Annotated in this window: 51 protein-coding genes and 7 tRNA genes (2 of these 58 cut by a window edge); 18 read left to right on the top strand and 40 right to left on the bottom strand. The window is 72.3% G+C overall.

From position 1 onward, the window contains the following. The 7 genes from ACWC24_RS30095 to pgsA form a co-directional block, all read right to left on the bottom strand. A protein-coding gene (locus tag ACWC24_RS30095) for a YebC/PmpR family DNA-binding transcriptional regulator (RefSeq protein WP_351619663.1) crosses the window boundary here: on the bottom strand, positions 1-638 show its 5' portion. It extends 115 nt beyond the left edge of the window; only the first 638 of its 753 coding nucleotides appear in the window; its start codon is at positions 636-638; its stop codon lies beyond the left edge, outside the window. Positions 639-713: 75 nt separating this feature from the next. After that, the gene (gene pdxT, locus ACWC24_RS30090; RefSeq protein WP_450666026.1) at positions 714-1,322 is read right to left on the bottom strand and encodes a pyridoxal 5'-phosphate synthase glutaminase subunit PdxT; all 609 of its coding nucleotides are present in this window, start codon (positions 1,320-1,322) and stop codon (positions 714-716) included. Between the two features lie 5 nt (positions 1,323-1,327). Then, on the bottom strand, positions 1,328-2,242 hold the full coding sequence (pdxS, locus tag ACWC24_RS30085; protein ID WP_162468628.1) for a pyridoxal 5'-phosphate synthase lyase subunit PdxS: 915 nt from the start codon (positions 2,240-2,242) through the stop codon (positions 1,328-1,330). A gap of 123 nt (positions 2,243-2,365) precedes the next feature. Continuing rightward, complete coding sequence (locus tag ACWC24_RS30080; protein WP_450666025.1) at positions 2,366-2,917, bottom strand: hypothetical protein; 552 nt, start codon at positions 2,915-2,917, stop codon at positions 2,366-2,368. A gap of 585 nt (positions 2,918-3,502) precedes the next feature. Beyond that, positions 3,503-4,669, bottom strand: coding sequence for a glycosyltransferase family 4 protein (locus tag ACWC24_RS30075; RefSeq protein ID WP_450666024.1), 1,167 nt, complete (start codon positions 4,667-4,669; stop codon positions 3,503-3,505). Beyond that, positions 4,666-5,586: a phosphatidylinositol mannoside acyltransferase gene (locus ACWC24_RS30070; protein ID WP_450666023.1), complete on the bottom strand. Its 921-nt coding sequence runs from the start codon at positions 5,584-5,586 to the stop codon at positions 4,666-4,668. The genes ACWC24_RS30075 and ACWC24_RS30070 overlap by 4 nt, the downstream gene beginning before the upstream one ends. After that, positions 5,583-6,332, bottom strand: coding sequence for a phosphatidylinositol phosphate synthase (gene pgsA / locus ACWC24_RS30065; protein WP_450666033.1), 750 nt, complete (start codon positions 6,330-6,332; stop codon positions 5,583-5,585). The genes ACWC24_RS30070 and pgsA overlap by 4 nt, the downstream gene beginning before the upstream one ends. Before the next feature lie 277 nt (positions 6,333-6,609). Between pgsA and ACWC24_RS30060 the strand changes: the two genes are divergently transcribed. Next, positions 6,610-8,808 carry an elongation factor G-like protein EF-G2 gene (locus ACWC24_RS30060; protein WP_450666032.1) on the top strand — a complete coding sequence of 733 codons (2,199 nt, stop codon included), beginning with the start codon at positions 6,610-6,612 and terminating at the stop codon, positions 8,806-8,808. Between the two features lie 497 nt (positions 8,809-9,305). Further along, positions 9,306-10,961, top strand: a complete 1,656-nt coding sequence (locus ACWC24_RS30055) for a hypothetical protein (protein ID WP_450666022.1) — start codon at positions 9,306-9,308, stop codon at positions 10,959-10,961. Between the two features lie 119 nt (positions 10,962-11,080). Here ACWC24_RS30055 and ACWC24_RS30050 read toward each other — a convergent pair whose 3' ends face one another. Continuing rightward, positions 11,081-11,641, bottom strand: coding sequence for an HIT family protein (locus ACWC24_RS30050; RefSeq protein WP_450666021.1), 561 nt, complete (start codon positions 11,639-11,641; stop codon positions 11,081-11,083). A gap of 67 nt (positions 11,642-11,708) precedes the next feature. Between ACWC24_RS30050 and ACWC24_RS30045 the strand changes: the two genes are divergently transcribed. Beyond that, entirely contained in the window at positions 11,709-12,383 is a 675-nt protein-coding gene (locus ACWC24_RS30045; protein ID WP_450666020.1) for a potassium channel family protein, read from the top strand. Positions 12,384-12,418: 35 nt separating this feature from the next. Here ACWC24_RS30045 and thrS read toward each other — a convergent pair whose 3' ends face one another. The 3 genes from thrS to ACWC24_RS30030 all read right to left on the bottom strand — a co-directional run bounded on the left by thrS (position 12,419) and on the right by ACWC24_RS30030 (position 16,275). Further along, positions 12,419-14,395: a threonine--tRNA ligase gene (gene thrS / locus ACWC24_RS30040; RefSeq protein ID WP_450666019.1), complete on the bottom strand. Its 1,977-nt coding sequence runs from the start codon at positions 14,393-14,395 to the stop codon at positions 12,419-12,421. Between the two features lie 99 nt (positions 14,396-14,494). Then, positions 14,495-15,712, bottom strand: a complete 1,218-nt coding sequence (locus ACWC24_RS30035) for a hypothetical protein (RefSeq protein ID WP_450666018.1) — start codon at positions 15,710-15,712, stop codon at positions 14,495-14,497. Next, entirely contained in the window at positions 15,709-16,275 is a 567-nt protein-coding gene (locus ACWC24_RS30030; protein ID WP_152888253.1) for a DUF4365 domain-containing protein, read from the bottom strand. Before ACWC24_RS30030 ends, ACWC24_RS30035 begins: the two co-directional genes overlap by 4 nt. Positions 16,276-16,443: 168 nt before the next feature. On the opposite strand from ACWC24_RS30030, the gene ACWC24_RS30025 reads away from it, so the two are divergent. Further along, positions 16,444-17,169: a 3'-5' exonuclease gene (locus ACWC24_RS30025; RefSeq protein ID WP_152888251.1), complete on the top strand. Its 726-nt coding sequence runs from the start codon at positions 16,444-16,446 to the stop codon at positions 17,167-17,169. 114 nt (positions 17,170-17,283) lie between these two features. Here ACWC24_RS30025 and ACWC24_RS30020 read toward each other — a convergent pair. After that, positions 17,284-17,355, bottom strand: a tRNA-Val gene (locus ACWC24_RS30020). Between the two features lie 39 nt (positions 17,356-17,394). Beyond that, positions 17,395-17,841 (bottom strand): SRPBCC family protein, encoded by a 447-nt coding sequence (locus ACWC24_RS30015; RefSeq protein WP_450666017.1) that lies wholly within the window; start codon positions 17,839-17,841, stop codon positions 17,395-17,397. 103 nt (positions 17,842-17,944) lie between these two features. On the opposite strand from ACWC24_RS30015, the gene ACWC24_RS30010 reads away from it, so the two are divergent. Beyond that, the gene (locus tag ACWC24_RS30010; RefSeq protein WP_450666016.1) at positions 17,945-20,347 is read left to right on the top strand and encodes an SCO7613 C-terminal domain-containing membrane protein; all 2,403 of its coding nucleotides are present in this window, start codon (positions 17,945-17,947) and stop codon (positions 20,345-20,347) included. Between the two features lie 21 nt (positions 20,348-20,368). Here the strand turns inward: ACWC24_RS30010 and ACWC24_RS30005 are convergent, their stop codons facing one another. The 7 genes from ACWC24_RS30005 to ACWC24_RS29975 form a co-directional block, all read right to left on the bottom strand. Further along, a complete protein-coding gene (locus ACWC24_RS30005; protein WP_450666015.1) occupies positions 20,369-23,104 on the bottom strand; it encodes an exo-rhamnogalacturonan lyase family protein in 2,736 nt (911 codons plus the stop codon). 344 nt (positions 23,105-23,448) lie between these two features. Beyond that, a complete protein-coding gene (locus tag ACWC24_RS30000; protein ID WP_450666014.1) occupies positions 23,449-24,057 on the bottom strand; it encodes a hypothetical protein in 609 nt (202 codons plus the stop codon). 11 nt (positions 24,058-24,068) lie between these two features. Then, entirely contained in the window at positions 24,069-24,977 is a 909-nt protein-coding gene (locus tag ACWC24_RS29995) for a carbohydrate ABC transporter permease (RefSeq protein WP_450666013.1), read from the bottom strand. Continuing rightward, positions 24,974-25,936 carry a carbohydrate ABC transporter permease gene (locus ACWC24_RS29990; RefSeq protein WP_450666012.1) on the bottom strand — a complete coding sequence of 321 codons (963 nt, stop codon included), beginning with the start codon at positions 25,934-25,936 and terminating at the stop codon, positions 24,974-24,976. Before ACWC24_RS29990 ends, ACWC24_RS29995 begins: the two co-directional genes overlap by 4 nt. 17 nt (positions 25,937-25,953) lie before the next feature. Continuing rightward, a complete protein-coding gene (locus ACWC24_RS29985; RefSeq protein ID WP_450666011.1) occupies positions 25,954-27,240 on the bottom strand; it encodes an ABC transporter substrate-binding protein in 1,287 nt (428 codons plus the stop codon). 519 nt (positions 27,241-27,759) lie between these two features. Further along, positions 27,760-27,831 (bottom strand) — tRNA-Val (locus ACWC24_RS29980). A gap of 87 nt (positions 27,832-27,918) precedes the next feature. Continuing rightward, a complete protein-coding gene (locus tag ACWC24_RS29975) occupies positions 27,919-28,410 on the bottom strand; it encodes a TIGR02611 family protein (protein ID WP_450666010.1) in 492 nt (163 codons plus the stop codon). A 191-nt stretch (positions 28,411-28,601) separates the two neighbouring features. Between ACWC24_RS29975 and ACWC24_RS29970 the strand changes: the two genes are divergently transcribed. Beyond that, positions 28,602-29,015 carry an SsgA family sporulation/cell division regulator gene (locus ACWC24_RS29970; RefSeq protein WP_004002642.1) on the top strand — a complete coding sequence of 138 codons (414 nt, stop codon included), beginning with the start codon at positions 28,602-28,604 and terminating at the stop codon, positions 29,013-29,015. Positions 29,016-29,437: 422 nt separating this feature from the next. Continuing rightward, entirely contained in the window at positions 29,438-29,998 is a 561-nt protein-coding gene (locus ACWC24_RS29965; protein ID WP_450666009.1) for a CGNR zinc finger domain-containing protein, read from the top strand. Between the two features lie 265 nt (positions 29,999-30,263). On the opposite strand, the gene ACWC24_RS29960 is transcribed toward ACWC24_RS29965, so the two are convergent. Beyond that, positions 30,264-30,416, bottom strand: a complete 153-nt coding sequence (locus ACWC24_RS29960) for a hypothetical protein (RefSeq protein WP_202919857.1) — start codon at positions 30,414-30,416, stop codon at positions 30,264-30,266. A gap of 221 nt (positions 30,417-30,637) precedes the next feature. Continuing rightward, positions 30,638-31,090: a hypothetical protein gene (locus ACWC24_RS29955; RefSeq protein WP_450666008.1), complete on the bottom strand. Its 453-nt coding sequence runs from the start codon at positions 31,088-31,090 to the stop codon at positions 30,638-30,640. 239 nt (positions 31,091-31,329) lie between these two features. Here ACWC24_RS29955 and ACWC24_RS29950 point away from each other — a divergent pair, with 239 nt between their 5' ends. Beyond that, the gene (locus ACWC24_RS29950; protein ID WP_450666007.1) at positions 31,330-31,851 is read left to right on the top strand and encodes a DsbA family protein; all 522 of its coding nucleotides are present in this window, start codon (positions 31,330-31,332) and stop codon (positions 31,849-31,851) included. A gap of 45 nt (positions 31,852-31,896) precedes the next feature. Here ACWC24_RS29950 and ACWC24_RS29945 read toward each other — a convergent pair whose 3' ends face one another. The 3 genes from ACWC24_RS29945 to ACWC24_RS29935 form a co-directional block, all read right to left on the bottom strand. Further along, entirely contained in the window at positions 31,897-32,721 is an 825-nt protein-coding gene (locus tag ACWC24_RS29945; protein ID WP_450666006.1) for an N-acetyltransferase family protein, read from the bottom strand. Positions 32,722-32,823: 102 nt separating this feature from the next. Next, positions 32,824-33,645, bottom strand: coding sequence for an aminotransferase class IV (locus tag ACWC24_RS29940; RefSeq protein WP_450666005.1), 822 nt, complete (start codon positions 33,643-33,645; stop codon positions 32,824-32,826). Then, positions 33,642-34,697, bottom strand: a complete 1,056-nt coding sequence (locus ACWC24_RS29935; protein WP_450666004.1) for a chorismate-binding protein — start codon at positions 34,695-34,697, stop codon at positions 33,642-33,644. The genes ACWC24_RS29940 and ACWC24_RS29935 overlap by 4 nt, the downstream gene beginning before the upstream one ends. A gap of 178 nt (positions 34,698-34,875) precedes the next feature. Between ACWC24_RS29935 and ACWC24_RS29930 the strand changes: the two genes are divergently transcribed. The 5 genes from ACWC24_RS29930 (at position 34,876) to ACWC24_RS29910 (ending at position 35,355) form a co-directional block, all read left to right on the top strand. After that, positions 34,876-34,948: transfer RNA gene (locus tag ACWC24_RS29930), tRNA-Gly, on the top strand. Positions 34,949-34,986: 38 nt separating this feature from the next. Continuing rightward, a tRNA-Cys gene (locus ACWC24_RS29925) sits at positions 34,987-35,060 on the top strand. Position 35,061: 1 nt separating this feature from the next. Then, positions 35,062-35,133, top strand: a tRNA-Val gene (locus ACWC24_RS29920). 35 nt (positions 35,134-35,168) lie between these two features. Further along, positions 35,169-35,240 (top strand) — tRNA-Val (locus ACWC24_RS29915). Positions 35,241-35,283: 43 nt separating this feature from the next. Further along, positions 35,284-35,355 (top strand) — tRNA-Val (locus ACWC24_RS29910). Between the two features lie 47 nt (positions 35,356-35,402). On the opposite strand, the gene ACWC24_RS29905 is transcribed toward ACWC24_RS29910, so the two are convergent. The 3 genes from ACWC24_RS29905 to ACWC24_RS29895 form a co-directional block, all read right to left on the bottom strand. Then, a complete protein-coding gene (locus ACWC24_RS29905; RefSeq protein WP_152894773.1) occupies positions 35,403-35,708 on the bottom strand; it encodes a TFIIB-type zinc ribbon-containing protein in 306 nt (101 codons plus the stop codon). 80 nt (positions 35,709-35,788) lie between these two features. Beyond that, positions 35,789-36,748 (bottom strand): phosphotransferase, encoded by a 960-nt coding sequence (locus tag ACWC24_RS29900; RefSeq protein ID WP_450666003.1) that lies wholly within the window; start codon positions 36,746-36,748, stop codon positions 35,789-35,791. A 373-nt stretch (positions 36,749-37,121) separates the two neighbouring features. Continuing rightward, positions 37,122-37,316, bottom strand: coding sequence for a hypothetical protein (locus ACWC24_RS29895; RefSeq protein WP_450666002.1), 195 nt, complete (start codon positions 37,314-37,316; stop codon positions 37,122-37,124). Between the two features lie 701 nt (positions 37,317-38,017). Between ACWC24_RS29895 and ACWC24_RS29890 the strand changes: the two genes are divergently transcribed. Beyond that, positions 38,018-39,457 (top strand): protein kinase domain-containing protein, encoded by a 1,440-nt coding sequence (locus tag ACWC24_RS29890; protein ID WP_450666031.1) that lies wholly within the window; start codon positions 38,018-38,020, stop codon positions 39,455-39,457. 79 nt (positions 39,458-39,536) lie between these two features. On the opposite strand, the gene ACWC24_RS29885 is transcribed toward ACWC24_RS29890, so the two are convergent. From ACWC24_RS29885 to ACWC24_RS29845, 9 genes are all read right to left on the bottom strand, one after another. Next, on the bottom strand, positions 39,537-40,355 hold the full coding sequence (locus tag ACWC24_RS29885; RefSeq protein ID WP_450666001.1) for a TrmH family RNA methyltransferase: 819 nt from the start codon (positions 40,353-40,355) through the stop codon (positions 39,537-39,539). A gap of 64 nt (positions 40,356-40,419) precedes the next feature. Further along, positions 40,420-41,652 carry a uroporphyrinogen-III C-methyltransferase gene (gene cobA, locus ACWC24_RS29880; RefSeq protein ID WP_450666000.1) on the bottom strand — a complete coding sequence of 411 codons (1,233 nt, stop codon included), beginning with the start codon at positions 41,650-41,652 and terminating at the stop codon, positions 40,420-40,422. 156 nt (positions 41,653-41,808) lie between these two features. Beyond that, the gene (gene cobT, locus ACWC24_RS29875; RefSeq protein WP_450665999.1) at positions 41,809-45,687 is read right to left on the bottom strand and encodes a nicotinate-nucleotide--dimethylbenzimidazole phosphoribosyltransferase; all 3,879 of its coding nucleotides are present in this window, start codon (positions 45,685-45,687) and stop codon (positions 41,809-41,811) included. Positions 45,688-46,116: 429 nt separating this feature from the next. Beyond that, entirely contained in the window at positions 46,117-47,343 is a 1,227-nt protein-coding gene (cbiE, locus tag ACWC24_RS29870) for a precorrin-6y C5,15-methyltransferase (decarboxylating) subunit CbiE (RefSeq protein WP_450665998.1), read from the bottom strand. Between the two features lie 106 nt (positions 47,344-47,449). Continuing rightward, positions 47,450-48,097 carry a GNAT family N-acetyltransferase gene (locus tag ACWC24_RS29865; protein WP_450665997.1) on the bottom strand — a complete coding sequence of 216 codons (648 nt, stop codon included), beginning with the start codon at positions 48,095-48,097 and terminating at the stop codon, positions 47,450-47,452. Between the two features lie 172 nt (positions 48,098-48,269). Beyond that, entirely contained in the window at positions 48,270-49,100 is an 831-nt protein-coding gene (locus ACWC24_RS29860; protein ID WP_450665996.1) for a MetQ/NlpA family ABC transporter substrate-binding protein, read from the bottom strand. A gap of 107 nt (positions 49,101-49,207) precedes the next feature. After that, the gene (locus ACWC24_RS29855) at positions 49,208-49,933 is read right to left on the bottom strand and encodes a methionine ABC transporter permease (protein WP_450665995.1); all 726 of its coding nucleotides are present in this window, start codon (positions 49,931-49,933) and stop codon (positions 49,208-49,210) included. Continuing rightward, a complete protein-coding gene (locus ACWC24_RS29850) occupies positions 49,930-50,973 on the bottom strand; it encodes a methionine ABC transporter ATP-binding protein (protein ID WP_450665994.1) in 1,044 nt (347 codons plus the stop codon). The genes ACWC24_RS29855 and ACWC24_RS29850 overlap by 4 nt, the downstream gene beginning before the upstream one ends. Positions 50,974-51,362: 389 nt before the next feature. Further along, positions 51,363-52,013: an HAD family hydrolase gene (locus ACWC24_RS29845; RefSeq protein WP_450665993.1), complete on the bottom strand. Its 651-nt coding sequence runs from the start codon at positions 52,011-52,013 to the stop codon at positions 51,363-51,365. Positions 52,014-52,137: 124 nt separating this feature from the next. Here ACWC24_RS29845 and ACWC24_RS29840 point away from each other — a divergent pair, with 124 nt between their 5' ends. Beyond that, positions 52,138-52,497, top strand: coding sequence for a hypothetical protein (locus ACWC24_RS29840; protein WP_450665992.1), 360 nt, complete (start codon positions 52,138-52,140; stop codon positions 52,495-52,497). Beyond that, positions 52,478-52,912 carry a hypothetical protein gene (locus ACWC24_RS29835; RefSeq protein ID WP_450665991.1) on the top strand — a complete coding sequence of 145 codons (435 nt, stop codon included), beginning with the start codon at positions 52,478-52,480 and terminating at the stop codon, positions 52,910-52,912. Before ACWC24_RS29840 ends, ACWC24_RS29835 begins: the two co-directional genes overlap by 20 nt. A gap of 76 nt (positions 52,913-52,988) precedes the next feature. On the opposite strand, the gene ACWC24_RS29830 is transcribed toward ACWC24_RS29835, so the two are convergent. The 3 genes from ACWC24_RS29830 to ACWC24_RS29820 all read right to left on the bottom strand — a co-directional run bounded on the left by ACWC24_RS29830 (position 52,989) and on the right by ACWC24_RS29820 (position 55,310). Then, a complete protein-coding gene (locus ACWC24_RS29830; protein WP_450665990.1) occupies positions 52,989-53,489 on the bottom strand; it encodes a GNAT family N-acetyltransferase in 501 nt (166 codons plus the stop codon). Positions 53,490-53,534: 45 nt separating this feature from the next. Further along, on the bottom strand, positions 53,535-54,041 hold the full coding sequence (locus ACWC24_RS29825; protein WP_450665989.1) for an RNA polymerase sigma factor: 507 nt from the start codon (positions 54,039-54,041) through the stop codon (positions 53,535-53,537). Positions 54,042-54,107: 66 nt separating this feature from the next. Then, a complete protein-coding gene (locus ACWC24_RS29820; protein WP_450665988.1) occupies positions 54,108-55,310 on the bottom strand; it encodes a glycerophosphodiester phosphodiesterase in 1,203 nt (400 codons plus the stop codon). 75 nt (positions 55,311-55,385) lie between these two features. Between ACWC24_RS29820 and ACWC24_RS29815 the strand changes: the two genes are divergently transcribed. Further along, entirely contained in the window at positions 55,386-55,523 is a 138-nt protein-coding gene (locus ACWC24_RS29815) for a hypothetical protein (RefSeq protein WP_450665987.1), read from the top strand. Positions 55,524-55,835: 312 nt separating this feature from the next. Then, positions 55,836-55,955, top strand: the 5' end (the start) of a protein-coding gene (locus ACWC24_RS29810) for a lysophospholipid acyltransferase family protein (RefSeq protein ID WP_450665986.1). 552 nt of this gene lie beyond the right edge of the window; 120 of the gene's 672 nt are visible here — the first part of the coding sequence; it begins with the start codon at positions 55,836-55,838; the stop codon falls past the right edge of the window.

Raw genomic sequence — 55,955 nt, 5'->3', positions numbered from 1 at the left:
TCCTCGTCGAGCTCGACCTGCATGGTCGGGACGAAGTTGGCCTCGGCGGAGTCGTAGTCGATGCCGGCGTCCTGGAGAGCGGTGCGGACCGCCACCATGTCGGTCGCCTCGCTGAGGACCTCGTAGGACTCACCGAGGTCGTTGACCTCCTCCGCGCCCGCGTCCAGGACGGCACCCAGGACGTCGTCCTCGGTCAGCTCGCCCTTGGGCACGATCACGACGCCCTTGCGGTTGAAGAGGTACGACACCGAGCCCGGGTCGGCCATGCTGCCGCCGTTGCGGGTCATGGCGACCCGGACGTCCGACGCGGCACGGTTGCGGTTGTCGGTCAGGCACTCGATGAGCACGGCGACACCGTTGGGACCGTAGCCCTCGTACATGATCGTCTCGTAGTCGGCGCCGCCGGCCTCGAGGCCGCCGCCGCGCTTGACCGCGGAGTCGATGTTCTTGTTGGGGACCGACTGCTTCTTCGCCTTCTGGATGGCGTCGTAGAGCGTCGGGTTGCCCTCGATGTCGACGCCGCCCATCCGGGCCGCGACCTCGATGTTCTTGATCAGCTTCGCGAAGAGCTTGCCGCGCTTGGCGTCGATCACGGCCTTCTTGTGCTTCGTCGTAGCCCATTTAGAGTGGCCGGACATCTGCCTGTCTCCTTCGCGTAACCCATCCTGTACGAACGCCCCCGGGTGTCACCGCCCGGAAGTACCCCGGAGATCCTACAAGGACTCCGCTGTGCGGTTCGCGCGCACCATGTCGACGAACAGGGAGTGAACACGGTGGTCCCCGGTCAGTTCCGGGTGGAACGACGTGGCCAGCGCGTTGCCCTGGCGTACGGCGACGACATGGCCCGCGTGCTCGGCGAGCACCTCGGCCCCGGCCCCGACGGACTCGACCCACGGGGCGCGGATGAAGACACCCTCTACAGGATCGCCCTCGACGCCCTTGACGTCGACCGCCGCCTCGAAGGACTCGTTCTGTCGTCCGAAGGCGTTGCGGCGCACGATCATGTCGATGCCGCCGATCGTCTCCTGGCCCGAGCGCGGGTCGAGGATCTTGTCGGCGAGCATGATCATGCCCGCGCAGGTGCCGTAGACCGGCATTCCGGCCGCCACACGCGCGCGGAGCGGTTCCATCACGCCGAAGAGGACGGCCAGCTTGGAGATGGTGGTGGACTCGCCACCGGGCAGGACCAGACCGTCCAGCTCGGCCAGTTCCTCGGGGCGCCGCACCGGCCTGGCCACGGCGTCTGCCGCGGCCAGGGCGATGAGGTGCTCCCGTACGTCGCCCTGAAGGGCCAGGACGCCGATCACAGGTGCGTCGTTCATGTGGGTTACCAGCCGCGGTTGGCGTAGCGCTCGGTCTCGGGGAGGGTGTCGCAGTTGATGCCGACCATGGCCTCGCCCAGGTTGCGGGACGCGTCCGCGATGATCTTCGGGTCGTCGTAGAAGGTGGTGGCCTTCACGATGGCGGCGGCACGCTTGGCCGGGTCGCCCGACTTGAAGATGCCGGAGCCGACGAAGACGCCCTCGGCGCCGAGCTGGCGCATGAGCGCGGCGTCGGCGGGGGTGGCGACACCACCGGCGGAGAACAGCACGACCGGGAGCTTGCCGAGCTCGGCGACCTCCTTGACGAGCTCGTACGGGGCGCGCAGGTCCTTGGCGGCGGCGTACAGCTCGTTGTTGTCGAAGCCGCGCAGCCGGGCGATCTCGTTCTTGATCTGGCGCAGGTGGCGGACCGCCTCGACGACGTTGCCGGTGCCGGCCTCGCCCTTCGAGCGGATCATCGCGGCGCCCTCGGCGATCCGGCGCAGGGCCTCGCCCAGGTTGGTGGCGCCGCAGACGAAGGGGGTGGTGAACGCCCACTTGTCGGAGTGGTTGACCTCGTCGGCCGGGGTGAGGACCTCGGACTCGTCGATGTAGTCGACACCGAGCGACTGGAGGACCTGGGCCTCGACGAAGTGGCCGATCCGCGACTTGGCCATGACCGGGATGGAGACGGCCTCGATGATCTCCTCGATCATGTTCGGGTCCGACATCCGGGCCACGCCGCCGTCCTTGCGGATGTCGGCGGGAACCCGCTCCAGCGCCATGACGGCGACGGCGCCCGCGTCCTCGGCGATCTTGGCCTGCTCGGCGTTGACGACGTCCATGATCACACCGCCCTTGAGCTGCTCGGCCATGCCGCGCTTCACGCGGGCGGTACCGGTCTCGGGGGTCTGGGCGGTGGGGGGAATCGTGCTGGACACGGGTTGACCTCGCTCGGGGAAGAGAATTTCTACAGCACGGAGGAAACGGGATCGGACCAGGCCACAGCAAGGGCCAATGGGTAGGCGGTGGATCCTTTTGGCCCCTGACCTGCTCCTCCTGGCTCAGACGGCGCGGTCCGCCAGGGCGACGGGGGGCTCGTCGTCCATCTCGAAGGCCATGGGGAAGGGCGCATGCCCGGCCAGTCTGAACCAGCGCACCTTGCGGTGCTCGCGCAGGCGGCGGGCCGCTCCCACGGCGTCGTTGTGGAAGCGCCGGGCCATCGGGACCCTCCGTACGGCCTCGGTCAGTTCGTGGCTCGCGGCCTCTCCCCCGGGCGCCTCGCGCACGGCCTCCATCTGCTGCGGCTCCGCGAACACGGCGCGCAGCGCCTGGCTGAGCTCGCTCTCGGCGACCTCCCGCTGCTCCTCCTCCGCCTGCCGGGCGGCGTGCGCCGCCTCGTACAGCACGATGGAGGCGGCCGGGTCGAGCACACCGGCCGTCGCCAGCTCCTGCGCCACGGAGGCCCGGCGCAGCAGTTGCGCGTCGAGCGCGGCACGGGCCGCGTCGATCCGGGTGTGCAGCCGGTCCAGCCGGCCCGCGGTCCAGCTGAGATAGAGGCCGAACGCGACCAGGGCGACGAGGATCCAGATGAGGGTTGAGGTCACGGGCGGCAAGGCTACCGGGGCGCTCCGCCCCGCCGGGGCGGAGCGCCCCGGGGCCTGCGTCGACGGGACCGGCCGGGGGCTGCCGCCCCAGATGCCCGCTCGGGCCCGGACGGTCTCGTCCCCGGCCGCCGGACAGCCGGACGGTCTTGCCTACGGACCCTTGCTCAGCCCGGACGGTCCCGTCCCCGGACCCCCGTTCCGGCTCGGACAATCCCGCCTCCGGGACACCGGACCGGCCCGGGCAGTCCCGCCCACGGACCCTTGCTCGGCCCGGACGGTCCCGTCCCCGGACCCCCGTTCCGGCTCGGACAATCCCGTCCCCGGGACACCGGTCGGTCTCGTCCAGTCGCCGGACGCCGGACGGGCCGGACAGTCCGGTCCCCGGACGCCGGGCGGTCTCGCGCGCGGACGCGGGCGGGCCGGACGGTCTCGCGCGCGGACGCGGGCGGGCCGGACGGTCTCGCCCCCGGACGCCGGGCGGGACAGACAGGTCTCGCGCGCGGAGGCGGACGGGACGGATCGCCGGGCCGGGTCACGGCGGTCACGGACGCCCGCCCGTCGGCTGGTTCCGCCGAGGCCGGTCGCGGCCCCGGGTCAGTCGCGGGCCAGGCCCAGCCGGGCGCGCAGGCCCGGGCCGCGTTCGTCCGTCGCCGCCACCGCGGCGGCGCCCGCCGTGACCGTCTCGTACACGGACAGGATGTCCGCGCCGACCGTCGACCAGTCGAAGCGCCGTACATGGGCGCTGCCGCGTTCGCGCAGCTCGGCGCGGCGAGCCGGGTCGGCCAGCAGCCGCACCGCCGCCTCGGCCAGCGCGTCGGCGTCCTCGTTGGCGAACAGCTCGCCCGCCTCGCCCCGGTCCAGGACCTGGGCGAAGGCGTCGAGGTCGGAGGCGAGCACCGGGGCGCCCGCCGACAGCGCCTCGACGAGGATGATGCCGAAGCTCTCGCCGCCGGTGTTGGGGGCGATGTACAGGTCGAGGCTGCGCAGGAAGCGCGCCTTGTCCTCGTCGCTGACCATGCCGAGGAACTCCACCCGGGAGCGCAGTTCCTCGGGCAGCGACTCCACCGCCGCCTCCTCGTCGCCGCGTCCCGCGATCAGGAGCCTGGTCTGTGGGCGGGCGGCGAGGATCTTCGGCAGGGCCCGCATCAGGACCGGCAGGCCCTTGCGGGGTTCGTCGATGCGGCCGATGAAGCCGATGGTGTCGCCCTGCCACTCGGGCCTGGGCTCGGCGTCGGCGAAGAAGTCGACGTCGACGCCGTTGGGGATCACCACCGCGTCCCCGCCGAGGTGCTCTACGAGGGTGCGGCGGGCGTACTCGCTCACGGCGATCCGTGCGCTGATCTTCTCCAGGGCGGCCTGGAGGATCGAGTACGCGGCGATCATGGCCCGGGAGCGCGGGTTGGACGTGTGGAACGTGGCCACGATCGGTCCCTGCGCGGCCCAGCAGGCCAGCAGGCCCAGCGACGGCGAGGTCGGCTCATGGATGTGGATCACGTCGAACCGGCCGTCGTGCAGCCAGCGGCGCACCCGCGCGGCGCTCAGGAAGCCGAAGTTCAGCCGGGCCACCGAGCCGTTGTAGGGCACCGGAACCGCTCGTCCGGCCGAGACGACGTACGGCGGCAGGGGCGTGTCGTCGTCGGCGGGCGCGAGGACCGACACCTCGTGGCCGAGCCGGATGAAGTACGCGGCGAGGTCGCGGATGTGGAACTGGACGCCGCCCGGGACGTCCCAGGAGTACGGGCAGACGATCCCGATCCTCATGCGGACCCTCCGGGACGAGCAGGGGCGGGGTCGAGATCGGCGAGCCACAGGCGCTGGAGCATGTGCCAGTCCTCCGGATGGTCGGCGATCCCGGTGGCGAAGGCGTCGGCCAGCGCCTGTGTCATGACAGACGTCTTCTCGGCCCGCGTACCTGTCTCGGGCACTTCGAGCGGGGGGTGGACCCGGCCGCGCATGACCGGGGAGTCGTCGTACCAGAGCGTGACCGGCAGCAGCAGCGCGCCGGTCTGCTGGGCGAGCAGTGCCGGACCCGCGGGCATCCGGGCGGTGTCGCCGAAGAACTTCACCTCGACGCCGGAGGCGGACAGGTCGCGCTCGGCGACCAGACAGACCAGGCCGCCGTCGCGCAGCCGCCGGGCCAGGATGCCGAAGGCGGTGCCGCCGCTGTGCGGCAGGACCTCCATGCCGAGGCCCTCGCGGTAGGCGACGAAGCGGTCGTACAGCGTCTCCGGCTTCAGTCGCTCGGCGACCGTCGTGAACGGCGTCCGCAGCCTGGTGGTCACCCAGGCGCCCGCGAGGTCCCAGTTGGCCATGTGCGGCAGCGCGAGGACCACGCCCCGCCCGGAGGCGAGCGCGTCGGTCAGATGGTCCAGGCCCTCGGGCTCGAAGCCGTCGCCGATCCGCTCGGCGCTCCAGGCCGGCAGCCGGAAGGACTCCATCCAGTAGCGCAGGTACGAGCGCATGCCCGCGCGCGAGAGCTCGGCGAGGCGCTCGGGGCTCGCGTCGGGCACCACGCGCGCGTAGTTGCTCTCCAGGCGCCGGACGCCCTTGCCGCGCTTCTTCCAGGCGAGGTCGGCGACGGTCCGGCCGAGCCGTACGGCGACCGGTTCGGGGAGCTTCTTCACGGTGCTCCAGCCGAGCCCGTAGACCGCGTCCGCCAGCCGTTCCCGGGCGTTCACTTCGCGGCCTCGCTCCCCCGGGAGCCGTTGCCGTGCCCGGCCACGGCCGCCTCCGCCGCCGCTTCCGCCTCCGCGGACTCCCGGCGGACCGTGACGACGCGCTGGATCAGCGTGACGAGGCTGCCGACGGCGACGATCCACAGCGCGACGGGCAGCAGGTACTGGACCCCGGGCACGCCGAACGCGTGCAGGCCCGCGACTCCGGCCGCGACCAGCGAGACGACCAGGCGCTCGGCGCGCTCGACGAGCCCGTTGACGGCGACCGGCAGGCCGATCGACTCGCCGCGCGCCTTGGTGTACGACACCACCTGGCCGCTGGCCAGGCAGAAGATGGAGACGGCGCACAGTGTGTTGTCGTTGCCGTCGCCCGCGTACCAGAGGGCGAAGCCGCCGAAGATGGCGCCGTCGGCGACCCGGTCGAGGGTGGAGTCCAGGAAGGCTCCCCAGCGGCTGGTGCGGCCGAGCTGGCGGGCCATGTTGCCGTCGACGAGGTCGGAGAACACGAACAGTGTGATCACGATCGTGCCCCAGAAGAAGTCGCCCCTGGGGTAGAAGACCAGCGCGCCCGCCACCACGCCGGCGGTACCGATCAGCGTCACCGTGTCGGGGCTGACGCCCCGCCGGATGAGAAACGCGGCGAACGGTGTGAGGACACGCGTGAAGAATGCACGCGCGTACTTGTTCAGCATGGCCTTCCCGAGGGTCGGTGTGGCCGGACGGCCCCTGCTGACCTCCGGCTGGCCCATCGTAGTCACGCGCGCTCAGCTGCGGCGGCCGGGCTGCCGACGGGCCGTGTCACGGGCCGACGGTGTACGGGTCACGGCCGGGCCGCGGCCTGCCGGTCACGACCGGGTGGCGCGATCCCGTCCTCCGTATGGACGCACCGTGACAGGAGTGGAAAGCTCGAAGGACCGCGGGCGTCATCGGAGCCGCCACCGGTGGGGGGCCTCCGGACTCGTCCGGGAGCGGAGTTCCGGCATGCCCGCGCCCACAGTGACCTCACCGTGCACGGGAGGCAAGGCCATGGGCGACAAGGCGAACGCACACCCCGGAGCCGCCGGCAGGGCTACGGCGGCCGACCACCCCGCGTCCATACGGAATGTGGTGCTGGTCGGCCACTCCGGATCGGGCAAGACGACTCTGGTGGAGGCTCTCGCGCTGACCGCGGGAGCGGTGAACCGGGCGGGCCGCGTGGAGGACGGCGGCACCGTCTCCGACTACGACGACATCGAGCACCGCCAGCAGCGCTCGGTACAGCTCTCCCTGGTGCCCGTCGAATGGGACGGCATCAAGGTCAACATCATCGACACCCCCGGATACGCCGACTTCGTCGGAGAGCTCAGGGCCGGTCTGCGCGCGGCGGACGCGGCCCTCTTCGTCGTCTCGGCGTCCGACGAGGTGGACGGCTCGACCCGGATGGTGTGGGAGGAGTGTGCGGCCGTCGGGATGCCGCGCGCGATCGTCGTCACACATCTGGAGTCGGCCCGCGCCGGCTTCGAGGAGATGACCCAGATCTGCGCGCAGGCGTTCGGCGGCGACGACCCCGACGCGGTGCTGCCGCTGTACCTGCCGCTGCACGGCCCGCAGGGGCCCGACGGGCACGCGCCCGTGACCGGGCTGACCGGGCTGCTGTCGCAGAAGCTGTTCGACTACGCGTCCGGGGAGCGCAAGGAGTCCGAGCCGGGTCCCGAGCAGCTGCCGGGGATCGAGGAGGCCCGCAACCGGCTGATCGAGGGGATCATCGCCGAGAGCGAGGACGAGACCCTCATGGACCGCTACCTCGGCGGCGAGGGCATCGACATCAAGACACTGGTGGAGGACCTGGAGCGGGCCGTCGCGCGCGGGGCGTTCTTCCCGGTCCTGGCCGCCGCCCCGGCGGCCGAGGGCGCCCGGCAGGGCATCGGCACGGTCGAACTGCTGGAACTGATCACCGGAGGTTTCCCGACCCCGCTGGAGCGGGAGGCGCCGGCCGTGACGACCGTCGACGGCCGGGCGCGCGAGCTGAAGCCCTGCGACCCCGGCGGGCCGCTGGTCGCCGAGGTGGTGAAGACCACGTCCGACCCGTACGTCGGCCGGGTCTCCCTGGTCCGCGTCTTCTCCGGCACCCTGCGGCCCGACGAGACGGTCCATGTCTCCGGGCACGGGCTGGCCGACCGCGGTCATGAGGACCACGACGTCGACGAGCGGATCGGCGCCCTGTCGGCGCCCTTCGGCAAGCAGCAGCGGCTGCTGACGCGGGCCATCGCGGGCGACCTCGCGTGCGTGGCGAAGCTGAGCCGCGCGGAGACCGGGGACACCCTCTCGGCCAAGGACGACCCGCTGCTCATGGAGCCCTGGCAGATGCCCGACCCGCTGCTGCCGCTCGCCATCCAGGCGCACAGCAAGGCCGACGAGGACAAGCTCTCGCAGGGGCTCGGCAGGCTGGTCGCCGAGGACCCGACGATGCGTCTCGAACAGAACCAGGACACCCACCAGGTGGTGCTGTGGTGCCTCGGCGAGGCGCACGCGGACGTCGCCCTGGAGCGGCTGCGCAGCCGTTACGGCGTGCAGGTCGACGTGGTGCCGTACCGGGTCTCGCTGCGGGAGACGTTCGCGGACCGGGCCGCCGGGCGGGGACGGCACGTCAAGCAGTCGGGCGGACACGGCCAGTTCGCCATCTGCGAGATCGAGATCGAGCCCCTGCCGGGCGGTTCCGGCATCGAGTTCGTGGACAAGGTGGTCGGCGGCGCGGTGCCGCGGCAGTTCATCCCGTCGGTGGAGAAGGGGATCCGCACCCAGGCCGCGCGGGGCATCGCGGCGGGGCATCCGCTCGTCGACATCCGGGTCACCCTGCTGGACGGCAAGGCGCACTCGGTGGACTCCTCCGACGCCGCCTTCCAGACGGCGGGGGCGCTGGCGCTGCGCGAGGCCGCGGCCGGCGCGCGGATCCATCTGCTGGAACCGGTGGCCGAGGTGACCGTGCTGGTCGGGGACGACTACGTGGGCGCGGTGATGAGCGACCTGTCCGGGCGGCGCGGCCGCGTGGTCGGCACCGAGCAGCTGAGCACCGGGCGCACCCTGGTCAGGGCGGAGGTGCCGGAGATCGAGATCGGCCGGTACGCCGTCGATCTGCGGTCGCTGTCGCACGGCACCGCGCGCTTCGACCGCGCGTACGTCCGGCACGAGCCGATGCCGCAGCAGGTCGCCGACCGGGTGCGCGAACAGACGGTGGACGTGTCGTAGCCGGTGTCCGGCCGCGGCCGCCCGCGGCCGGACCCGCACCGGAGCAGGCCGCCGGACGCACCGGACCGGGGGGCCGGACCCGCACAACTGCGCCAGGACGCGAGGGATCGGGTGCCCGACCGCGCACAACCGCCGCCGGACGCACCGGATCACGTACCCGGCCACGCACAACCGCCGCCGGACGCACCGGATCACGTGCCCGACCGCGCACAGCGACCGCCGGGTGCACCGGATCGGGCGTACGACGGCGCGCAACCCGGGCCGGGTGACCGGGAGGAGGCGTACGGCCGCGCACAACCGGCGCACGCGGTACGGCCGTACACCACCGCGCGAGCCTGCGTGCTGGAATGCCCCCCTCCGCGTCGGCGGCCCGCTTCCGCGGACCGCCGACGAAGGTCCGCGCCTGCGGATACGCTGATGACCTGATCAACAGGTGTGCGGGGCCGGGAAGTCGGGAAGGCCGCAGGAGCGGGCTTGGGCGGCGTTGGGGGGCGGTAATGACCGTGGACGGCGGGTACGGCGACATCTTCGGACCGCAGGTGCCGCGCACGGGCGACGAGGGGCAGACGGCCACCTTCGCGCTGGCATCGGCGGCCTACCGGGACAACCCGGTCGAGGAGATAACCAAGGCGGACAACGACTGGCACCAGTCGACCGTCAAGGCCGGCAAGCTCTCGCTGTTCCGGCCGAACCTGGGCGAGGCGTTCTCCCGGGCCGTGGTGGACCGCATGCTGGGCAGCGGTCGCAAGCCGCTCATCCAGTCCTTCGGCACCGAGCCACAGGTCGTCGTCGAGCACTGTCTGGCCGCGAACAACATCCGCCGGGACCGCGACAACCGGCTCAGCGCGGTCATGGTGCTGTGCGGCCTGATCTTCCTGCCGGGGCTGCTGGTGTGGCTGCTGGTGTTCACGATCCGCACCAACATCGACAAGCGTGACGACCGGCGTGCCTCCGCCCTGGCCACCACGCTGCTCGTGGCCGTCGGCGCGCTCGCCGTGATCTTCCTGATCCGGATGCCGTTCACGGGCTTCTGGGCGTGGTACGCGCGTGCTTCGGTGATCCTGCCCGTGGTCGGCTGGGTGCTGGCCCGGCGGATCTGCGAGAACACGGCCAAGGACCTGCGGGAGCGCTGGGCCGGGCTGCTGTCGGGCAGCAGCGTGGGGGCGAAGGTCCCCGAGGCGGTGCCGAGCAGCCCCCGCGAGACCGCGGCCGAGGGGCTGCGCCAGTCGCTGGCCAAGCTGAGCGCCGAGCAGCAGTCGAACTCCGTGTTCTACGCCGGCCCCAAGGGCATCCTCGGCATGGGCACCCGCTGGGGGTCCTGGCAGCTGGCCGAGGACCTGCGCCCGGCCGACCCCGCCAAGGAGATCCACCCGTTCCGCAGCTGGGACGTCATCCGCTCGATCCACGACCAGCTGCGGATGCTGGAGCGCGGGCCGCTGAACACCGGCGGCTTCCCGAAGGCGTCGATACGCCACTGGATCGTCACGCCGATCGGGGAGAACGCCAAGGCGGTGTCCCGGCCCGAGGGCACGGACGTGGAGGCGTACCAGGTCAAGTCGCACGCCATACAGGACATCTGCAACAAGCAGCAGTTCGGTGCCGGTGACCGGCACTACCTGGGCGTGCAGTGGACGCTGTGGGACGGACAACTCGTGATCACCATGCTGATCACGGTGACCGTGCTGCACTCGACGCTGCGCATCGAGGTCACCGGCCATGCGCTCGGTCCGGTGAACGGGCTGTTCACCACGGCCCCGGAGGCGCCGAGCAAGGAGGTCACGAAGTCCTTCAAGCCGTGGGAGACCCGCACGGTGAAGCTTCCGCTGGTCACCACCAACGAGGTGGTCCGGCTCGCCGTGCGCGCCCCGCTCACCTGGTATCCGCCGCTGCTGAACTGGCTCGGCGGGAGCGTGGCGCTGCCCGAGCCGTTCGGTCTGCGGCACGCCTGGGCGGACCAGCCGTGGCGGCACCGGTTCATGGCGGACGACGCGCTGCGCGCGGCGACTCCGGTGCTGCGGGTGGTGCACGCGGCGGCGCTGCGGACCCTGGAGGAGAACGGCGTGGACATCGAGAAGTTCGGGGTGCGGTCGGGGTTCCTCAGCACGGCGGTGCAGGACGCCTCGCCGCGCAAGGCCGACCTGTACGACGCGTAGACCCGGGCCGTACGGCTCTCAGCCACCGACACCGCCTTCGTGCGGGCCCCGGCGGCCCGCACGAAGGCGGTGTCGGTTCGCGATCACGCCCGCGTGTCGGGCCGTGGGCCAGGCCCGCGTCAGGCCGTGGGCCAGGCCTCCGCCAGCATCTTGCGGGTGTCCGCGAGGAGCTGCGGCAGCACCCGGGTGTGTCCGACGACCGGCATGAAGTTCGTGTCGCCGCCCCAGCGGGGGACGATGTGCTGGTGGAGATGGGCGGCGATGCCCGCGCCCGCCACCGCGCCCTGGTTCATGCCGATGTTGAAACCCTGCGCGCCGGACGCGGCCCGCAGCGCCGTCATGGCCTGCTTGGTCAGCTCGGCGAGCTCGACGGTCTCCGCGCCGGTCAGGTCCGTGTAGTCGGCTACATGGCGGTAGGGCACGGTCATCAGGTGGCCGCCGTTGTACGGGTAGAGGTTCAGCACCGCGTACACGTGCTCGCCGCGCTTGACGACCAGCCCGTCCTCGTCGGACTTGGCCGGTATCGCGCAGAAGGGGCAGCCGTCCTCGGCCCCCGGGCCGGTCGGCTTGTTCTCCCCCTGGATGTAGGCCATCCGGTGGGGCGTCCACAGACGCTGGAACGCGTCCTGCGTCCCCACTCCGATCTGCTGTTCCGGCTCACTCGTCATGCTAGGCAGCATATGGCTTCGCCCGTTCGCGGCGTGTCGGCGGGGTTCGGGCAAAGGCGTCGCGGGCGAAGCTGGGCCGATGGACGACGACCGCTTGCTCCGCTGGGAGCACCGCACGGAGTTCCCGCTCGCGCTGGCATCGCTGCTCTTCCTGGCCTCGTACGCGGTCCACGTGCTGGGCCAGGGGCTGGCCGAGTTCTGGCATGCGCTCTGTCTGGCGGTGACCGGCGCGACCTGGTCCCTGTTCGTCGCCGACTACCTGGTGCGCTGGCGGCTCAGCGGCCAGCGTCTGGGCTTCGTGCACCGGCATCTGCTGGACACGATGGTCGTGCTCCTGCCCCTGCTGCGGCCGCTGCGCATCGTCAAGACGTACGACGCCGTGCAGCGCCGGCGCGGGCAGCCGCGGCTCCCGCTGCCCCTGCGGGTGATGGCGTACGCGAGCCTGTCGTCCTTGCTGCTCGGCTTCTCGGGCGCGCTCGCCGTGCTCCAGCAGGAGCGCGGCGTCCCGGACGCCACCATCAAGACGTTCGGCGACTCGGTCTGGTGGGCCGCCGCCACCCTGTCGACCGTGGGCTACGGGGACGTCGCGCCGGTCACCTCGCTGGGGCGGACGATCGCGGTGGGCATGATGGCCTGCGGTCTGGCCCTGCTCGGAGCGGTCACCGGCTCGTTCTCCTCCTGGCTGCTCCAGGTGTTCGCCCGCCCGGACGAAGCCGAGGACCCCCGGAGCGGTGATCACTCCGGGGGCCCTTGAGGTCTGCGGGATCGGACCCGCGTCCGTCCGCGGGATCAGACCTGCGTCCGCTCCTCGACGACCTTCGCGATCTTCGCGATGGCCTCGTCGAACGGGATGCCGTTCTCCTGCGAGCCGTCGCGGTAGCGGAAGGAGACCGACCCGGCCGACATGTCCTCGTCGCCCGCGATGACCATGAAGGGCACCTTCTGCTTCTGGGCGTTGCGGATCTTCTTCTGCATACGGTCGGAGGACGAGTCCACCTCGACGCGCAGGCCCTTGGCCTTGGCCGCCGCCGTGAACTTCTCCAGGTACTCGATGTGCGCGTCGCCGATCGGGATGCCGACCGCCTGGACCGGGGCGAGCCAGGCCGGGAAGGCGCCCGCGTAGTGCTCCAGGAGCACCGCGAAGAACCGCTCGATGGAGCCGAAGAGGGCCCGGTGGATCATGACCGGACGCTGCTTGGAGCCGTCGGGACCGGTGTACTCCAGGTCGAAGCGCTCGGGCAGATTGAAGTCGAGCTGCACGGTCGACATCTGCCAGGTCCGGCCGATCGCGTCCTTGACCTGAACGGAGATCTTCGGGCCGTAGAACGCGGCGCCGCCCGGGTCCGGGACCAGCGGGATGCCCTGCTTCTCGGCCACCTGGCGGAGCGTCTCGGTGGCCTCCTCCCAGACCTCGTCCGAACCGACGAACTTCTCCGGGTCCTTGGTGGACAGCTCCAGGTAGAAGTCGGTGAGGCCGTAGTCGCGCAGCAGGTTCAGGACGAAGGTGAGCGTCCTGTCGAGCTCGTCCGCCATCTGCTCCTTGGTGCAGTAGATGTGCGCGTCGTCCTGGGTGAAGCCGCGGGCACGGGTCAGACCGTGCACGACACCCGACTTCTCGTACCGGTACACGGTGCCGAACTCGAACAGGCGCAGCGGGAGTTCACGGTACGAACGGCCGCGCGCGTCGAAGATCAGGTTGTGCATCGGGCAGTTCATGGGCTTGAGGTAGTAGTCCACGCCCTCGTCGAGCTGCATGGGGGGGTACATGCCCTCGGCGTACCAGTCCAGGTGGCCCGAGGTCTCGAAGAGCTTCCCCTTGGTGGCGTGCGGGGTGTAGACGAACTCGTAGCCCTCCTCCTCGTGCCGGCGGCGCGAGTAGTCCTCCATGACCCGGCGGATGATGCCGCCCTTGGGGTGGAAGACGGCGAGGCCGGAGCCGATCTGCTCCGGGATGGAGAACAGGTCCAGCTCGTTGCCCAGCTTGCGGTGGTCGCGCTTCTCGGCCTCGACGAGGAAGTCGAGGTGCGCCTTCAGCTCCTCCTTGGAGGGCCAGGCGGTGCCGTAGATGCGCTGGAGCATGGGGTTCTTCTCGCTGCCGCGCCAGTAGGCGGCCGCGTTACGCATCAGCTTGAACGCCGGGATGTTGCGGGTGGTGGGCAGGTGGGGACCGCGGCAGAGGTCCTTCCAGCACAGCTCGCCGGTCTTGGCGTCGAGGTTGTCGTAGATGGTCAGCTCGCCGCCGCCCACCTCGACGTCCGCGCCGTCGTCCGTGGAGGCGGCACCCTTGATGCCGATGAGCTCCAGCTTGTACGGCTCGGCCGCGAGCTCCGCACGGGCGTCCTCGTCGGTGACGACCCGGCGGGAGAAGCGCTGCCCGCGCCGCTGGATCTCCTGCATCTTCTTCTCGATGGCCTTGAGGTCCTCGGGCGTGAACGGCTTCTCGACGTCGAAGTCGTAGTAGAAGCCGTCCCGGACCGGCGGGCCGATGCCCAGCTTGGCCTCGGGGAAGAGTTCCTGCACGGCCTGGGCCATCACGTGCGCGGTGGAGTGGCGCAGGATGTTCAGACCGTCCTCGGAGGAGATCTCGACACCCTCGACGGTCTCGCCGTCCTGGACCGCGTAGGCGAGGTCCTTGAGCTCGCCGCCCACACGCGCGGCGATGACCGAGCGCTCGCCGGCGAAGAGGTCGGCGGCAGTGGTGCCCGTCGTCACCACGCGCTCTTCCCGCTCGGAATCGCGCTGGATGATCACGCGGACGTCTGACACCGGTCTCTCCTGACTGAAGGTGGGTGCGGCGCCGTACGGGAGCGCGCGCATGACTGGGATCGTACCGACCCCGACCCTCCGACCGCGAAACGGTCACCTTCAGTCCTCGCCCGCGCACGCCTCCTCGAAGAAGTCCAGGTTCTCCTGGAGCGACTTCATCAGCCGGTCCCGCTCCGCCTCGTCCACCTGCACCGGTACGACCCCGCCGGCGCCGGTGAGCCTGCGGAAACCGCCCCGGCTCTCCAGCCGCCCGTGCACCCGCACCGGCAGTCCGACCAGGTGGGCCTGTCCGGCGATGCGGTAGTCCTCCTCGTCCAGGGTCAGCCGGACGTGCGGGACCTCGGCGCCGGCGATCACCCGCAGCCGTACCGCTCCCTCGCCGCGGGGTCCGGACCTGCGCATCCGCTCCACGGTGCCGGTGATGCGCACCGGTACGGACGGTTCCTCGCGCAGATAGCGTGCCCCGGCCTCGCGCAGCACCGGCAGGTCGCCGGGCGAGAACTCGACGGGCTCGACCCCGGCCGCGCAGTCCTCGGGCACGCCGGCCGCCGGCGCCCAGTCGACGGCGATCCTGGCGCCCTCGGCGCCGCGCACCAGGATGATCAGCGCCTCGGTGAGCTCACGGCTGACGCCCGCCTCGACGGCTCCGTCGAAGGCGTCCATCCCGCCGGTGGCGCGCTGGTAGTCAATGGCCTCCCGGGCCGCGTACAGCGCCTGGTGCAGCCGGACGGCGAGCGGGCGGGCGGCGGCGACGGGCACGAACGCGGTCAGGCTGCCGCCCTCGGCGGCCGAGCCGACGAGGACGCTCTCCAGCAGCGCGGCGGCCGAGCGCCGGTGCCGGGCCCCGTAGTAGCCGGCCCGGGCGCGGGTGGCGAGCGCGCAGGCCAGCAGCATCTGGCGGGCGCCGGAGCGCAGCTGCTCCTGCACGCTCCAGGACGTGGCTCCGGCGGGCCCGCTGGGCACGTCCCGCCACCAGCGGATCTCGTCGCTGGGCACGGCGAGCCCGACCAGCACCTCGCGCGCGGAGGGCGTCCCGCTGCGGGCGAGCGCGACGAGCGCCTCGCTCAGCAGGTCGTCGCTGTCGGGGAAGGCGCGGCTCTCGGGCACCAGCAGGCTCGTGCCCGCGCCGCCCTGGCCGGGCGGGGTCCAGCGCCCGTAGCGTCCGGCGGCGCCGCCGCGCCGCTGCCAGCCGTGCCGGCGCAGCAGGGCGCCGAGCACGGCCGGGTCGACGTCGCCGGGTGCGGGCGGGCGCTCCCAGGGGGCCTCGGGGTGCGGCCGCACAGGGCGCAGGGTCCCTTCGAGAGGGCGGTGCGTCATGGTCTGCCTCCCGTACCGACCCGCGTCATGATCTCGCACAGCGCCCGGTCGTCGAAGATGCGTGAGGTCGGTATCCGCACGGTGGTGCGGTGCCGTCCGGTGACGGGCACCCCCGCCAGGTTGACCCAGTAGCAGCAGTGCCGCAGGTCCAGGCGGTCGTGGCTGGCGCGCAGCCAGTCGTCCTGGGATCTGGGCACGAGCATCACGACCAGGATCTTGTGCACCGAGACGGGCGTGCGGGCGAGCTTCGCCAGGTGGTCGTTGTCGAGCGTGAAGGAGAAGAAGCGGCCCGGTGGGTTCGGCCGGATCTGGTAGGTGCACTTCAGCTGCACCTTGATGGTGACCTCGTCGTCGACGGTGTGTCCGGGCGCGCTGTGACTGACGTGCCAGTCGATGCCGTTGTCCGGAAAGGGCTGGGACAACGAGCATCCCGCGGCCGCGGCGACCGCGTGCAGATAGCCCACCTGCAGTGTCTCCATGCAGGCGGTGGTGGCGAGTGTGCCGCGATGGGGTGCCGTCCGTTCGGGCAGCAGCCCGCCCCGCTCGGGCTGCGCGATAGCCATGACCAACAGCCTTCCAAGCCAAAGGTTTCCCCACGATGGGCCGCTGAACTGCAAAGACCCGTACTCCTGTTGTGTCCTTCCGGCGTACGGCGCAAACGGCCCGGGTATCACCAAACAGGCAGAAGAAGGTGCGTCACCTGCCGTGGGTGAACGAGGAGTTGTGTTCCTATGACGTACTGGTACGACGGGCCCCTGGCCGCGTTCGACACCGAGACAACGGGCGTGGACGTCGAGACCGACCGCATCGTGTCGGCCGCCCTCGTCGTCCAGGACGCCCCGGGCATGCGGCCGCGGGTGAGCCGCTGGCTGGTGAATCCGGGCGTGCCGGTGCCCGCCGGGGCGACGGCGGTGCACGGGCTGACGGAGGACCATCTCCAGCGCAACGGCCGCTGGCCGGCGCCGGTGATGTACGAGATAGCGGAGGACCTGGCCGAACAGGCCGCCGCGGGACGCCCGTTGGTGGTGATGAACGCGCCGTTCGATCTGACCCTGCTGGACCGCGAGCTGCGCCGGCACCGCGCCTCGTCGCTGGACCGCTGGTTCGACGCGACGCCGTTGCGGGTGCTGGACCCACGGGTGCTGGACAAGCATCTGGACCGCTACCGCAAGGGCCGCCGCACGCTCACCGACCTGTGCGCGCACTACGGCGTGACGCTGGACGGCGCGCACGACGCGGCGGAGGACGCGCTGGCCGCGCTGGAGGTCGTACGGGCGCTCGGCCGCCGGTTCGCGACCCGGCTGGAGCGCCTCTCCCCCGCCGAGCTGCACACCCTCCAGACGGGCTGGCACGCGGCCCAGGCGCGCGGCCTCCAGGCCTGGTTCGCGCGCAGCGGCACGGAGGAGGTGGTGGACCAGGCCTGGCCGCTGCGCCCGGAGCTGCCCGCCGCCGCCTGAGCGGGGCACACGGCGTCCGGACAGCGTCAGGGCCGCATCGGGACCACATCGGAACCACATCGGGACGGCATGCAAAAGGGCCGGTCCGTACGGATACGGACCGGCCCTTCCCGGTGGGCGATACTGGGTTCGAACCAGTGACCTCTTCGGTGTGAACGAAGCGCTCTCCCACTGAGCTAATCGCCCGGGAACGGACTGAACCATACAGGGCACCGCGGGCTTCGTTCAAACCGCGCGCAGATGGGCGGCGAGCCCGCGCCGTCCGGCGCGCATCATCAGCCGGTGGTTGGCGCGGAACACGGGTCGTCCCGGCACGGCGAACCGCCTGAGCAGTGGCTTGTTCACCGCCACCTCCTGCGCGTAGTGCGCGAGGGTGCCGTCGCCGTGCGCGGTGACCGTCCAGCGCGCCCAGCCCTCGATGTCGCCGGACATCGCGATCTCCAGGACACCGGCCGCGGGGTCGCGCCGCACCTCGCGCGCCGTGAACGTCATGTCGTACGGCAGGAGCGAGCGGATGCGGATGACGCCGGCGGTGTCGTCGAGCCGGGTCACCTCGCGGACCTGCGGCCACCACCGGGGGTAGTGGTCGGCCCGCTCCAGCGCCTCGAAGACGGTCGCGGGCGGCGCGGGCAGCACCCAGCGGCTGCGGAAGCGGTAGTGGGTCCAGTCCATGTCCGGAGTCTGCCCGGCCCCCGGCGGTTTCTCCCGGGATCTGAGTACGCCCTGAGTACCCACGCTCATGCCGTACGGCGTGGCGCGGACCACACTCCTGAACATGACACATGTGCCGCCGCCCGCCGAGGAGTTGCGGCTCCTCGACGCCGAGCTGTGGCGGCTGGACGCCCGCCGGGCCCAGCTGCTGGCCCGCCGCGCCTGGCTGCTCACCGCCCTGCGCCCGGATCCGCAACCGGACGCCGCCCCTGGGCCCGACTGGCGGCCGCCGGTGGCTGCGCCCCGGCCGGAGGCCGCCGCTCCCGGGGTGCAGAACGCGCTGCTGCTGCTCGGCGGTGTGCTGCTCACCCTGGCGGCGATGGTGTTCACCCTGGTCAGCTGGGGGCACCTGGGGATGCCCGGACGGTGTGCGGTGCTGGGCGCGCTGACCCTGGCCGTGCTGGCGGCGCCGGTGGCGCTGCTGCGGCGCGGGCTGCGTTCGACGGCCGAGTCCGTCGCGGGCCTGGGGGTGGCGCTGACCGCGCTCGACGCGTACGCGCTGTACGAGGCCGGCCTCACGAGGGTCGACGGCACGACGTACGCGGCGTTCGCGTCGGCGGTGCTGGCCGGGCTCTGGGCGGGGTACGGCCGGACCCTGGACGCCCTGCGCCTGCCCCTGCCCGCTGCCCTGGCCGCGGCCCAACTCCCGCTGGTGCTGGGCGCGATCGCCGTCGACGCGGGTGCGTACGGGGTGACGGCCGCGGTCCTGGTGACGGCCGGGGCGGACACGGTCGTGGCGCTGCGGGCGGCCACCCGGCCCGTGCGGTACGTCGCCGTCGGCGGCGCGTGCGCCCTGGGGACCTGGGGCGCTTCGGCGGCGGGCTGGCTGTCGTGGACGGCCCCCGGTCCGGGCGCCGCCGCCCGTGCGGCGGCGCTCCTCTGCCTCGCCGCGGCGATCGCGCTGGGGGCCGCCTGGAAGGCGGACCGGCCGTCGGCCGCCCTGGTGACCGCGCCGGTCGGCGGGCTGCTGCTGGTGGCGGCCGGCGGCGGCCTGCTGCGGTCGCTGCTGCCCGACGGCTGGACCGTGCCCGCCTGGCTGGTCTGCGGTGTCGCGCTGCTGGCGGCGGAGCGCGGCCGTCTCCCCGAGCCGGTGCGTGTCGGCCTGCTGCGGGCCTCCGGCGCCGTGCAGGCGGTGGCTCTCGCCGCGGCGCTGCCGCTCGTCGCCGTCACGTCGGTCGGTCCGCTCGGCCGGGCGGGGCGGGTCTGGTCGGGTGCCCCTGCGGACGCCCGGGCCGCGGTGACGGCGGACCTGCCGTGGCCCGCGCACGCGGCGCAGCTCCTGATCGCCCCGGCGCTGGTCGCCGTCGTACTGGCCGCATCGGCCGTGCGGGCGCGGGACGCGGCCCGGCGGTCGCGCGCCCTGACCGGCGCGCTGGTCCTGGCCTGGGGCACGGCCTTCGCCCTGCCCGCGGTCCTCGCCCTCCCCTACGCCGCCGGTCTGTGGGTGCAGGGTGCCGTCACGGCGGCCGTGTCGGCGGCCGTGGCCTCCGGACGTCTGCCCGCGCCCGTGCGCCTGACCGCCCTGGTCCTCGCGGTGGCCGGTTCGCTCTCGCTCGCTTTCCTGGCCCTCGCCACCGAGACCGCGACACTGGCCGTGCTGTGCGTGCTGACCGTGCTGTTCGCGGCGGCCTCGGGGCGCCGGGAGGCGACCGCGGTCACCGCTCCGGCGGCGCTCGTCCACGCGGCCGCGCTGGCCTGCGCGACCGGCGCGGCGGCGGGCTGGCCGGCGCGGTGCACGGCCCTGCTGGTCCTCGTGGTCCCGGTGGCCGCGGCCGGGCTCGCCGCTCTGCTCGCCGGCCGGCCCGGTGTGTCCGGGGCGCGGGTGCCGGTCGAGGTCACCGGCGCCGCCGCCGCACTCCTCGCCGTGGGTCTGGCCGTCACCGAGCCGGCGTTCCTGGCGCTGGTGCTGGCGCTGACCGGAGTGATCGCCGCGGCCACCGCGGTCCGCGCCGACCGCCGGCCCGTGGGCCACGCCGCGGCGGCCCTGTTCGCCCTGGCCGCCTGGGTACGGCTGGCCTCCTGGGGCGTCGGCGCCCCGGAGGCGTACGCGCTGCCGGTCGCCCTCCCGGCGCTGTGCGTGGGCGCGCTGCGCAGGCGCCGCGATCCGTCCGTCACCTCCTGGACGGCGTACGGGCCCGGGCTGGGCGCCACGCTGCTGCCGAGCCTGGCCGCCGTCTGGGCCGACCCGCAGGGGCCGCGCCCGCTGCTGCTGGGCACGGCCGCGCTGCTGGTCACCGTGGTGGGCGCCCGGCACCGGCTCAAGGCGCCGCTGGTGCTGGGCGGTGCGACGCTCGTCCTGGACTGTCTGCACGAACTCGCCCCGTACCTGGTCCAGATGGCCGGCGCGCTGCCCCGCTGGGTGCCTCCCGCGCTCGCCGGACTGCTGCTGCTCGCGCTCGGCGCGACGTACGAGCGGCGGATCCGGGATGTCCGGCGGGTGCGGGAGGTGCTGGGGCGGATGGACTGAGCCGGGCCGGGCCCGGGACTGTCACGGCATCCGGTCGCCGAGCAGGGCCAGGTTCTCGATGGCGGCGAGGCCGTAGAGCGCGGTGTCGTTGCTCGACACCCAGGCGGCCTCGCTGCCCGCGACCAGGGTGAGCGGGCCGCTGAGCTGCTCCGTCTTCCACGGCGAGGACTCCGTGTAGCCGTCGGAGCCGTAGAACTTCGCCCAGGCCCGCTGGGCGAGTGCCGCGTCGCCGGTCTGGACGGCGGCGTAGGCGTCGAGGCGGGAGTGGCCCTGGAAGAGCAGCAGGGTGCCGAAGTTGGTGCCGTACCGGGCCGCTTGCTCGGTCTTGGACGCGTTGAAGTAGCGGCAGTAGTCGTAGTAGGCCGCGTTGAAGGCCGGTATGTCGGTGAGGTGGATCAGTTCGGCGCACAGCTCGTTCAGGCCGAAGACGGCCGACAGGTGGGAGACGCCGACGACGGGGGTGGTGGCGACGGCGAACCTGCCGGTGTCCAGGTCGTACAGGCCGCTGCCCTGGACGAAGCCGTTGGGCTGGGCGGCGATGCCCTCCATCGTGGACAGCACGCGGGCCTTGGCCTTCTCCCACTTGGGGCCCTTGCGTTCCCACTCGGTGAGCCAGGCCGAGACCAGACCGCTCCAGTCGGTGCCGAAGCCGATGGACAGGGCGTGCCGGTCGGGGGTGTAGGGGTCGGTGCGGACCTTGCGGTTGGGGTCGAGGACGAGGAACGTCTCGTCGGAGTCGACGTTGGCGTGCATGAGGTCGCCCACCCGCTCGTCGGCGGTGAGGAAGTAGTAGAAGCGCCGGTAGGTGGTGTTGGCGATGCGCTGCTGCTTGGCGCTGTCGGCGTAGTGCTGCACGCCGTGCCGGGTGCCGAGGCCGGCCCACTGGCCGAGGTGGTAGACGTCGACCTCGCCGGTGTGCCGGGTCATGGCCTCGGCGAAGCGGAAGATGTCGGAGCGGCCGGAGCGCAGGTAGGCGTACCAGAGCCAGAGGTCGGGCGACAGCTCGGAGTTGTCCCAGGCGTAGCCGCCGACGTCGTAGCGCCACACGTGCCGGACCGTGTCGTAGGTGTGCATGATGTCGCCGTAGTCCCAGAAGCCGTACCAACGGCGCATCTCCACCTGGTCCTTGTAATAGGTGAAGAGGAAGTCGAGGTGGTCCTCGATCTTCGCCTTGGCCGGGGTGGAGCGGTCCGGCTCGGAGTAGAGGCCGGGGCCGAAGACCTTGGCCTTGATGAGCTGCTTCGGCGGCGCGGCGAGCTGGGGCAGGACGCGCACCGCCTCGACCTGGGCGGCGAGTTGCTCGGGGGTGGGGGTCGACTCGTTGGCCCAGAAGAGGAGTTCGGAGGTGCGGGCGATGCCGTACGGGGTGCCGAACTCCGGCTCGTAGTCCTCGTAGGTGATGTTGAGGCCTTCGAGCTGTTCCGCGTACGTGTCCTGGCCCATGCCGTCGTGGTAGAAGCGCAGGTCCATGGGCTGCGCCTCGGGCGACCAGAGCCAGACGGTCACCTCGGCCGCGTCGGTCTGGGCGTCGCGGATGTCGAGCTGGGCGGGGTACTTCTCCCAGAAGTCGCGCAGGCCGAAGGAGAGTCCGCCGCTCGCGCCGCCGACGTAGCCGAACCCGGAGGCGCGCCGGCCGCCGCCCGCGCCGATCCAGCCGTGGCCCATCTTGGTGCGCTTGCGGACCGTGAAGCCGTCGGCGGAGAGCTGGGAGAGCGTGTAGTCGCCCCACTCGGGGATGTACTGGAGCCGGGTCGTCACCCGCTGGTCCCAGGTGGACGGGTCGGGCAGCTTCTGGCCGGCGTACTGGGCGGCCTGGACGGCCGCTCCGGGGTCGCGGCGCAGTCCGGTGACGCCCTGGACGGCCTCGCGCAGCAGTCCGGTGCCCTCGCCGCCGAGGCGGATGTGGCGGTCGTAGGCCGCGTCCCGCATCGGCACGGTGAAGCGGACGCCGAGGCCGCGGATGAAGTCGCCACCGGCCTTGCCGGGCTCCTGGGTGCCGTCGTACGTGACGGTGTGCACCATGCGGAAGGAGTCGGCGCCCGCGTAGAAGTAGAGACGGATCGAGAACGGCAACCAACTGCGGCTGCCCTTGCGGTGCTTGCCGTCGATGCGCACGACCGCGCGGACCGGGCCGCCCTGCTCGACGGTCACCCCGGCGATGACGCTCTCGAAGCGCTCGGTCTTCACCGAGCCCTGGTCCTCGTCCTCGATCTCCGGCTGGCGGATCAGTACGAGGCGGCCGTTGCCGGCGATCTCCGTCGAGCCGCGGGTGACGGACTTGATCAGCGTCGTCCCGGAGGTGCCGATCCGCGCGGTGATCACCCCGGTCGACACGGCGACGGTGCCGCCGCCGCGGTCGACGGTCACCTTCTGCTCGGCCTGCGCGGGGGTGCCGGCGGCGAGGGTGAGCCTGCCGGTTCCCTCGGCGACCGCGTGCGCGGTCCACTTCAGGGAGCCGTCCGGCCAGTAGGCGATCGGCCAGGACTGGACGGGGACGGCCCGGCCGTCGGCGTCCGTCAGCGCGAAGGTCTGGTCCTCCTGGTAGGTGCCCATGGGCCAGGGCACGCCGAGGGTGGAGCCGGGGGCGGCGCCGAGGCCGCCGTCCTCCAGCCAGTCCAGGGTCACCGGGTCGTCGTCGGCCGCCGCCGCGGCCGGGGCGGCCTGGGCGGTGCCGCTGCCGAGCGCCCAGCTGAACTGGGCGGCGGCGCCGGCGACGGCCGCCGCCTTCAGGAGGGACCTGCGGGGAATGGGAGACATGGATGCAGCCTTTCCTTGCCGTGCGGGCGCGGGGGGTGGTCAGGGGCATGACAGAGCGGGGTGCGGCGGGGCGGGGTGTGGCGCCCGCCGCACGTGGGTGGGACCGGTGGCACGTGGGTAGTTCCGGTGGCACGTGGGTGGTTCCGATGGCACGCGGGTGGGGCCGGTAGCACGCGGGTGGTTCCGATGGCACGCGGGTGGTTCCGATGGCACGTGAGCGGGGCCGGTAGCACGCGGGTGGTTCCGATGGCACGTGAGCGGGGCCGGTGGCACCGGGGGGTTCCGATGGCACGCGGGTGGGGCCGGTGGCGTGTCGGTGGTTCCGGTGGTGCGTCAGTGGTGCGTCAGTGGTTCCGGTGGCGTTCCCGGCGCTCTTCCACGGCGACCGCGGCCCCCGCGACCGCGCCGAGAACGGGTACGGCGAGCGGTGGGGTGAGCCAGCCGGACAGGACCACCACCGCCAGTCCGCCGACGATCAGGAAGGATCCGGCGGGGTCGAGCACCGTACGACGACCGGCCGCGGCCACCAGCGAGCGCCAGCGCGCCCCCGGTGTCCACACCGCCGCCGCGCGCAGTCCGGCCACGGTGAGGCCGATCAGGGCGGCCGGGCCGACCGCGCCGACGAGCGGGCCGCCGGGCAGTCCGGCCCGCGCGGCCCCGACGTCGACCCGGACCGCCGCGGCGGCCGCCCACCAGACCAGCCCGGCGAGCGCGCCGCCGGGCAGGGCCGCGCCGAAGTCGGCCACGAACTCCCTGAGTCCGCCGCCCTCGTGGCGGACCCTGCGGCGCAGATGGCTCGCCCCGGCGGCGAACGCGGCGGGGGCGGTGACCACGCCGAGCGAGGCCACCGCGATCCACACGCCGGTGAGCAGACACTCGGCGAACACCCCGAACCGCTCCGCGAGCGGGGACTCCTTGTGCTCCTTGCGTGCCTTCACCCGTGCTTCGGCCATGGCGGTACCGTTCAGCCCTTCAGTCCGGAGGTCGCCATACCGTCGATGAGGTACCGCTGGAAGGCGAGGAAGAACAGCAGCACCGGCAGCAGCGCCACCAGCGACATCGCGATCAGCCCGCCGTAGTTGGACGCGAGGCCGTCGGAGTCGCGGAACATCGTCAGTCCCAGCGAGACGGTGTACTTGCCGGGCTCGTTGAGGTAGATCAGCGGGCCCATGAAGTCGTTCCAGGCGTTGATGAAGGTGAAGATCGCGCTGGTGATGAGGGCCGGCCGGCACAGCGGCAGCACGACCGACCAGTAGATCCGCAGATGGCCGCAGCCGTCGAGCCGGGCCGCCTCGTCGAGCTCCTTCGGCAGGTTGCGCATGAACTGCACCATCAGGAAGACGAAGAACGCCTCCGTGGCCAGGTACTTGCCCAGCAGCAGCGGCACATAGGTGTTGATGAGCTCCATCTTCTGGAACATCACGTACTGCGGGATGAGCAGCACGTGGTACGGCAGCAGCAGCGTGCCGATCATCAGGGTGAACAGCAGGTTCCGGCCCGCGAACCTGATCTTGGCGAAGGCGTACGCGGTCAGCGAGCAGGAGATCAGCACACCGGCCACGGCGCCGAGCGCGTAGAAGAGGGAGTTCTGGAAGAACGACCAGATCGAGACGTCCGCTATGCCGTCGGCGAGGCCGGTGAAGTTGTCCAGGACGGGCTCGGCCGGGAAGAGCTCCAGGCTGCCCAGGATGTCCTTGCTCGGCTTGAACGACGAGCCGATCACCCACAGGACGGGGTAGAGCACGACGGCGAGGACGAGCAGGGAGCCGAGGTGCCAGACCAGCGAGCCGGCCCGGCGGCGGGACGCGGCCGGACGGCGGGCGACGGGGGCGGTGGCCGGCGGGGAGGTGGTCGGCGGGACCGTGGCGCTCATCGGGCGTCCTCCGTGTCGTTCTCGTAGTGCACCCACTTCTTCTGCGACCAGAACAGGACGGCCGTCACCAGGGCCACGGCCAGCAGCAGCATCCAGGCCATCGCGGAGGCGAAGCCCATCTGGGCGTTCTTGAAGCCCTGCTGGTAGAGGTAGCAGGTGTAGACGAGGGTGGCGTCGGCCGGACCGCAGCTGGTGTTGGAGACGACGTAGGCGGAGCCGAAGATCTGGAACGAGTGGATGGTCTCCAGCAGTACGTTGAAGAAGAGGACCGGGGAGATCATCGGCAGGGTGATGTTCCAGAACCGGCGCAGCGGTCCGGCCCCGTCCATCGCCGCCGCCTCGTACAGCTCCTTCGGCACCTGCTTGAGACCGGCCAGGAAGATGACCATCGGGGCGCCGAACTGCCAGACCGTGAGCGCGACCAGGCAGTAGAGGATCCAGTCGGGGTTGCCGACCCAGCCGCCGACGTGGACGCCGAACACCGACATGCCCTGGTCCACGACGGCGCCGTCGGAGAACATCGCCCGCCATACGAAGCCGACGGACACGCTCGCCCCGATCAGGGACGGGGCGTAGAACGCGGCCCGGTAGAAGGCCTGGCCGCGCCTGCTCCGGGCGAGCAGCAGGGCGACGCCGAGGGCCAGCAGCAGCTTCAGCGGGGTGCCGATGACGACGTACTTGGCCGTCACCTCCACCGACTTCTGCCACCGGGGATCGTCGAACATCCGCGTGAAGTTGCCGAAGCCGATCCACCTGGGGCTGGTGAACAGGTTGTAGTCGGTGAACGCGAAGTACAGCGAGGCGGCCATCGGGCCCGCGGTCAGGAGCAGGAAGCCCGCGATCCACGGGGACATGAACAGGTAGCCGGCGAGATTCTCCCGGCGCCCCCGCCGACGTACTGCGGGAGCTCCGGAGCGGACCTTCCGCAGGGCCGGCACGGCGTCCTTGACGAGCGTCACGGGTGTTCCCAATCAGGTCAGGCCTGGAAGGCGGCCTCGGACTCGGAGAAGAACTGCTTCACGGCGTCGGGGACCTTGGTCTTGCCCTGGGCCATGTCGCCGCTGATGCGCAGGAAGGCGGCCTCGACCGTGTCGGCGCCGGACGGGTGCGGGGTGATGGTCCCGAGGACGCCCGCCGCCGCGGTGTCCTGCTCGTACTGCGCGATCTCCTTGCCGACGGCGTCGGTCGGCTTGTAGGCGTCGAACTGGTCGGTGGTGGCCAGGACACCCCGGTCGTAGCCCATGATCTTGCCGACCTCGGGGTCGTGGACCATGAAGTCGATGAACTGGGCGACCTCCTCGGGATGCCGGGTGCGCGCCGAGGCGCTCAGCATCAGGGAGGCGAGGTACTGCCCGGTGTTCTTGCCGTCCATGGTGGGGATCGGCGCGAGGCCGTACTCGCCGGTGCCCTCCGCCGAGTAACGGACCGTGAAGTTGTCCCAGGTGAACTCGCAGGCGGCGTGCCCCGCCGAGAGGGACGACTTGGGCTTGTCCTGCTCGACGGTCCTGGGCGAGGTGATGATCCCGGCCTTGACCCGGTTGTAGGCGTCCGTCCACCACTCCGTCAGGTCGGTCTGCTCGAAGCCGAGACCGTCCTTGTCGAAGAACGCCTTGCCGTTCTGCCGCAGATAGAGGTCGTACAGGTACATGATGCCGAAGTAGCCGGTGTCGCCCGGGACCTCGGTCTTGTCGTGGATGGTCTTCAGGGCCTTGAAGTACTCGTCCCAGGTCCAGCCCGGCTGCGGGTCGACGCCCGCCTTCGCGAGCACCTTCTTGTCGACGACCAGTGCCATGGTGTTGGACCCGACCGGGATGCCGAGCTGCTTGCCGTCGACCTGGCCGACCTCGGTGACTCCGGCGCGGAAGTGGTCGAGGCTGAGATTGCCCGCGTCCATCTGCGACTTGAGATCCATCAGGATGCCGCGTTTGTCGTACTTCCGAAGAAATCCGACGGCGTTCTGGAATACGTCCGGCGGATTTCCGCCGGCGGCCTGTGTCTGGAACTTCTCCCAGAAAGAGGCGTAGTCCTGGAAGTCGGTCTTCACCCTGATCTTCGGGTACTTCTTCTCGAAGAGCGCGATGGACTGATTGATCCTCTTGGCCCGTTCGTCGGCACCCCACCACGAGTAACGGATCGTCACCGTCCCGTCGGCCGACGTGCCGTTGTCACCGCCGCAGCCCGTCGTGGCGGCGAGGCCCAGCGTGGCCATCGAGGCCCCGGCCGCCTTCAGGATCGTGCGCCTCTCAACATTCCCGGTTCCCACAGTCGGGCCCTCCCCGCAGCGTCGTCGCCGCTCATGAATCGTTTCAAGTAAGCGCTTGCTGCCACAAGCTACGGAGGGGTTGAGGGTGCGTCAATGATTCGGACAGGAAATTCTTCCGAGGCACCCCGGCGACCTCGTGACCCGGGCGCCCGGACGGCGGCACCGGTCGGGCCGATGGCGCAGGTGGGGCCGCCGGGGCCGGTCGGCCGAACGGGGAGCGGGGCGGCGCGCACCGGCGCGGACCGGCCGGAAGCCGACGGTGCGGCGGGGGCCAGGAGGTGACCCGTGAGCCCGGCGAGGATGACGGCGGGAGGCACGACGGGAAGCCGGCGGCGAGGAACGGCACGAGGCCGGCCGGAATCCGGGAGGCAGCGGCGGGGACGGTGGCCGGGATGCGGCACGGGCACATTCCGGGTACGAGCGCGACGCACCCTCGCCCGACGGACGGGGAGACGGCGCACCCGCCCTGAACGAACAGCGGCCCACCTGCGCATTCGCAGATGGGCCGCTGTGTCCGGGTGGGCGATACTGGGTTCGAACCAGTGACCTCTTCGGTGTGAACGAAGCGCTCTCCCACTGAGCTAATCGCCCGGGCACAGGAAGAACATTACCCCATGTCAGGGGGTGCCCGTGACCGGCGGCGGGGGACGCCGGCCGCCCTTCGCGACCGGCCCCGGATCACTGGTCCTCGATCTTCCAGGGCATCACGACGCCGAACTTCGAGACATAGATCCCGACGAGGACGGCCACGACCACCAGGCCGATCACCGTCAGGGTGATGTTGCGTCGCCGTACCTTGGGATCGAGTGCCTTCTGCGCCGCCTCGGTGACCTTGCGTTTGGTCCAGCGCAGCACCAGCTGGGCCCACACGAACTCGGTCGCCCAGATCGCCATGCCACCGAAGATCACCACCCAGCCCGGTCCGGGCAGCGGCAGCATGATCACGCCGGCGACCACGACCGCCAGGCCCACCACGAAGACGCCCACCTGCCAGCTCAGGTGCAGCATCCGGCGAGCCTTGACGAACTCCGGCGCCTTGGAGCCGAGCCCGTTCTCGCTCCCGCCCGCCCCGTCCGGCCCGTCGGCCCTCGCCCCGCCCGGCTTCCCGGTCGGCCCGGTCTCGTCCGATGTCACGGCGACCTCGCCCGGCTCGTCACTCCCCGTGTTCATACGGATGAACACTACCCGAGACAAACCGGTCACCGAAATGGTCCTGGCACCCGGACGGGCCCTCGGCCGAAAGAGTTACATAAAGACACGCAAAACACTCAGAGGGGTTTACAACGGCACCGTAGGTGGCATGTCGATTTCGCCGACGTGCGAATCCCCGAGCGCACACTGAGCGAAAGGCCCTGGCGCTTATGAACACCACGGTCAGCTGCGAGCTGCACCTGCGCCTCGTTGTGTCGAGCGAGTCATCCCTGCCTGTCCCCGCAGGCCTGCGGTACGACACGGCCGACCCCTACGCCGTGCACGCCACCTTCCACACCGGAGCCGAGGAGACCGTCGAGTGGGTGTTCGCCCGCGACCTCCTGGCTGAGGGACTTCACCGTCCCACCGGTACCGGCGACGTCCGCGTATGGCCGTCGCGCAGTCATGGTCAGGGCGTCGTGTGTATCGCCCTGAGCTCTCCGGAGGGTGAGGCTCTGCTCGAGGCCCCGGCGCGGGCCCTTGAGTCGTTCCTGAAGCGGACCGATGCCGCGGTGCCGCCGGGCACCGAGCACCGGCACTTCGATCTGGATCAGGAACTTTCACACATCCTGGCGGAGAGCTAGGCCGAGGCCGCCACAGAGCCGCCCGGCGCCGTCCACTCGGGGAGACGGCTCGGGCCAAGACAACCGCATACGGTATGCACCGATGCCGTCACCGTGGGGCCCCACGGTGACGGCGTCGGCGTGCCCGTTGCGGTCGGCATGTCTCGAATTCGGTCGGCATGTCTTCGCTCCGAGGGGGAAGGCGGGCGGTGACGGTGGTGACTTGCCGTCGCGGTCGCGCCGAAAGTCCGGGGCAGTGACAGAAAGTCACTACTGGAATCCGTACGGATGCCCGGGCGGAGCCGACCTGGAACGCCTGCGGGGCCGGAGCCGTTCCACGGGCAGGTGCGGCCCGCCCACCGCCGTCGCCGTGGTCGCGGGAACCACTACCATCGGCCAGCATCGGCGGGCGCCAGCCCACCCCCCAGGCCAGGGAGCGAAATGTGCTGATCACCCACGACACCCGGCGTGCACTCGACGCCGTGGTGGATCTGGTCAACACCGCACCGGATGACGAGACGGCCCCGGACGGGCTGGCGGATCTCCGGGCCCTCACGGATTTCGTACGAAAGCACGAGGTCAGTGATGTCGGGGTGCTGTCGGAGTTCGACCTGTCGGCGGTGCGTCGGATCCGCGGGCGGTTCGCCGGGATCTTCGCGGCCCGGGACGCCCGGACGGCCGCCGGAATGATCAACGAGCTGGTCGCGGCCGCGGGCACCACGCCCCGGCTCACGGACCACGACGGCTACGACTGGCATGTGCACTACTTCGCCCCGGGTGCCTCCATCGCCGACCACCTGGCGGCCGACTGCGGGATGGCGCTGGCGTTCTTCGTGGTGGCCGGGGAGGAGGAGCGGCTGCGCCGCTGCGAGGCGCCGGACTGCCGGCGCGCCTTCGTCGACCTCTCGCGCAACCGCTCCCGGCGGTACTGCGACAGCCGCACCTGCGGCAACCGTCTGCATGTGGCCGCGTACCGGGCGCGCCGCAAGGAAGCCACGGGCTGAGGCACGCCGGAACGCGCGGTCGAGGCGGGCGCGCCACCGCCGAAGCGGACGGTCGTGGCGGGCGAGCGCCGAAGCGGACGGTCCAGCGGGCACGCACCGAAGCGGACGGTCGTGGCGGGCGAGCGCCGAAGCGGACGGTCCAGCGGGCACGCCACCGAAGCGGACGGTCGAGGCGGGCACGCACCGAAGCGGGCGAGTGCCGGACCGGACCGTGCGAGATGCGACGCGATCCCCGGCGGGTGACGCCGGGGAACGCGGGTACGGCTCACAGCATCAGCAGGTCATGCAAAGAGGCCATGAGGAGCAGACACCCGATCACCGCAAGGAAGATCATCAGCGGTGGCTGGGAAAGGGCGAATAGGCATCCGCGCGGCTCGTCCTGCTGCGGCGCGGCATCGCTCTGTTTCGTGTCCAGCATCTCGCGGCGATGATGACGCAGCCGACCCCGACCACGCGATCAACACGCCCGTAAAGAGCGGGAGTTCGCCGGATTCCGTGACCTGCGGAGCCGGGCATGATCACACACTGGGCAAGGCTTGATCATTTTCTGACCGACCCGGTCCTTCCGGGTCGTTCCAGCCCGGGTCGCGCGCGTCGCCTGCCGGGGCTCCCGGCGTCGGGTCCCGTGCTTCTCCGACGTCAGATCCCGTGCTTCTTCAGGATGGCCTCGATGTCGCTGAAGTCGTCCGCGGGAGACTGCCCCGGCTCGGCAGCGGGCCGGCCGGCCGGGCGGGTGCCCGGTCGCGTGCCCGGTCCCAGCGCGCGGGCCGGGGCGGCGGGCTCAGCCGCCCCGCGCGGTGCCGAGCGGGCCTCCTTGCGCTGCCTGCGGCTGCCGCCGCCGCGACGCTCCACGGCGCGCGTGGTCGCGAACAGCACCCAGGAGGCGACGAGCGCGGCGAATCCGGCCCAGGCCGTGGGGCTGAAGGCGGTGTCGGCGGCCCAGCCGACGACACCCGTCATCACCAGGCCGATCGGGACGAGGGAGTAGGCGGCGATCCGGGCGGCCTTGAGGAAACGCCTGCGGTAGGCCGTGACCGCCGCGATGCCCAGGCCTGCCACGGAGACGGCGGAACAGACGGTCTCGGCAATCATCCGGTCCTCCAGGCAGGGTTTGTCGGGCCAGGGACACTTCGTCCCCTCCATCCTGCACCGCCCGGACCTCGTCGGGCCATCGTCCGGCCCCACATCAGGGACATCTCCGGGTCGCCTCCTCCGCAGGTGCCGGTCGCGGCCACCGCGACCCGGCGATCCCGGCGGCCCGTCGGCCCGCCGTCCCTACGACCGCGACGGCCCCGGTTGGGACGGTCGCGCGGGGCTGGGAGACTGGGGGCATGAGCGACTCCTCCCCCGCGCACCCCACCGCCCCCGCCGCCGTGCTCGACGTGTGGTGCGAACTCCAGTGCCCGGACTGCCGTAGTGCCCTCGACGACCTGCGCGCCCTGCGCGAGCGGTACGGCGACCGGCTGGAGCTGCGGCTGCGGCACTTCCCGCTGGAGAAGCACAAGCACGCGTTCGCCGCGGCGCAGGCCGTCGAGGAGGCCGTGGAGCAGGGACAGGGCTGGCCGTACGTCGAAGCGGTCCTGGGCCGGGTCGAGGAGCTCGACCGCCGGGGAGAACGCTTCCTGGTCGAGGTGGCCGGGGAACTCGGCCTGGACGCCGAGGAGTTCGACACGGCACTCGTCGACGGCCGGCACATCCTGATCGTGGACGCCGACCAGGCCGAGGGCAAGGCCATCGGTGTGACCGGCACCCCCACCTACGTCATCGGCGGCGAGCGCCTCGACGGCGGCAAGAGCCAGGAGGGGCTGCGCGAGCGCATCGAGGAGATCACGGACCGGCTCCTGGCCGGATAGCCGTCCCGGGGCCGGCTCCTCGGACCCGGCCCTGCGGGGCCCTTCCTACAGCAGGTGCTTGTAGAAGACGCGCTGCCGGGTCTCGTAACCGAGCGACTCGTACAGCCGCTCGGCCGGGGTGTTCCCCGCGAACACGTTGAGGCCGAGGGTGCGGCTGCCGCCGGCGACCGCCCGGGCCTCCGCCAGCAGCATCAGCGTACGGCCGTGTCCGTGGCCGCGACGGTCGGCGTCGACCTCCACGTCGTAGACGAAGGCACCGCCGTCGCGCCACCCCAGCCACAGGACACCCACTCGGGTCCCCTCGTGCTCCAGGACGCTGAACGTGTTGTGCGCGGTGGCGACCCCTCGCTCTCGCAGATGCGCGTGGTCCCGGCGCGACTTGGCGTACGCCTCGGCCTCGGGCAGGCCGCGCTCGATCCACTCCTGCGCGTACGCCTGCGACTCGTGGGCCAGCCAGGTCTCGAACTCGTCTTCCGTCATGGGCCGCGCCCGACTGCCGGCGGGCAGTTCGGGCGGGACGTCGGAGAGCGGCTTGGCCATGATGCGGTTGCGCAGGACGTAGCCCAGGTTCGTGGCGAGCCTGGCCGCCGTCGGGGCGTCCTCGGGAACGACCGCCTCGATCTGCCGGCAGCCCCAGCCGCGCGCCACCTCCTCGGCGGCGAGTGCGGCGACCGTGCCCCGGCCGCGTCGGCGGTCCGGCTCCTCCACGCGCAGGTCCAGGATCCGGGCCACCGACTCGCCGAGGCTGGGGGAGGTGCCGAGATGGATCGCGCCCACGGGACGGCTGTTCACACACACCTGGTAGTGGCGCGAGCACAGCCCGTCGGCGGCGCGCTGGAGCGGCTCGGTCGGCCGCAGGGTCGTGGTCATCAGGGGTGTTCTACCCGGTACGGCGCCCCGGGACAGCCGAATTTTTCCCGGTGCGCCCCGTCACCCCCGGCCCGCCCGTGCAACGCGGCGCACATGCTTCGGTCAGGGATCGAGGTCGTGCCCCGAGCGCTCGTCGAAGATCCGCATGGCCTTGGCGGTCACGGGGCCCGGCGCGCCGGGGAGTTCGCGCTCGTCGACGCGGTGCACGGCCTGGACGTCGCGCAGGGTGGAGGTCAGGAAGACCTCCTCCGCCCGTTCCAGGACGTCCAGCGGCAGCTCGGTCTCCTTCGCGCCGGTCCACTCGACCGCCAGCGCGCGCGTGATGCCCGCGAGACACCCGGAGGCGACCGGCGGGGTGTGGATCTCACCGTCGAGGACGACGAAGACGTTGGAACCCGTGCCCTCGCAGAGCTGTCCCACGGTGTTGGCGAAGAGGGCCTCGGTGGCGCCGTGCGCGTGCGCGCGGGCCAGGGCGACGACGTTCTCGGCGTACGAGGTCGTCTTCAGGCCGGTGAGCGCGCCGCGTTCGTTGCGGGTCCAGGGGACCGTGACGACGGCTGTGGAGTCGGCGCGGCGACCGGTCGCGCCGAGGGCGACCACGAGGGTCGGGCCGTCCGCGCCGCGGTCGGAGCCCAGCGGGCCGTGGCCGCCGGTGTACGTGATGCGCAGCCGGCCGAGCGGCATCGGGTTGGCCTCGACGACGGCGGCGCAGGCGCGGCGGACCTCGTCGAGGTCGGGGTCGGGCAGGCCCAGGCCGCGCGCGGACCGGGTGAGCCGGTCGAGGTGCCGGGTGAGCGCGAACGGTCTGCCCTCGACCGTCTTCACCGTCTCGAAGATGCCGTCGCCCACGGTCAGCCCGTGGTCGAAGACGGACACACGGGCGGACTCGGCGTCCTCCAGACCGCCGTCGAGCCAGATCCTCACGTCAGTGCCTCTCCATCTGAATCCGAGCTTGCCCCGTACGTTCCCGACGCTACCGCGAGCAGCCGGGACGCCTTCAGTTCGGTCTCCCGCCACTCCCCCTCGGGGTCGGACCCCCAGGTGATGCCGGCTCCGGTGCCGAAGCGCAGGGCGCCTTCGGCGCGGTCGATCCAGAAGGTACGGATGCCGACGGCCAGCTCGCCCTCGCCGCGGTCGGCGTCGATCCAGCCGACGCCGCCGCAGTAGGGGCCGCGGGGTGCCGTCTCCAGGGCGGAGATGATCCGCAGGGCGCTGGACTTGGGGGCGCCGGTGACCGAGCCGGGCGGGAAGGCGGCGGCGAGCAGTTCGGGCCAGCCGGTGCCCGGGCGCAGTTCGCCGCGGACCGTGGAGACGAGGTGGACCAGGCCGGGGTGCTTCTCGACGGCGCACAGGTCGGGGACGGTGACGCTGCCGGTGGCGCAGACCTGCCCGATGTCGTTGCGGACCAGGTCCACGATCATCACGTTCTCGGCGTAGTCCTTCTCCAGCAGGTCCGCCTCGGTGCGGCCGGTGCCCTTGATCGGGCCGGACTCGACCGTGCGGCCGTCGCGGCGCAGGAAGAGTTCGGGCGAGGCGGTGGCGATCTCCACACCGTGCCGGGGCAGCCGAATCGTTCCTGCGTACGGCGCCGGGTTGCCGCGGGCGAGCAGTGCGGTCAGGGCGTCCACGTCGGCGTCGGACGCGACCGGCGCGGACAGCACCCGGCAGAGGTTCGCCTGGTACACCTCGCCGGCCGCGATGTGGTCGCGGATCCGCCGGACGGCGGCCGTGTAGGCGGAGCGGTCGAGGGAGGAGGTCCAGTCGGCGACCGCAGGTCCGCGCCAGCCGCCCGGCACCGGGGCCGGCACCGGCTCCGTGTGTACGTCCGCGAACCGGGCGCAGGTCAGACCGCCCTCGAAGTCGGCGCAGACGGCCCAGAACCCGGCCGAGTCCAGAGCCGCGGGGTCGCTGGTGACATCGAGCAGGCCGGTGGCGACACGGTCGCCGAAGCGGGCCAGGGGAGGGAGGTCGAGCACGTTGTCGAGTCTAGGCGGGTGACGTTCGGGTGGCCTCGCCGTGTCCGGTCGGGGGGCCCGCGCAGGTCCGCGGGGCGACGCGGGGCAGCACGCTGCGCAAACGCGTTTTTGTGCTGGCCCGGGAATCCGCTAGAGTTCAACACGTCGCCGGGACGCGCAAGCGGAACGGAAACGACAAGCGGACGTAGCTCAGTTGGTAGAGCGCAACCTTGCCAAGGTTGAGGTCGCGAGTTCGAGCCTCGTCGTCCGCTCGAAGGAACCAGGGGTCTTCCCGATCCCCTACACTCCTGGTGGAGTGGCCGAGAGGCGAGGCAACGGCCTGCAAAGCCGTCTACACGGGTTCAAATCCCGTCTCCACCTCCAAGGACGATTAGCTCAGCGGGAGAGCGCTTCCCTGACACGGAAGAGGTCACTGGTTCAATCCCAGTATCGTCCACTGGCCCGTAAGGGCCTTGATCCGCAAGGATCCCCGCGCGATTAGCTCAGCGGGAGAGCGCTTCCCTGACACGGAAGAGGTCACTGGTTCAATCCCAGTATCGCGCACGCAGTGCCCATGACCGACTCCATGGAGTCGTCGTGGTCCCGAGGACGATTAGCTCAGCGGGAGAGCGCTTCCCTGACACGGAAGAGGTCACTGGTTCAATCCCAGTATCGTCCACACACCGGATCCCCCGGCCGTCACGTACGGCCGGGGGATTCCTCGTGTCAGGACGAGAACAGCATGTGGCCGAAGCTCTTGTGCCGGTGGTGACCGCCGTAGTGCCCACCGCCGTGGTGGCCGCCACCGTGTCCGCCGCCGTGCGGGGCACCCCAGGCGGGCGCCGACGGCGCGGGGTACGCCTGCGGAGCGGGCGGCGGCGGGGCGGGCTGGGTCCACTGGGACTCCAGTCGGGTCAGCGCCTCCAGCTCGCCGTAGTCGAGGAAGATCCCCCGGCAGCCGCTGCACTGCTCGATCTGGACACCGTTGCGGTTGTAGGTGTGCATCGGCGCATGACACTTCGGACAATGCATGGTCGGCCCAACTCCTCGTCGATCGGTCCTGCTTCGCGTCTCGCCAGGACAGACTCTGCCCGGCCGCGGTCGGTTGCACCTTACTTCGCGCAGTCCCCTCCCAACTCCAAGGGGATCGCGCCCATTCGGGCACATGCGTCGACAACGGACAGTTCCACTTCGTCCAGGGGCCGGTCCGCGGCGATCGCCTTGGTCACGGCGCGGGCGGCGCTCTGCACGGTCAGGGCCCGGGCCGGGACGTCCAGGGCGGGCCAGGGGTCGCCGTCCGCGGGCACGGCGGGGCCCGCCGCCGCGCGGTAGGCGGCCAGGAACCGGGTCCATTCGCCGGGCGGGAGCAGTCCGCAGGCGTACCAGGCGGCGGGACGCGCCAGGTCCCAGGCCGCGACGCCGGTGCCGAGGTCGTCGATGTCGATCAGCCGCCAGGGGCCGTCCGGGGCCGGGTGCCGTACCAACTGGCCGAGGTGCAGGTCGCCGTGGCAGAGGGTGGCCCGGTCGGGCATCGGGGCCGCGTCGCGGGCCCAGGCGGGCAGGGCGGCCCAGGCGCGCAGGACCGGTGGAACGGCCGGATGCGAGGCGGGCGCGGCACGCAGCAGGGCCACGGCGCGGGCCGCCTTGGCGGGGCCGCGCATCGGGGGCGGCGCGTGCGGGGCGGCCGGGACCGGGGTGCGGTGCAGCCGGGCGAGGAGGGTGCCCGCCGCTTCCCAGGGAGCGGCGTCGGGGTCGTCCGGGTCCACGGGACTGCCGTACGGCCAGAGGGTCACGAGCCGGCCGTCGACCGAGGCCGGACTCGGCTCCAGCGGGGGCAGCAGGACGTCCGGGAGGGTGGCGGCCACGCGGAGCCGGAGGGTCAGTTCGGTGCGGGCGGTGTCCGGGGCGTGCGCCTTGGCGACGCTCCCGGCGTGCCGGACGACGGTGGCGTCCGGGCGGTCGGCGAGGGTGCTGGGGGTGCCGGGGTTGCCGCAGAGGCAGGGGCCGCCCTCCGGATGGGCCGCGGTCCGGGCCTTCTCGGCGAGTGCGGGCAGCAGCAGGTCGGCGGTCATGGGTCCCCCAGCGTCGTACGGCTCTGGCCGGAGCGTACGCAACCGGATCGGAGCACCGGACGGCACCCGGGCGGGCCGGACCGGACCGGACGTCGCTCGGCGGGGGGACCAGGCCGAGGGGCAGAACGGCACCCGGGCGGACCGGGGCAGGCCGGACGGGGCAGGCCGGACCGGGGCAGACCGGACGGGGGCTCAAGCGGACCTGATCGGGGCACCGGACGGCACCCGGGTGGGGCCGACGGGGAAACGGCAATGCCGGCGCAGCTCCCCAGCTGCGCCGGCATCATCTGCCGTCCGCCGCACCCCCGTCCCCACGGGGTTTCATGGGTGGATGTCCCCGCCCGGACCGCTCTTCCGGGCCTGGGGTCGCCGCTCAGCGCCCCAGCATCACGCCCACGGACGACGCCTGTGTGGCCACCGTCTCCCAGCCGTCGAACACCAGCAGGAGCAGGGCCGCCAGGGGAAGGGCCATGAGCGTCGCCACCAACGGGTGGCGACGGCCCGTGCGGCGTGGGCGCGTGAAGCGCCCCTGGGTGCGGATCGTCGTCCGCGGTGCCGTGTGGGCCATGGTCCCTCTCCTGACCGTGTTGCGTTGTCGTCGACAGCGGCGGGTGTCTGACCTCGGGGGACGAGTGCTGCACCCGCCGCTTGACTTCAAATCTAGGGGCGCGGCGCCGGTCGGGCGTCATGCCCTCGTACCGATTGGCGGGCCTCCCCGAGGATGAGCCGTGACCTGCGGTGTACTCCGCAGGGTGGAGACGAGGTTCCAGGACTCGGGGTCATCCCCGAGGAGGTGTCCGGTGTGCCCTCGCATTTCCGGACTGTTCTCGCGGGACCTCGTCCGCCCGGCCGGGGCCGGCACTCCGGTACGCCGGGAGGAGGACCTTACGGACGATCGGACTTCCGGGTCATGGGAGCGGTTCAGGAGCCCCGCAGACGGTGACTTCGCTCACTTCCCGTACATCTCGGGACACCCCGGACCCCGCCCGGCGGCCCGTGCCGACCGCCGTCGTCCGGTACGTCCGCGCACTCCCGTCGGTACGCGGGCCACACTGCGGGCCGTCAACCATTTGGTGATCAACACCCCTTCCCTGGCGTGGGGTTGACGAAGCCGGTGGCTCAAAGCGGCTCTGTTCTCTGGCTCCCTGACCACTCCTCATATCCCGTGCCCGGCAAGCACAATCCATCCGGCCGAGAGGGCGCGGCCTCTGCGCGCGGGCGGCTGTGGAAACGTAAGCTGTGGCACGTCACACGGACCGGGCAGCGGGGATGAACATGGCGATGATGCGCCTGAGGCGCGAGGACCCGCGCGTCGTCGGCTCGTTCAGGCTTCACAGACGGCTCGGCGCGGGCGGCATGGGCGTCGTCTACCTGGGCTCCGACAAGAAGGGGCAGCGGGTCGCGCTGAAGGTGATCCGGCCCGACCTGGCGGAGGATCAGGAGTTCCGCTCGCGGTTCGCGCGTGAGGTGTCCGCGGCGCGGCGGATCCGTGGTGGGTGCACGGCGCGGCTGGTGGCCGCGGACCTGGACGCGGACCGTCCCTGGTTCGCCACGCAGTACGTGCCCGGCCCGTCCCTGCACGACAAGGTCGCCGACGAGGGACCGCTCGGCGCGGCCGAGGCGGCCGCGATCGGCGCGGCCCTGTCGGAGGGCCTGGTCGCGGTGCACGAGGCCGGGGTCGTGCACCGGGACCTGAAGCCGTCCAACATCCTGCTGTCCCCCAAGGGGCCGCGGATCATCGACTTCGGCATCGCCTGGGCGACCGGCGCCTCCACGCTCACCCACGTCGGCACCGCGGTCGGCTCCCCCGGCTTCCTCGCCCCCGAGCAGGTGCGCGGGGCCGCCGTCACCCCGGCGACGGACGTGTTCTCGCTGGGCGCCACCCTCGCGTACGCCTCCACCGCCGACTCGCCTTTCGGGCACGGCAGTTCCGAGGTGATGCTGTACCGGGTGGTGCACGAGGAGGCCCATCTGCACGGCGTGCCCGACGCGCTGGCCCCGCTGGTGCGCGCCTGTCTGGCGAAGGACCCCGAGGATCGGCCCAGTACGCTCGAACTGTCCTTGCGGCTCAAGGAGATCGCCGCCCGTGAGGCCCAGGGCCTGACCGACGGACGGCCGCCCGCGCCGCGCACGGGCGAGGCGGACCGGCCCACCGGGCGGCTGGCCGAGGCCAGTTATCCGGAGCAGTTGCGGGCCGCGCCCCGGCGATCGCCGGGGCATCCGGGAGGGCAGGGGACTCCGCCGCCCCGGGGTGCCACCCCCACCCCCTCACGCGGTCCGGCCCCGGCCGTCCGGAGCGGGGGGACCCCGTCGCGCGGCGGCAGTGCCTCGCGGGGCAACAGCACCGCGTCCCGGTCCGGCGCCCGGCCCACTCCGGCCTCGCGCAACACCGGTCGGTCGGGCACCGGCGGCCGGACGGGACCGCGCAGCGGTGCGGGCCGTCCGGCGCCCAGGACCACCGGGACCGGTCGGCGGCCGGCGAATCCGCGGCTGCTGCGGCAGCGGCTGTTCGTGTTCGTCGTGGTGACGCTGCTCGTCGCGCTCGCCATCGCGGTGGTACAGGGCTGTCAGGGGCCGGCGCGTGGACTCGGGGGCGGCGGCGACGTCGTACGACGGTCCGGCGCGGAGCCGCACCCACCCGCGCCGTCGCTCGGGGAGCGGATGAAGCAGCCGTACGAGTCGACGCTGCGGGCCGACGGCCCGGAGTGACCCGGCCGGCCACCCCGCCGGACGCACGCCACCGCGGGTACGCCCCGTCGCCCTCGGCCGGCTGCCGGACGGCCGTCGGTCAGGCGGTCGGGCGTCCCGTGGCCACCGCGTAGAAGGCGACCGCCGCCGCCGCGCCCACGTTGAGGGAGTCGACGCCGTGGGCCATCGGGATGCGGACCCATTCGTCGGCGGCGACCAGGGCCTGGGTGGACAGGCCGTCGCCCTCCGCGCCGAGCATCAGGGCCACCCGGTCCATCCGGTGCGGGGCGGCCTCGTCGAGGGACCTGGCCTTCTCGTCCGGGGTGAGGGCGAGCAGGGTGAAGCCCGCCTCGCGGACCGAGTCGAGACCCTTGGGCCAGGTGTCGAGGCGGGCGTAGGGCACCGAGAAGACCGCGCCCATCGAGACCTTGACGGACCGGCGGTAGAGCGGGTCGGCGCAGTCGGGCGAGAGCAGGACCGCGTCCATGCCGAGGGCGGCCGCCGAACGGAAGATCGCGCCGATGTTCGTGTGGTCGTTCACCGACTCCATGACCGCCACCCGGCGGGCGGTGCGCAGCAGTTCGGCCGCCGTGGGCAGCGGCTTGCGCTGCATGGAGGCGAGGGCGCCGCGGTGCACGTGGTAGCCGGTGACCTTCTCGGCGAGCTCCGGGCTGACCGCGTAGACGGGGGCCGGGAGCTCGTCGATGACGTCGCGCATGACGTCGACCCACTTCGCGGACAGCAGCATCGAGCGCATCTCGTACCCGGCGTCCTTGGCCCGGCGGATGACCTTCTCGCCCTCGGCGATGAACAGGCCCTCGGCGGGCTCGCGCTTGCGGCGCAGCTCCACGTCGGTCAGGCCCGTGTAGTCGCTCAGGCGCGGGTCGGCGGGGTCCTCAACGGTGATGAGATCGGCCACAGGGTGATACTGCCTTGTCCTGGGTGTGGTGCCAACGGCTCGGAACGGGTTGTGTTACCCGGGGTTACTCGGTGGTGCGGGGGCCCACGCCGACGACCTCGCCGATGACGATGACGGCCGGGGGCCGCACGTCCTCGGCGCGCACCGTCTCGGCGACGGTCGCGAGGGTGGCGTCGACGCGGCGCTGGGCGGCCGTCGTGCCCTCCTGGACCAGGGCGACGGGGGTCTCGGGAGACCTGCCGTGCGCGACGAGCGTCTCGGCGATCTTCCCGATCTTGTCGACGCCCATGAGCACCACGAGCGTACCGGTCAGCCGGGCGAGCGCCGGCCAGTCGACCAGGGAGCGCTCGTCGTCGGGGGCGACATGGCCGCTGACCACCGTGAACTCATGGGCGACCCCACGGTGGGTGACGGGGATGCCGGCCGCGCCCGGCACCGAGATGGAGCTGGAGATGCCCGGGACGACCGTGCACGGGATGCCCGCCTCGGCGAGTGCCTGGAGCTCCTCCATGCCACGGCCGAAGACGTACGGGTCGCCGCCCTTCAGCCGGACGACGGACCTGCCCTTCCTGGCGTGCTCGATCAGCGCGTTGTTGATGGCCTCCTGGGCCATGAAGCGCCCGTACGGGATCTTCGCCGCGTCGATCACCTCGACGTGCGGCGGGAGTTCGGCCAGCAGGTCGCGCGGGCCGAGCCGGTCGGCGATGACGACGTCCGCCTCGGCGAGCAGCCGCCGGCCGCGGACCGTGATCAGGTCCGGGTCGCCGGGACCGCCGCCGACGAGGGCGACGCCGGGGGTGCGGGTGCGGTGGTGCGGGGCTACGAGGGTGCCGTCGCGCAGGCCCTCCACGACCGCGTCCCGGACGGCGGCGGTGTGCCGGGGGTCGCGGCCGCGCGCGTCGGTGGTGAGCACGGCCACGGTGACGCCCTCGCTGTGGCCGGTGGCCGGGGTCCAGGCGGTCGCCGCGTCGGCGTCGTCGGAGCGCACGCACCAGACGCGGTGGGCCTCGCCCTCGGCGGAGGCCCGGGCGTTCGCCTCCGGGTCGCTGGTGGCGATCAGCGCGTACCAGGCGTCGGCGAGGTCGCCGTCTGCGTAGGGGCGCCGCTGCCAGGCGATCTCGCCCGCGTCCGCCATGGCCTCGACGGACGGCGTCGCCTCCGGGGACACCAGGAGGATGTCGGCGCCCGCCGCGATCAGCGCCGGGAGCCGGCGCTGGGCGACCTGACCGCCGCCGAGGACGACCACGCGGCGGCCGGCCAGACGGAGGCCTACGGGATAGGCGGGGTGTTCGGCCATGAGGGGGCGGCTCCTCGTCCTCGTCCTGGCGATGCGAAGGGCGCTACAGCTCCGGAGCGGCCCTGACGTGCGAATTTTAGCCGTGGTGCGGGGTACGGCAGGGGGCGGGGGCGGGCACCGGAACTCCCGGCCGCCCCGACCCCGCCCCGTGGTGGGCTACTTCTCGGTGACGCCCGCCGAGTCGAACGTCGCCACCTCGTGCATCGCTCGTGCCGTGCTCTGCACCAGCGGGAGCGCCAGCAGGGCGCCCGTGCCCTCGCCCAGGCGCAGGTCCAGGTCGACCAGGGGGCGCAGGCCCAGCTTGTTGAGGGCCGCCACATGGCCCGGCTCGGCGCTGCGGTGACCCGCGATGCAGGCCGCGAGGACCTCCGGGGCGATGGCGCGGGCCACCAGGGCGGCGGCGCCGGCGCTGACACCGTCCAGGATCACCGGGGTGCGCAGCGAGGCGCCGCCCAGGAGCAGACCGACCATCGCCGCGTGCTCGAAGCCTCCGATCGCCGCGAGGACGCCGATGGGATCGGCGGGGTCGGGCTGGTGGAACTCCAGGGCGCGGCGCACGACATCGGTCTTGCGGGCGAGGGTCTCGTCGTTGATGCCGGTGCCGCGGCCGGTGACCTCGGCCGGGTCGGCGCCGGTGAAGACGGAGATGAGGGCGGCCGACGCGGTGGTGTTGGCGATGCCCATCTCACCGGTGAGCAGGGCCTTGTTGCCGGCCGCCACCAGGTCACGGGCGGTCTCGATGCCCACCTCGATGGCCTGCTTGGCCTCCTCGCGGGTCATCGCGGGGCCGGTGGTCATGTCCGAGGTGCCCGCGCGGATCTTGCGCGGCAGCAGACCGGGGGTGGCCGGGAGGTCGGCCGCGACGCCCACGTCGATGACGCAGACCTCGGCGCCGACCTGCGCGGCGAAAGCGTTGCAGACCGCTCCCCCGCCCAGGAAGTTGGCCACCATCTGGGCCGTGACCTCCTGCGGCCAGGGGGTGACGCCCTGGGCGTGCACACCGTGGTCGCCCGCGAAGATCGCGACGGCCGCGGGCTCCGGGATCGGCGGCGGGCACTGCCGGGACAGGCCGGACAGCTGCGCGGAGATGATCTCCAGCATGCCGAGCGCGCCGGCCGGCTTGGTCATGCGCTTCTGCCGCTCCCAGGCCTCGCCGAGCGCCTTGGCGTCCAGCGGACGGATCCCGGCGACGGTCTCGGCGAGCAGGTCGTGCGGGTCCTCGCCGGGCAGCGCGCGACGGCCGTACGTCTCCTCGTGCACGACCCAGGACAGGGGACGGCGCTTGGACCAGCCCGCCTGCATCAGCTCGGGCTCCTCCGGGAACTCGTCGACGTACCCGACGCACAGGTAGGCGACGACCTCCAGGTGGTCGGGCAGGCCGAGGGCGCGGACCATCTCGCGCTCGTCGAAGAAGCTGACCCAGCCGACGCCGAGGCCCTCGGCGCGGGCGGCGAGCCAGAAGTTCTCCACGGCGAGCGCGGCGGAGTACGGGGCCATCTGCGGCTGGGTGTGCCGGCCGAGAGTGTGCCGGCCGCCGCGGGTCGGGTCGGCGGTGACGACGACGTTCACCGGGGTGTCGAGGATCGCCTCGATCTTCATTTCCCTGAACTGCTTGGCCCGGCCCTTGGGCAGCGACTTGGCGTACGCCTCGCGCTGGCGCATGGCCAGTTCGTGCATGGTGCGGCGGGTCTCGGCCGACCGGATCACGACGAAGTCCCAGGGCTGCGAGTGGCCCACGGACGGGGCCGTGTGGGCCGCCTCCAGGACGCGCAGCAGCACCTCGTGCGGGATCGGGTCGTTGCGGAAGCCGTTGCGGATGTCACGGCGCTCGCGGATCACCCGCAGCACGGCCTCGCGCTCGGCTTCGGCGAAGCCGGGGGCGGCCGGGCCGGTGGACTCTCGTACTTCTTCCACTGCGGCCGTGCTCTCTTCTTCCTGGTCTTCCTGTCCGGCGCCCCTGGTGTCCAGGTCCGCCGCCTGCTGTACGACGCCCGGGTCGTGCTCGGCGGTCTCGGCGTTCTCGGCGTCCTGGCCCGGGGCCGGTTCGGCCTCCCGGGGGGCGGGGACCACGGCGACGGGTTCCGGGAGCTGCGCGCCCGGCGTCTGTGCCTGGGCCTCCGGCGCCTGTGCCTGGGCCTCCGGCGCCTGGATGGGCAGGACGATGGGGTGCGGCGGGGTCGGGGCGAGGTGCGGGGTGGTCGGCACCATGCCCTCGACCGGGACGAACCGGCCCACGGGCTGGTCCTGGCCGGTCTCGACCAGCGGCTCGGCCGCGGGTGCGTCGGCGCTCTGCGGGGCGGACTCGGCGGCGGGCGGCATCTGCGCCGCGACACCGGGGTGCGTGGGCGCCTGGGCCTGGTCCTGGGCCTGTGCCTGGTCGGCGGCGAGCTCGGCCGGAGCAGGGGTGTCGGCCGCGGGGCGGGCGAGGCCCATCGCGTCCAGGGCCGACGGGAAGGGCGCGAACACGCCGGACTGCGGCCCGGCGACCGGCGCGACCACCTCGGCGGGCTGGGCGGCGACGGCCTCGGCGGGGGCCGGGACGGGCGCGGCGACGGGCGCGTCCTCGGGGCCGGCCGGCTGCGGGGCCTGCGGTGCCTCGGGCACCTCGGAGCCGGCGGCCGGTGCGCCCTGCGGCACGGCCGCGGCCTCGGTGCCGGGCACGATCCCGGCAGCCTCCACCGCCACGGCGTCGGCGGGCACGGCCTGCTCCGGAGCGACCTGCTCCGCTACGGCCTGCTCCGGTGTGGCCTGCTCCGCTACGACCTGCTCCGGTGCGGCGGGCGCGGGTTCGGGGGTCTGCGGGGTCTCCTGAGCCTCGGTCGTCGCCTCGACGGCGACCGCTTGCGCGGCCTGTTCGGGAACGGCCGCGTCGGACGGCGCGGGAACCTGGCCCGCGTCCTCGGCACCCGCGGCCGGCACGGGGCCCACGGGCTCCGGGGACACGGCGGCACCGGCTTCGGCCTGCCCGGGGCCGACGACGGATTCGGGGCCCGGGACCGGACCCTGCTCCGACGCCTCGGCGGCGCCGGGGACCTGGCCCGCGTCCGCGACCGCCCCGGTGTCCGGAACCTGGCCTTCGGACCCGGCGGACCCGGCCTCAGGGCCCTGCGTCGGTTCGGGCACCACTCCCGTGCCCGAACCGTCCTCCGTGCCCACGGGCTCCGCCGGCGTCGGCTCCGGGCCGGACCCGGGCGTGGCTTCGGGCGCGGGCACGGCGACCGGCACCGGCCCCTCGGCCTGTGCCGTGGCGACGCCCGCCTCGGTGGCGATACGGGCCATCACGGCCTCGGCCGCGCCGACCGGCTCGGGCTGCTGCTCCACGACCGGTTGGTCCACGGCCGGCTGTTCCACGATCTGCCGGTCCATGACCGGCTGTTCGGCAGGGGCCGCCACCGGGTACTCCACGTGTGCCGCGACCGGCTGCCCCACCTGCGCCACGACCGGGGATCCGGCCGGGGCGGCGAGCGGGTGCTCCACGACCGGGGCGGCCGTCGCGACGGGGGTCGCGGCCATGCCCACCGGCGGCTGGACCGTGCCCTGGGCGACCCAGGGCCCGCTGTTCGGCACCGCCGTCTCGCGCACCGGCGGCACGTCGAGGTACTCGGGGCCGGTCGGCGCGGGGGCCGGGTGCCGTACGGGCGCGCCCGCCGGACCCCGGTCGGCGAGGGAGCGGACCGGGCTGGCGGAGGCGTCCGGGATCAGCGGGCCGAGGTGCAGGGGTCTGCGGGGCTGGACCTGGACGGGCGGCGGCGTCGGGGTGGGCAGGCGGACGCCGCCGAGGTCGACCGAACCGGTGTCCCGGCCGGACAGCTCGTGCGGACCCGGCTCGTGAAGGGTCTCGACGACCGGCTCCGGCGCCGGCGGGGCCACTTCGTTGCCCCAGGCGCTCTGTGCGCCCGGCAGCAGCAGGTCTTCGTCCTCGGCGGTGGTCTCGGAGAGGTAGGCGTACCCGCCCGGCGCGGAGACGCCAGGCTGCTCCACCATGCCTGAGTTCTCCGGCAGCTCCTCGCCCGGGATCTGGCCGGTGTCGGTCATGCGTACCCCTCGCCCATCGGTTAGTGCCTCTACGACCAGCTCACCGGGAACGGCGCACCGACCGCCCCCGTAGTGAAGAACGAGCGTGCGTGCCCAGCGGCACGACCGAGCCGACCGCAAAAAGCGACAAAGCCATTAGGTGGCATTGTCCCGGCCGTTCCGTCGTCGCGACAGGTTGATCCGCGACAGCCCGCTGTGGACTGCGCCACGTTGCGCGTCCTCCGGTTCTTGCCGTACCACACTCACCCCAAAACGGACGGGTTTTCCGGACATTGACGAACGAATGTACGGGTCCCCCGGTGCGGTACAACGATCGGCCAGCCTACCGCGCGCGGTACGACAACAGGATCACGGGTCACGATCGGGCAGGTCCACCCGCGACCCGCCCTCGGCACGGCCGCGCCGCGCCCGGAGCGCGGCCACCGGCCCTCAGCGGGGCGCTTCGCGCTGCGGCAGTTCTCCGGTGAGCAGGAACGCCACGCTCCGCTCCCGCTCCGTCCAGACCCGGCTGTCGAGGTCGACCGACTGCAGGAGGGCGCACTCGACCCGGTAGCCGTGTTCGGTCAGGTCCCGGCCGATGACCTCGGCGGCGTCGCGGTTCGCCGCGTGCGTGACGATCCGCTGCGGGCGGCGGTCGGCGACCGCGGTGACGACGGCGGCTCCCCCGCCGGCGACGCGGACCACGTCGGGTTCGGGCAGGCGCTCCAGGACGTGCGGGGCGGTGCCGTGGACGATCTGGAGCTGCACCCCGTGGCGGCGGGCGGCGGCGTCGGTGCGGGCGCAGGCCCGCAGGTCGTGGTCGACGGCGAGGACGGCGGCCCCGGCCCGCGCCGCCTCGGTGGCGAAGGCGCCGCTGCCACAGCCGATGTCCCACACGAGGTCGCCGACCCGGGGGCCGAGCCGGGCGAGCTGGGCGGCCCGCAGCAACTGGGTCTCGCCCTCGCCGAGCGGTCCGTCGTAGGCCTCGGCGGGCAGGGTCCAGCCGCGTGGTCCGGCGGCCGGGTCGCGGCCGGCGATCCAGCCCCCGCCGTCGCCGCCGGTGCCGCGGCCGACGGGTCCGCCGATGACGATGACGACGTTCGGGTCGCGCCAGGCGTGGTCGGCGGCCTTGTCGGAGGTGACGACGGCGACCCGCTCGCGCTCGGTGCCGAGCTCCTCGCAGATCACGAAGGTGCGGTGGACGCCCTCCAGCAGCAGTCCGAGCTCCGCGGGACCGGCGCCGGGCGAGGTGAGGACCGCGACCTTGGCGTGCGCCCGGCACACGTTCACCGCGCGGCGCAGGGTGCGGCGGTGGGCGACGACCACCTGGGCGTCGTCCCAGGGCATCCCGGCCCGGGCGAACGCGGCGGCCACGGAGGAGACGGCGGGGACGACCTCGACCTCGAGCCCGAACTCGGGTGCGCGCAGGCTCCGTACGACGCCGAAGAAGCCGGGGTCGCCGTCGGCGAGCACCACCGCGGTGCCGCGATGGCCGGCCACCCTCCGGGCGGCGAGGTCGACACTGCCCAGCCGGATGCGTTCCGCGCCGGGCGGGATCTCGGGCAGTGCCAGATGGTGCGCGGCGCCGGCGACCAGCGTGGCGGCGCCGAGGGCCGCGCGTGCCGCGGCGGTCAGCGGCGAGCCGTCCCAGCCGATCACCGTGACCCGGTCGGCCATCGTCGTCAGTCTCCAGGGGTCTCGCGCAGCTGGTCGGGAAGGGTGGCCCGCGGGGGCCTTTCGTGAGACTACCTGGTGGCGGGGCGCCGGTTCGGTTCCAGCCGGTTCAGTTCCAGTCGGTGTAGGCGGTGTACGACGTGAAGCTGCCGCTGTCGGACAGTTGCTCCCCCGTGCCCTCCAGGTCCTCCGGCAGCAGGCTCCAGACGATGAAGTCGGTGCGCGTGTCGGCCCAGGTGCCGTCCTCGGCGCGGGTGCGCGCTATGCAGGCGTTGCGCAGGACTCCCTCGCTGATGCAGCCGATCTTCTGGGCGACCTGCTGCGAGGCCGTGTTGTCGGCGGCCGTGCGCAGTTCGATGCGCTCGAACTTCTGGTCCGTGAACAGCCACTGGGCGGTGCCGAGCGCCGCCTCGGAGGCGTAGCCCTCGCCGCGCGCCCAGGGGGCGACGATGTACGACAGTTCGGTGGAGCGGACGTGCCAGTTGGTCTTGCCGAGCTGGATGACGCCGACCAGCCGCTGGGTGAGGAACTCGGTGACGGCGAGGTCCAGTCCGCGTCCCGCGGCGCGTTCGGCCGGGGCGTGAGCGGTGATCCACCTGCGGGCGTCGTCCTGGGTGAACGGCTGGGGCACGCTCGTCCAGGCCGCGACCTGTTCGTCGTTCATCATCTCGGCCATGGCGGCGATGTCGTCCTCGTCGAGAGCACGCAGCACCAACCGCTCCGTGCTGATGGAGATGTCGGGGAAGGTGCTCGTCATGCGCCGCTCCGTAACCTTCGAGTCGTCAGGTACCGCTGAACTGCCCAGCATGCAGCATGAAAGCAGTGAACCGCACCACCGGGTCGACTCCCTTGCGGGAGCCGGTCCGGTGGTGCGGCGAGCCGCTCGCGCGGCGGGCTGATCAGCGGGCCGTCACGGTCCCGGGAGGAACCTAGAAGGAGGCGATGACCGAGCCGTCGTACTTGTCCTCGATGAACTTCTTGACCTCGGCGGAGTTCAGGAGCTTGGCGAGCTTCTGGACGCGCGGGTCCTTCTCGTCGCCCTTCTTGACGGCGAGGACGTTGACGTACTGGTTGCCCTTCGCGGACTCCAGGACGAGGGCTTCCTTGGCGGGCTTGAGACCGGCCGAGAGCGCGTAGTTGCCGTTGACGACCGCGGCGTCGACGTCGTCCAGGGAGCGCGCCGTCTGAGCGGCCTCGACCTCCTTGAACGTCAGGCCCTTGGGGTTCTTGTCGATGCTCTGCGGGGTCTCCTGGCCCTTGCCGCCGTCCTTGAAGGTGATCAGCCCGTTGGCGGCGAGGAGCTTGAGGGCGCGGGACTCGTTGTCGGCGTCGTTCGGGACGGCGACGGTCGCGCCGTTCTTGAGGGCGTCGACGCTCTTCACCTTGTGGGAGTAGAGGCCGAGCGGCTCGAGGTGGACGTCGGCGACGGACACGAGGTGGGTGCCGCGCTTGGCGTTGAAGTCGGCGAGGTAGGGCTTGCTCTGGAAGTAGTTGGCGTCCACCGAGCCGTCCTCGGTCGCCGTGTTCGGCGTGACGTAGTCGGTGACCTCCTTGACCTGGAGGTCGAGGCCGGCCTTCTTCGCCAGGTTGTCCTTGATGTAGTCGAGGATCTCGGCGTGCGGGGTGGGGGTCGCGGCGACGACCAGCGGCCCGCTGTAGTCGGAGGCGCCGGAGTCCTTGCCGGAGCCGCAGGCGCCGAGCCCGAGGGTGAGGGCTCCCGTGGCGAGGACGGCGGAGGTGATCTTGGTGGCGTTACGCACGAAAAGTGCCTTTCCTTAAGGGTGGAGCAACCCCACGGTGGGTGCTGTGGGGAAATCTGGGGAAACCTGGGGAAGTCGTCGGTGACCGCGGACGGGGTCCGGTCGGGTCAGCCCGTCTCGCCCGGCACGGCGGCCGGCTTGAGCAGCCGCAGCCTCGGGGCGGGGCCGGAGTGGCCGCCACGGCTGTGCAGCGAGCGGGCCGCGTAGTCGCCGGCGAACTGGATGACCGAGATGACCACCGCGAGGATGGCGACGATGATCCACATCATCTCGGACTCGAAGCGCAGGTAGCCGTAGCGGATGGCGAGGTCGCCCAGTCCGCCGGCGCCGACGGTGCCGGCCATCGCGGAGTAGCCGATGAGGGCCACGACCGTGGTGGTCGCCGAGGAGATCAGCGACGGCAGCGACTCGGGTACGAGCACCTTGCGCACGATCGTCCAGGTGTTGCCGCCCATCGACTGCACGGCCTCGACCAGCCCGCCGTCCACTTCGCGGACGGCCGTCTCGACCAGGCGGGCGAAGAACGGGACGGCGCCGATGGCGAGCGGCACGATGGCGGCCTCGCGGCCGAGGGTGGTCCCGGTGATCCAGCGGGTGAAGGTCATCAGCGCGACCATCAGGATGATGAACGGCATCGAGCGGACGATGTTCACGACCTGCCCGATGACCTTGTTCGCGACGACGTTCTGGAGCAGCCCGCCGCGGTCCGTCAGCACCAGCAGGATGCCGAGCGGCAGGCCGCCGACGATCGCGATGAGGGTGGACCAGCCGACCATGTAGAGCGTGTTCCAACACTCTTCGGACAGCAGGGGCTGCATCTCGGACCAGGTCACTTGGCACCTTCCTCGACCAGCGCGGGCGTCTGGGCCCGGTTGTCGACCACGTCGATCTGGAGGCCCTGCTCGCGCAGGAAGCCGATGGGCACGACGTTGTCCTCGAAGCGGCCGGGCAGTTCGATGCGCATCCGGCCGACCTGGAGGCCGCCGACGGTGTCGATCGCGGCGCCGAGGATGGAGACGTCGACGTTGTAGGTGCGCGCGAGCTGGGAGATGACCGGCTGGGTGGCGCTCTCGCCGTGGAAGGTGACGTCGACGACCGTGCGGTCCGCGCCGGCGGCCTCGCCCGTGACGGGGAAGAGGGCCGCGGCCAGTTCGGAGCCCGGTGTGGCGAGCAGGTCGGTGACTGTACCGGACTCGACGACCCGGCCGTTCTCCATGAGGGCGGCCGAGTCGCAGACCGACTTCACGACGTCCATCTCGTGGGTGATGAGCAGGACCGTGAGCCCCAGCTGCCGGTTGAGGTCGCGCAGCAGCTGGAGGATCGAGCGGGTGGTCTCCGGGTCGAGGGCGCTGGTGGCCTCGTCGGAGAGCAGCACCTTCGGGTCACCGGCCAGGGCGCGGGCGATGCCGACGCGCTGCTTCTGGCCGCCGGAGAGCTGTGCCGGGTAGGCCCCGGCCTGGTCGGCGAGACCGACGAGGTCGAGCAGCTCCAGCGCCTTGCGGGAACGTTCCTTCCCGGACTTGCCGAGGATTTCGAGCGGCAGCTCGACGTTGTCCTGGACGGTCCGCGAGGACAGCAGGTTGAAGTGCTGGAAGACCATGCCGATCCGGCTGCGCGCCCGGCGCAGTTCCCGGCCCGCGCGCGGTCCGCGTCCGGCGAGGGCCGTGAGGTCCTGACCGGCCACGGTGACCGTGCCGGCGGTGGGGCGTTCCAGCAGGTTGACGCAGCGGATGAGCGAGGACTTGCCGGCGCCGGACTGGCCGATGACGCCGAACACCTCGCCTTCGCGGACGTGCAGATCGACGCCGTCGAGGGCGGTGACCTCACGGCCGCGGGAGCGGTAGACCTTGGTCAGGCCCGAGGTGGTGATCACTGGGGTTTCCGTCACTGTCGAGTGCGCGGGCATGGGGATGCCCGGGGCACGGGTGCGTTCGTTCAGGGACGCGGCAGGTTCTCGCGGTGGCAGCGGTGGCAGCGGTGGAACCGGGGAGAACATGTGCGCGGGGCGGCGTCGGTCACCGGCGACGGAGGTCGCACGGATACGCCACGGCGTCTCGCTTCGGGGCGCGAGGCTCAGGTGGTGCGGGGGCCCTCTAGAAGGCGCACATTCGACACATACAACGAGCACCGGGCGTCATGGTCGCCTCGGTCGCAAGGATGCGGCTGCTCGTCGTGGTCATGCGGTCAGTTAACCAGACATACGGCCCTGACAGGACAGAGGTGTCCGACATGCGGACACCTCTGTCCAGCGACGGGCTCGCGTCAGCGGCGGACGGAGATCTCCACGCCGCCCTCGGTGACCAGTGCCGACAAGGCCGAGAGGTCCTTCACCACGAGATCCGCGTCGAGTTCGTGGGCCTGGTGGGTTGTGGCCAAGGCCACGGTGGTCATCCCGGCGGCGCGGCCGGACGCCAACCCCGCGGGGGCGTCCTCGAAGACGACGCAGTCGGCCGGGTCGACGCCCAGGCGGCGGGCGGCGAGCAGATAGGGCTCGGGATCGGGCTTGCCGCGCGTGACGTCGTCGGCGGCGACGAGCGTCTTGGGCCGGATACCGACGGCGTCGAGCCGGGCCTCGGCGAGCCGCAGGGTGGCGGAGGTCACCACGGCCCACCGGTCGGCGGGCAGCGAGTCGAGGAAGTCCCGGGTGCCGGGCAGCAGTTCCACGCCCCCGTTCGGCACGTCCTCGACCTCCAGGAGTTCGATCCGCGCGACGGCCTCCGGCACGACGGCCGCGGGCAGCAGGTCGGCGGCTATCTCCACGGCGGTCCGCCCGTGCAGGGCGATCGACGCGAAGGCCTCGGCGTCGATCCCGTACTCCTCGACCCACCGGGTCCAGCAGCGCTGCACGGAGGCGAGGGTGGAGACGAGGGTTCCGTCGTTGTCGAACAGGAGGGCTTTGGCGTGGATCGTCATGTCCCAGACCCTACGATGCCCCCGAAAACCGCCCGACCCGGACGGACCCGACAGGACCCGGGCGGACCAGGTCACAGCCGGGCCCGCGCGCGGCGGTCCTTTTGGGCCGTAATAGGGTCTCCGCATGCTTGATGCCCTGACGCCGGCGACCGGTGTCGCCGCGCTGCTGCTCGCCGCCTGGTGCGGCTGGGCGGCCTACCGTGACCAGCCGACCAAGGACTGGCACTTCATCGGGATGGCCGTGGTCTCGCTGCTGGCGCTGGTCCAGCTGGTGGTGGGGATCGTGCAGCTGGCTCGGGGCGAGAAGGCGGAGCAGGGTACGGCGATCTTCGTGGCGTATCTGCTGGGCGCGTTCGCCTGCATCCCGGCCGCGGGGTTCATGTCGCTGGCCGAGCGCACCCGGTGGGGTTCGGTGACGGTCGCGGCCGGCGGTGTCGTCCTCGCCGTCCTGGAGGTGCGGCTCTATGACATCTGGGGAGGCTGAGATGACCACGGCGAACGACAGGCCCGCGCGGCTCATCGGCGGGCCGGGCATTCTGCTGGTCTGGCTGTACGGCGTGATGGTCGTCGGCGCGGTGTCGCGGTCCGTCTACCAGATCGCCACCGAGTTCGACCGGGCGCCGCTCGCGTACACGCTGTCGGCGGTGGCGGGCGCGGTGTACGGGTTCATCACGTACTCGCTGGTGCGCGGCGGGGAGAAGGCCCGCAGGGCGGCGCTGGCGTGCTGCGCCGCCGAGCTCGCGGGTGTCCTGATCGTCGGGACCTGGACCCTGGTCGACCCCTCCGCGTTCCCGGACGCGACGGTGTGGTCGAAGTACGGCATGGGGTACGTCTTCATCCCCGTACTGCTGCCGCTGTCGGCGCTGTACTGGCTCCGCAAGGCGCAGAAGCAGAACTGAGCACCCGTCCGGGGCCCGGGGCGTCGCACCGGACCCGACGAGCGCCGGACGGGGTCGCGGCCGAGCGACCGGAAGGCTAGGCCGTCGTCGCGTACGTCCCGGCCGGCTTCTCCAGGATGATCATCGGTACGCCGTCGTCGCCGCCCTTGGACGTGCCCACCGTCTCGTAGCCGACGCGGCGGTACAGGCGCAGGTTGCCCTCGCTGCGGTGGCCGGTGAACAGGCGGAACGTCTTGGCGCCGTGCTCCTCGGCGAGGGCCGACTCGGCCGCGCGCAGCAGGCGGGCGCCGATGCCGTGGCCCTGGAGGCGGGGGTGGACACAGAGCTTGCCGATGGCGGCCGCGCCGTCCTCGCCGATCCGGCCGCGCACCGAACCGACGACCTCCTCGCCCAGCCGTGCCACGTAGACACAGTCGGAGGCGACCTCGGCGCGGACCGAGTCGAGGGTCTGGACGAGCGGGTCGATGCGGTAGTTGCCGTACAGCGCCGCCTCGCTCTGGAAGCACAGGTACTGCAACCTGAAGATCTGCTCCACGTCCTGCTCGGTCGCCACCGAGATGGTCACGCTCATGCCCATGTGCGCACGCCTCCCGCTCACCTGATCACCGGTTGTTCCACACTCCTATCCCCGCACTCCGCGAGCCGCAACCTCCGGCGCAAGCAAACGCCGAAGACAACCAAGACATTTAGCGCGTTCCGGCCCCAGACTGCCCTGTGAGATACCCAACTCCCCCGCGATCTCCCGGTAGGTCGGGTCCTGCGGCGAGAGCAGTGCCTCCAGCAGGCGCGGGCAGCGGCCGGGCAGTCGGCGTACCGCGTCGCGCAGGACGCGCCGGTGGGCGGCGCCGAGGACGAGCTGTTCCGGGCCGCGGCCCGGATCGGCGACGGGCTCGGTGTCGTACGGCCGTTCACGGCGGGTCCTGCGGCGCGAGCGGCGCGCCTCGGCGCGGACGGCCTTGCGCAGCCAGGCGGGCGGGTCGTGCGGCGGCGCGCCGGCCGCGAGGCGTTCCAGGAGGCGGAGCCAGACCTCCTGCTCCAGGTCTCCCGCCTCGCTCCCCGAGCCGTGCGCCTCGGCCAGGGCCTCGGCGGCGAGCAACGGGCGCAGGGCGGTGAGCATCTCGTGCGTCATGTACGGCACGACGCGGCCGCCCGGACGCGGGTTCGCCGGGCGGCCGAGTGTCACTCCAAAGGGGAATCAGCCGTTGACGAAGTCCGCGCGGGCCATCACCGCGGTGTCGGCGTTGTCGGTGAAGACGCCGTCGATACCGGTCGCGAAGTACGCCTGGAAGGCGCCGAAGGCGTCTCCGTAGGCGTCGGCGTCGGTGCCCTTGCGGAAGCTCGTGGGCAGGAAGGGGTTCTCGTTGCGCATGGTGTACGGGTGCAGCACCAGGCCCACCGCGTGGGCGTCCTTGACCAGGGTGGTCGGGGTGGTGAGGTTGCCGCTCGCGTCCTTCGGGACGACCAGGTCGAGGGTCGGTCCGATGCCCTGGGCGTAACCGGCGATCTCCCTGAGGCCCGCAGGCGTGACGAGGTCGGCGACCGTGCGCGGGTCGCCCGTCTCGACGAAGTCCCAGGGGCGGCTCGCGGCCGAGGAGAGCAGCACGACGAGGGGGTTGTCCACGAGCGTGTTCAGACGCTGGATGCTGGTCGGCTCGAAGGACTGGAGGATGACCGGCGAGTTCCACTTGTCCTTGCCGTACTTGCGCAGCAGCTTGGCGACCCGCTCCTCCAGGCCCAGGCCCAGCTTGCGGAAGTAGGTGGGGTGCTTGGTCTCCGGGTAGATCCAGACCTGCTTGCCCCGCTTGCGGGTCTGCTCGTCCTGCCAGCGGAGCACCTCTTCGAAGGTGGGAATCTCCCAGCGGCCGTTGTAGAGGGTGTTGTGCGGGCGGTTGGCCGGGATCCGCTCGATCGCGCGCAGGGTCTTCAGCTCGGCGAGCGTGAAGTCCTCGGTGAACCAGCCGGTGGTGGAGACGCCGTCGAGGACCTTGGTGGTCCTGCGGGCGGCGAACTCCGGGTGGTCGGCGACGTCCGTGGTGCCGCCGATCTCCGGCTCGTGGCGGCAGACGAGATGACCGTCCCGGGTGACCACCAGGTCACCGGCCTCGACGACGTCGGCGCCGAGGTCGAGGGCCAGTTGGTACGAGCCGAAGGTGTGCTCGGGCCGGTAGCCGCTGGCCCCCCGGTGGCCGATGACGGTGGGCTTCGGCAGGCCCTTCAGGCCTCCCGAGTGCCGGGCGTCGGCTCCTCCCGTCCGCCGCGCGTCGGCTCTCGCCGACCCGGCCAGGCCGAGGACCGCTCCGCTCGCGCCGAGGACCGCGGCGCCGAGCAGTGCCCGGCGTCCGGTGCCCGCCGGTTCCTCGTCCGACCCCTGTGACTGCTGTGACCCGTGCGTGCCCATGAGCACCCTCCTGCCGTCGGCTCGTGCGTGCGGGCCGATGGTAGGGGCGTGGACATGGCGGAAGAGAGGCCTCGGATGGAACGCGCGGATGACACCGGATGGCTCCTCGACGACGGGGACGGCGGGGACGGCGGGGACGGCGGGGACGGCGGGGACGGCGGGGACGGCGGGGACGGCGGGGACGGCGGGGACGGCGGGGACGGCGGCTGGTGACGGTACGTCGGCTTGGGCGCGGGCGACCGGGGTACCCGGACGGCACCCGCTCGGAGCAGTCGGCCGGCGGGCGGCGTGTGTCGTCCGTCACTCTGTCCCGTCTCGTGACATCCGCGTTGCGCGCAGGTCCCGAAGCTGCACCGCAGGTAAACATGCGTCAACAATGCGTAAGACTCCGGTGAACCCGATGTGCGCCACCCGGGGACCCGCGAGTATCGTCCTCACCTGCACAGACACATCGCACACACAGACACATCCCACACAGAGACTCGTCGCACTTCGCTCGGCCGTCTTTCGACTCCGGAGGGTCCGTTGTCCCGCTTCACGCTCATCAAGGCAGTGCTCGGACCGGTCATGCGCCTGATGTTCCGCCCCCAGGTGGAGGGCGTGGAGCATATTCCGGGCGACGGCCCGGTCATCCTCGCCGGCAAC

It is taken from the genome of Streptomyces sp. NPDC001443, from assembly GCF_053597355.1.
This window is presented reverse-complemented; position numbering and strand designations above follow the sequence as displayed.

Coding starts and splice junctions, on each gene's coding strand:
- pdxT (WP_450666026.1), bottom strand. CDS start 1,322: ATGAACGACGCACCTGTGATCGGCGTCCTGGCCCTTCAGGGCGACGTA.
- ACWC24_RS30075 (WP_450666024.1), bottom strand. CDS start 4,669: ATGAGGATCGGGATCGTCTGCCCGTACTCCTGGGACGTCCCGGGCGGC.
- pgsA (WP_450666033.1), bottom strand. CDS start 6,332: ATGGGCCAGCCGGAGGTCAGCAGGGGCCGTCCGGCCACACCGACCCTC.
- ACWC24_RS30060 (WP_450666032.1), top strand. CDS start 6,610: ATGGGCGACAAGGCGAACGCACACCCCGGAGCCGCCGGCAGGGCTACG.
- ACWC24_RS30055 (WP_450666022.1), top strand. CDS start 9,306: ATGACCGTGGACGGCGGGTACGGCGACATCTTCGGACCGCAGGTGCCG.
- ACWC24_RS30050 (WP_450666021.1), bottom strand. CDS start 11,641: ATGCTGCCTAGCATGACGAGTGAGCCGGAACAGCAGATCGGAGTGGGG.
- ACWC24_RS30045 (WP_450666020.1), top strand. CDS start 11,709: ATGGACGACGACCGCTTGCTCCGCTGGGAGCACCGCACGGAGTTCCCG.
- ACWC24_RS30035 (WP_450666018.1), bottom strand. CDS start 15,712: ATGACGCACCGCCCTCTCGAAGGGACCCTGCGCCCTGTGCGGCCGCAC.
- ACWC24_RS30030 (WP_152888253.1), bottom strand. CDS start 16,275: ATGGCTATCGCGCAGCCCGAGCGGGGCGGGCTGCTGCCCGAACGGACG.
- ACWC24_RS30025 (WP_152888251.1), top strand. CDS start 16,444: ATGACGTACTGGTACGACGGGCCCCTGGCCGCGTTCGACACCGAGACA.
- ACWC24_RS30015 (WP_450666017.1), bottom strand. CDS start 17,841: ATGGACTGGACCCACTACCGCTTCCGCAGCCGCTGGGTGCTGCCCGCG.
- ACWC24_RS30010 (WP_450666016.1), top strand. CDS start 17,945: ATGACACATGTGCCGCCGCCCGCCGAGGAGTTGCGGCTCCTCGACGCC.
- ACWC24_RS30005 (WP_450666015.1), bottom strand. CDS start 23,104: ATGTCTCCCATTCCCCGCAGGTCCCTCCTGAAGGCGGCGGCCGTCGCC.
- ACWC24_RS30000 (WP_450666014.1), bottom strand. CDS start 24,057: ATGGCCGAAGCACGGGTGAAGGCACGCAAGGAGCACAAGGAGTCCCCG.
- ACWC24_RS29995 (WP_450666013.1), bottom strand. CDS start 24,977: ATGAGCGCCACGGTCCCGCCGACCACCTCCCCGCCGGCCACCGCCCCC.
- ACWC24_RS29975 (WP_450666010.1), bottom strand. CDS start 28,410: ATGAACACGGGGAGTGACGAGCCGGGCGAGGTCGCCGTGACATCGGAC.
- ACWC24_RS29970 (WP_004002642.1), top strand. CDS start 28,602: ATGAACACCACGGTCAGCTGCGAGCTGCACCTGCGCCTCGTTGTGTCG.
- ACWC24_RS29960 (WP_202919857.1), bottom strand. CDS start 30,416: ATGCTGGACACGAAACAGAGCGATGCCGCGCCGCAGCAGGACGAGCCG.
- ACWC24_RS29955 (WP_450666008.1), bottom strand. CDS start 31,090: ATGATTGCCGAGACCGTCTGTTCCGCCGTCTCCGTGGCAGGCCTGGGC.
- ACWC24_RS29950 (WP_450666007.1), top strand. CDS start 31,330: ATGAGCGACTCCTCCCCCGCGCACCCCACCGCCCCCGCCGCCGTGCTC.
- ACWC24_RS29945 (WP_450666006.1), bottom strand. CDS start 32,721: ATGACCACGACCCTGCGGCCGACCGAGCCGCTCCAGCGCGCCGCCGAC.
- ACWC24_RS29905 (WP_152894773.1), bottom strand. CDS start 35,708: ATGCATTGTCCGAAGTGTCATGCGCCGATGCACACCTACAACCGCAAC.
- ACWC24_RS29900 (WP_450666003.1), bottom strand. CDS start 36,748: ATGACCGCCGACCTGCTGCTGCCCGCACTCGCCGAGAAGGCCCGGACC.
- ACWC24_RS29895 (WP_450666002.1), bottom strand. CDS start 37,316: ATGGCCCACACGGCACCGCGGACGACGATCCGCACCCAGGGGCGCTTC.
- ACWC24_RS29890 (WP_450666031.1), top strand. CDS start 38,018: ATGAACATGGCGATGATGCGCCTGAGGCGCGAGGACCCGCGCGTCGTC.
- cobA (WP_450666000.1), bottom strand. CDS start 41,652: ATGGCCGAACACCCCGCCTATCCCGTAGGCCTCCGTCTGGCCGGCCGC.
- cobT (WP_450665999.1), bottom strand. CDS start 45,687: ATGACCGACACCGGCCAGATCCCGGGCGAGGAGCTGCCGGAGAACTCA.
- cbiE (WP_450665998.1), bottom strand. CDS start 47,343: ATGGCCGACCGGGTCACGGTGATCGGCTGGGACGGCTCGCCGCTGACC.
- ACWC24_RS29865 (WP_450665997.1), bottom strand. CDS start 48,097: ATGACGAGCACCTTCCCCGACATCTCCATCAGCACGGAGCGGTTGGTG.
- ACWC24_RS29845 (WP_450665993.1), bottom strand. CDS start 52,013: ATGACGATCCACGCCAAAGCCCTCCTGTTCGACAACGACGGAACCCTC.
- ACWC24_RS29840 (WP_450665992.1), top strand. CDS start 52,138: ATGCTTGATGCCCTGACGCCGGCGACCGGTGTCGCCGCGCTGCTGCTC.
- ACWC24_RS29835 (WP_450665991.1), top strand. CDS start 52,478: ATGACATCTGGGGAGGCTGAGATGACCACGGCGAACGACAGGCCCGCG.
- ACWC24_RS29830 (WP_450665990.1), bottom strand. CDS start 53,489: ATGGGCATGAGCGTGACCATCTCGGTGGCGACCGAGCAGGACGTGGAG.
- ACWC24_RS29825 (WP_450665989.1), bottom strand. CDS start 54,041: ATGACGCACGAGATGCTCACCGCCCTGCGCCCGTTGCTCGCCGCCGAG.
- ACWC24_RS29820 (WP_450665988.1), bottom strand. CDS start 55,310: ATGGGCACGCACGGGTCACAGCAGTCACAGGGGTCGGACGAGGAACCG.
- ACWC24_RS29815 (WP_450665987.1), top strand. CDS start 55,386: ATGGAACGCGCGGATGACACCGGATGGCTCCTCGACGACGGGGACGGC.